Genomic DNA, 54,559 nt, shown 5'->3' with positions numbered 1-54,559 from the left:
GCCGAGGATCCGAAACCGGTTCGGCAGCTGCGGAAGCTGAAATGGGGGCTCGTCCCGTCCTGGGCCAAGACGCCCGAGGGCGGCGCCCGGATGATCAACGCGCGCGCGGAGACCGTCCACGAGAAGCCCTCGTACCGTCGTGCCTTCACCAGCCGGCGCTGCATCCTGCCCGCCGACGGTTACTACGAGTGGGTCACCGGGGTCGGCGAGCGCGACCTGGAGGTCGAGGGTAAGAAGAAGCGCCCGCGCAAGCAGCCGTACTTCGTGACGCCCGCCGACGGGTCGGTGTTCGCGATGGCGGGCCTGTACGAGTTCTGGCGGGACCGGACCCTGCCCGACGACCACCCGCAGGCCTGGTGGGTGACGTGTTCCGTCATCACCACCGAGGCCGAGACCTCCCCGCTCGCGGTCGCCCCCGCCGAGGGCCCACGCGCCCTGGCCGACATCCACCCCCGGATGCCCCTCATGCTCACCCCGGACCACTGGGACGCCTGGCTCGACCCGGCCCGTACCGATGTGGACGACCTGCGCGAGCTGCTCGCACCGCCCCCCGCCGGGCTGATGCGCGCGTACCCCGTCTCCACGGCCGTGAGCAACGTCCGCAACAACGGGCCGGAGCTGCTGACCGAGCTGGAGGGTCCCGAAGAGGGCACACTCTTCTGATGTGAGCCCTTCTGAAGCGAGCCCTTCCGACACGCGTCTAGAGACCGTCGAGACCGACGCGGGCACCGCCCGCGTCACCTGGCGTCCGGCCGCGCGGGCCCGCTTCGTCCTGGCCGTCAGCCACGGCGCCGGCGGGGGCATCGAGGCGCGGGATCTCCAGGTGCTCGCCGGGGAGCTGCCCGCGCAGGGTGTCACCGTGGCGCTCGTCGAGCAGCCCTGGCGGGTGGCCGGGAAGAAGATGGCGCCCGCGCCGAAGACACTGGACGTGGGCTGGCGGGGAATCTGGCCCGCGCTTGCGAAGCCCGGGCTGCCGGTGATCGCGGGCGGGCGCAGCGCCGGGGCCCGCGTGGCCTGTCGTACGGCCGGGGAACTGGGCGCCGTGGCCGTCCTCGCGCTCTCCTTCCCACTGCACCCTCCCGGCAGGCCCGAGAAGTCGCGGGCCGCTGAACTGCTCGGCGCCGGGGTGCCCACCCTTGTCGTCCAGGGCGGCAATGATCCGTTCGGGAAGCCGGACGAGTTCCCGCCGGGGGAGCACGAGTTGGTGGAGGTGCCGTACGGCGATCACGGCTTCGCCGTGCCGAAGCGGGCGCCCCTCGGGCAGGACGAGGCGTTGGCGGTGATCACCGGGCGGGTCGGGGAGTGGATCGCGTCACTCGGACCGTCGCTCGGGTGATGGCCGGGAATGCTCGGCGGCGGACCACTGTTGTGCGGATCAGACACCACGAGCGTGGGGTGACCGTTCGTACGAGAGGAAGTCCGCCGCATGGGTTCGACCATCTGCCCGAATCGTCGCAGCAGCGCTGACCTGGACTGGACGGTGCTGTACGCGTCGAAGACCGGCCCGATTCGGGCGGCGGGCGGACACAATGTTCATGCCTCTGAGACCGCAGGTCGTCTATCCTCCGATTCGAGTGGGATCGGTTTCGGTTCCATCACGTCGTCTGAGGAGGTGGGTCCGGTCACTGGGACCGACGCGGGGACCGAACACGGTCAGGCGGAGCAGCCCGAGGGCCCGGGCAGGAGCGAGTCGACCGTCGAGCGCAGCGCGCGCTTCGAACGGGACGCGCTCGAATTCCTCGACCAGATGTACTCGGCCGCGCTGCGCATGACGCGCAATCCGGCCGACGCCGAGGACCTGGTGCAGGAGACGTACGCCAAGGCGTACGCGTCCTTCCACCAGTTCCGTGAGGGCACCAACCTCAAGGCGTGGCTGTACCGGATCCTCACGAACACGTTCATCAACTCGTACCGCAAGAAGCAGCGCGAGCCCCAGCGCAGTGCGGCCGAGGAGATCGAGGACTGGCAGCTCGCGCGTGCCGAGTCGCACATGTCGACCGGTCTGCGCTCCGCCGAGTCGCAGGCGCTCGACCACCTGCCCGACTCGGATGTCAAGGAAGCCCTCCAGGCCATCCCGGAGGAATTCCGCATCGCGGTCTATCTCGCGGACGTAGAGGGCTTTGCGTACAAGGAGATCGCGGACATCATGGGGACACCCATCGGTACGGTGATGTCCCGGCTGCACCGCGGCCGTCGCCAGCTGCGCGGCATGCTGGAGGACTACGCCCGTGACCGTGGCCTGGTCCCGGCCGGTGCCGGAGAGTCGAACGAAGCGAAAGGCTCGGGCTCATGAGCTGCGGAGAGCCGCACGAGACGGACTGCAGTGAAGTACTCGATCATCTCTACGAGTTCCTCGACCGGGAGATGCCGGACTCGGACTGCACCAAGTTCGAGGTCCACTTCGAGGAGTGCTCTCCGTGCCTGGAGAAGTACGGGCTCGAACAGGCCGTGAAGAAGCTCGTCAAGCGCTGCTGCGGTCAGGACGACGTGCCGACCGACCTGCGCGCCAAGGTCATGGGACGGCTCGACATGATCCGCTCCGGGCAGGTCGTGCCCGATCACGACGTGGCTGCCGAGAGCTGACGAGACGAGAGCTGACGAGATCGGCCGTCGTCGGGCGTTGCCGGAGGTTGTCGGACGTTGTCGGCCCCGCGAAAGCGGGGCCGATCGCCGTTTTCGGGTCAGACGTCCAGGCCGCTCTCGATCCTCTTCAGGCTGTGCCGGGCCAGGGCCAGGTTGCTGCGCGACCGGTCGAGCGCGACGTACAGGAAGAGCGCGCCCTTGCTGCTGGCCAGCGGGCGGATCAGGTGGTACTGCCTGCCCAGCGTGATCAGGATGTCCTCGATGGTGTCGTCCATGTCCAGCGAGGCCAGCGTGCGCATCTTGGACCGTACGACCTCGGTGTTGCCCGCCGCCGCGAGCTCCAGGTCCAGGCCGGGGCCGCCGCCGAGCGTGCCGAGTGACATGCCGCTGTCGTAGTCGACGAGCGCCACTCCGAGCGCCCCGTCCACCGTCATGACTTCCTTGAGCGCTGTCTCGATGTTCATTCTGCTGCCCCAATTCCTCGGTGACGCTGACTGGTCGCTGTCCGTGCAACTACGATCGAACTCAAGCCACTTGCTGGTCGTGAAACATCAACTTTGTTGTGCGTTACGTAAGTTGTCGCTCAAAGTACTGTGCGGCGGTCGTACGCGAAGGGGGATTGGCGAAATGTCGACGGCAGTTGAGGCTTCACTGGCCAGGTTCCTCGACTCCCCCGGTGTCACCGGTGTGGCCCTCGTCGACGCGGTCACCGGCCTCACCTACGGAGTGGCGGGAGACACCGCAGAGGCCGGGGACGGCCAGGAGAGCTCCGAGTTCGCCGCCCTCGTCGCCGAACGGCTGGGCAGGGCGGGCGCCGAGGGTGAGTTGGAGAGCGTCGTCACGACCAGCGTGCGACGCCATCAGGTCCTGGTCACGGTGGGCCGCCCCGCCGGTGATCCGCTGCTGCTGACCGCCGGACTCGACCGAGAACAGGCCAATCTCGCCCTCGCCGCGCGCGGTATCGGGGACCTGGCCGGCGAGGTGCTGGCATGACTCTTACAACGTGCGCGAGAGCGCGGGTGGGTGCATGAGTGCGTCCGCCGCGCGCAATCTGCCCGCGCTGCTGCTGGAGCTGCGCGAGGAGGGATTCAGCGGCACGGTACGGGTCGCGGGCACCCCGGGTGGCACGATTCAACTGCGTGACGGCCTGGTGGGAGCCGTCGAGACACCGGGTGCGCCGACCACCACCTCGGCCCTGCTGACCTCGGGCCGTATCGGCGACGAGGACTGGCTCGCCGCGTGCGCCGCGCAGCGGGACGCCGATCTGCTCGGTGAACGCCTGGTGGCCGACGGCCTGGTGGGCGCCGCCGAGCTCGAAGTCATCTGTGTGGCCACTGTGTTCGACGGGGCCTTCGCCATGTCGCTCGGTGCACCGGGCGGTTGGGAGCTGGCCGACCCGGAGCCGACAGTCCTTGCCCGACCGGGCGTGGAACCAAGGCAGTTGGCCGACGAGACGACACGGCGCATCGCACTGCTCGGCCGCCTGTGGGGACCTCCGGGCGATCTCGCCCGCGTGCGTCCCGTACCGGGTACGGGAGTTGTGGAGGGGCCGCTGTCCGGGCGGCACGAAGACATCCTGAACCAGGTCAACGGGCGCCGTACGGCCCGGGACCTGGCCTTCGCGCTGGGACGCGGGCTGTACGCCGTGATGCTGGACCTGATCCGCATGCAGACGCTCGGGCTCCTCAGGTGGGAGACCCCGGCCGTCCTCGGCGGTCGGCCCAGCACGGCGCCACGAGTCACCAACGGCCGTACGTCGGCCGCCGGCCTGCCGCCGGCGCCGTCGAGAACCGAGCCGCTGCCCAGGCGTATGCCCCGTGGCGGAGAGAAAGGGGGGAAGTGAGTGCGGACGATGGAAGAGATGGCCCAGGCACCGACCGAGGTGCCGACAGCGGCACCGACCGGGGCGCTGACGGAAACACCGAGGCGAACGCTGACGCGGACGCCGGGGGAAGCGCGGTGGACCGCGACGACGGTGTGACCACACCCCCTCTGCCCGTACGGAGGCCACTGCCCGTACGGGGTGCGGCGAACCCCGCCCTGCTGGGCCCCACGGCCGAAGAACTGGCCGCCGACCAACCCTCTCTCGAGACGCTACGGCGGGTCCGGCGCGCGTTACGCGCTCTCCCGGAGCCCGACTGACCGCAAGGAGTACGTCCCATGGGTCCCCTGAGCCCGCTGAGCCCCCCGAGTCCCCCAAGTCCCCCGAGTCCTCTGAGCGACAACCCCGACCCCCAGCCCCCGCAGGCCTCCCAGGCCTCCCAGGCCTCTCAGTCCTCCCAACTGACCGACATCCTGGTCTCGTTGCGGGATCGGGTGATGGGAGTCTCCGAGACCGTTCTGTCCACGGTGGACGGCCTTCTCGTCGTGGCCGACGCGGAAACCGTGCACCCCGAGTCGGTCGCTGCGCTCGCCGCCGCGACGCTCGGAGTGAGCCGTCGCATCGCCGACCAGGCGAAGGTCGGCGCGTTGCGCGAAGTGGTCGCCCGGTGCGGTACCGGGCATGTCATCGTCCTGGCCGTCGGCGAACGCGCGCTCCTGACCGTCGTGGGCGACGACGGGCTGGACATGGCCGCGTTCCAGCGTGAATCCCCGGCCACAGTCGAGGAGTTGACCAAGGTGCTGGCCGCGGATGTGGCGTACTGAGACGGGTCTGCCGAGACGTGGGCCGGGGCTCACTCTAACGGGCTAATCTGCGGTTCCTGAGGCCTGAGATTCGCCCAATGCCTCCGTACGGCCGCTGCGGGCCGCCCTATCCTCCATGTCCCGGGAGCCGGAACAGGCCTGTGCCGAATGTCGGCCCGGCCGGGACTCGGGGAGGGAGCGCCATGCGGTCGATCACACCGTGGGCGCGTGTCTACGTCGTCGCCGTCGCCACGGGGGCCGTCCTGTGTGCGGCGCCCGTCCGGTTCGCGCACACCCCCTGGGGCGCCGTGGCGCTGTTCGTGGCGCTGTGCGCCGCGTGCGAGCAGCTCGCGGTGGGCCGGTCCGGCGTGGGCCGGGGGTACGAGGGCCCGGGCGCCGCCGGCCTCGGGGGCGGCGGCGGTCCGCCCCGGTGGCACACGCCCGTCCTGCTCGCCGGTGCCTTCCTGCTGCCGCCCGGGGCAGCCGCGCTCGTGCCGCTGCCGGGCGCACTGCTGGTGCGGGGCGGCGAGCACACGCCCTGGCCGCGCAGGCTCTGGCGGGCCGGACAGCTCGGGATCGGCGCCTGGACGGCTTCGCGAGTGCACGGGGCGCTCGGCGGGCCGGACACGGTCGTCTCCCGCGACTTCCCGTACACGCTGGTCGCCGCCGGGGTGTCCGTGGTCGCGTTCTGCCTGGTCCTGGCCCTGCTCGACGGAGGGATCCTGGCGCTCGCCGAAGGGGTGCCGGTACGGCTGGCCTGGCGGGGACTGTTCGTACGGTCACTGGTGCCGGTCGGGGTGCACGGGCTCGCCGGGCTGATGACGGCGGTCCTGTGGCGCAGCCCGTACGGGCCCCTCGCCGCGCTGCTCGTGCTGCTGCCGATGTGGGTGTCGTGGTGGGTCTTCGCGCAGTACCACCGGGAGCGGGCGGCCCACCAGGCGACGATCAGGGCGCTCGTGCAGGCCGTCGACATCAAGGACGGGTACACGCGCGGGCACAGCGAGCGGGTCGGGCAGGCGTCGATGATGATCGCCCGGGAACTGGGCATGGACGACGAGCGGGTGGAAGTGCTGCGGTTCGCCGGAATCCTGCACGACGTCGGCAAGCTGGGCGTTCCCACGAGGCTGCTGCGCAAGGACGGGCCGCTGACGCCCGAGGAGCGGCGCGTGATCGAACTGCACCCGGAGTACGGACACGAGATGGTCCGGGGCATCGGCTTCCTCGGGGAGGCCCGGTCGGCGATCCTGCACCATCACGAGCGCCTAGACGGGACCGGGTACCCCTACGGGCTCGTCGGCAGCCAGATCCCCGAGTGCGCGCGGGTGGTCGCCGTCGCGGACGCGTTCGACGCGATGACGTCGACCCGCTCGTACAGCAGGGCCCGGCCGGTGCCGGTGGCGCTGGCGGAGCTGGAACGGTGCGCGGGCACCCACTTCGACCCGGTGATGGTGCGGGCGCTCGTGCGCGGGCTGGAGCGGCGGGGCGGATGGCATCCGGCGGTCACGGCGGACGCGGGCCGGGCGCCGGGTGACCTGCCGCCCGCCCCACCTGTTTCCGGCCGGGCCGGAACGCGCCCCGACGGCGTCCCCGGCCAGGTCGGCAGCAAGGGCAGGGCGACATGAGAACACTCGTTCACACCACCGCGGCCCTCCTCACCCTTGTCTCCCTCGCCCACACCCTCTGGTCCGGCCTCGACGAACGCGCCGTCGCGCTCTCCTTCGGGCTGCTCGTCCTGCTCGGGGAGCTGACCCGGTGGAGCGGGCCCGAGTCCCGGGAGGCGGCGCCGCTCGCCGCCGCCGGGGCCCTGTCGTACGCGCTCCTCGGGGAGGACGCGGGGCGGCCCACGCACCACGGGGCGCTCCAGGTCGTCACGGTCGTCGTCGCGGCCACCCTCGTCGGGTGCGTGCCGCACGTCGCGCGGGGACAGGGGCCGACCGCCGACCATCTCGCCCGCCGGGTGCTCACCGCCGGGTTCGCCGCCGTCTGCTTCCAACCCCTCTACAACCAGGGCGTGTTCGATGCCTGGGGCGGCCCCGGGACCGACCCCGGCCCTGGCCCCGGCCCTGACCCCGGCCCTGTCTACGTACTGCTGCTCGTGGCGCTGCTCGGGCTCACCTCGCTCTGCGACGCCGTACTCGCCGCCGCGCTCGCGCACGCGCGCACCGGCTGGCCCTTCGGTCCGCTGCTGCGGGACGAGCTGCGGGCCATGCTGGGCATCGGGACCGCCGTGTGCGCCACCGGGGTGGTCATGGCGCTCGCCGTCGCCGTGATCGGGCTGTGGGCGCTGCCCGTCTTCTCGCTGCCGCTGCTCCTGACCCAGTTCGCCTTCCGGCGGTACGCGGCCGTGCGGGCCACCTATCGGCAGACGATCGCCTCCCTGGCACGCGCCACCGAGATCGCCGGGTACACCCCGGCCGGGCACGCCCGGCGGGTCGCGGTGCTCAGCCGGGCGGTGGGGCGGGAGCTGGGGCTGTCGGAGCCGGAGCTGACCGTGCTGGAGTACGCGGCCCTCATGCACGACATCGGGCAGCTCAGCCTCGTCGACCCGGTACCCGCCGGGGCCACGGCCGCGCTCCCCGCGGCGGAGCAGCGCCGGATCGCCCTGCTCGGCGGGGCCGTCGTACGGCAGACGGGGGTGGCCGCGGCCGTCGCCGTGGTCGTGGAGCGGCAGGCCGATCCGTACCGGGAGCAGCCGGTCTCCGCGTGTGTCGTGCGGGCCGTCAACGCGTACGAGGAGATGGTGCGGGACGCCGGAGCGGGCGGACCGCTGCGGGCGCTCGAGGAGCTGCGGCTGGGTACCGGCCGGGACTATCGGCCGGAGGTGGTGGAATCCCTCGCCCGGGTACTCGCCAGGAATGGCGGACTCGTCCACGAGCGCATGGGCTGAAGGTGGTGGTGGGACAGGGATGGACGGTCTTACGCTGCCCCGGGTTGGGTAACCCATGGGTAATGAGCGCCCCTCCAGCGGTCCGTGGTTGGATGCGAGGGAGAGGCTGTACGGGGGCAGAAGCCGGCCCACTCCACGGCACTGGCAGGCGGGAATCGTGAGGATCTTCGGCAAGGGGCGGCACCGGCCCTCCGCCTCATGGCGGCAGGCCACCGATCGCGCGTTCACGCTGATCGGCGACGGGCGGTACGAGGACGCGGGCGCGTTGCTGACACGTGCCGCCGATCTTGAACCCTGGCTGTCCGAGTCCTGGTTCAATCTGGCCCTGCTGCACAAGTTCCGGCACGACTGGGAGCAGGCCCGGGCGGCCGGTCTGCGCGCCGTCGCGCTGCTCGACCGGGAGACCGGGGCCCCCGATTGGTGGAACGTGGGCATCGCGGCCACCGCCCTCCAGGACTGGCCGCTGGCCCGGCGGGCCTGGCAGGCGTACGGGTTGCGGGTGCCCGGCGGTGCGACGGCCGCCGGTGAGCCCGCCGGGATGGACCTGGGCAGCGCGGCCGTACGGCTGTCGCCGGAAGGTGAGGCCGAGGTCGTGTGGGGGCGACGGCTCGACCCCGCCCGTATCGAGGTGCTGTCGATTCCGCTGCCGTCCTCCGGGCGGCGCTGGGGCGAGGTCGTGCTGCACGACGGGGTGCCCCACGGCGAGCGGACCACCGCGGCCGGGCACTCCTACCCCGTCTTCGACGAGATCGAGCTGTGGGCGCCCTCGCCGGTGCCCACCTGGGTGGTCCTCCTGGAGGCCGCGTCCGAGGACGACCGGGACGCCCTGGAGCGGCTGGCGTCCGACGCCGGGTTCGCGGCGGAGGACTGGTCGTCGTCGGTGCGGTTGCTGTGCCGCATGTGCTCGGAGTCGCGTATGCCGTCCGACGAGGGGGACGGGGAGCATCTTGATCCGCACGATCACAGTGAGCCGGGGCATCCCGGGCCGCTGGGGCATCGTACGGACGGGCAGTTCTGGGCGCCTGAGCGGGAGTGTGGCATTGCTGCCCCGGCTTCGTTGGTGAGGGGGTTGCTGGACGGGTGGGTGGCTGACAGTCCGGAGACTCGGGATTGGCGGGATCTGGAAGAGGTTTGTTAGGGGGTGCGCGGACCGTATTCGGCTGCGGGTTCGTCGTGGCTGGTCGCGCAGTTCCCCGCGCCCCTACGGGCGCGCCCCTGCGGGGCGCTGCCCGTACGCTGTATTCGCAACTCTCCCCGGTTTTTGTAGGAAGGCATACGTCGGCATGGCGCAGCAGGACACCGATCAGCAGCACGTGGGCGTGCTTCCCGTGGACGACGAGGGATTCGTCATCGACACCGAGGACGGCGAGGAGCGTGAGGCCGCCTGGCGCGAGCGGGGGACCTCGCGGCCCATCACGGTCGTCGGAAACCCGGTGCTGCACAAGGAGTGCCAGGACGTCACCGAGTTCGGCGCGGAGCTGGACCAGCTCGTCGCGGACATGTTCGCCAGCCAGCGCACCGCCGAGGGCGTGGGCCTGGCCGCCAACCAGGTCGGCGTCGACCTGAAGGTCTTCATCTACGACTGCCCGGACGACGAGGGCACCCGGCACACCGGCGTCATCTGCAACCCGAAGCTGGTCGAGCTGCCCGCAGACCGGCGCCGGCTGGACGACAGCAACGAGGGCTGCCTCTCCGTGCCGACCGCGTACGCGCCGCTCGCCCGGCCCGACTACGCCGAGGTGACCGGGCAGGACGAGAAGGGCAACCCGATCAAGGTGCGGGGCACCGGGTACTTCGCGCGCTGTTTGCAGCATGAGACCGATCACCTGTACGGCTACCTGTACATCGACCGGCTCTCCAAGCGCGAGCGCAAGGACGCCCTGCGGCAGATGGCCGAGAACGAGCCCCGCTACCCCGTGGTCGCGAACGACTGAGAACTCCTGAGGCACACGAACACGAACGGCCCCTGACCCAGGGGCCGTTCGTGTTCGTGTCGTACGTCCGATCGAGAGTCGGACCCAAGTGTCCTCCTGGTGATCCAGAACCAGTCAGGCGTGAGGGGATTCTCGGCAGCTTGGGGTAGTGAAGGAAGCAAATCCGTTCCCAGAATGGTCAGTTGTAGTGCTGAATGGGAAGTGCGGGGATACGCAACGGCGCACGCCCGGCACAGAGGGAGGGGTGTCGCGCCAACTCGCGGCTGAGAGGGGTTTGTTCGTGCCTGCTTTCCCATACAGCACCTCACCGGCGACACCCGCGGTAGCGATCCCACCGTCACTGGCTCTGCCGGTGATCGAGGCGGCGTTTCCCCGGCAACTGCACCCGTATTGGCCCCGACTGCAGGAGAACACCAGGAGCTGGCTGCTGGAAAAACGCCTCATGTCGGCCGACAAGGTCGAAGAATATGCCGACGGCCTTTGCTATACCGACCTCATGGCCGGCTACTACCTCGGCGCTCCGGACGACGTTCTCCAGGCGATAGCGGACTTCAGTGCCTGGTTCTTCGTCTGGGACGACCGCCACGACCGGGACATCGTGCACGGGCGGCCCGCTGCCTGGCGACACCTCAAGAACCGGCTCCACTCCGTGCTGGACGCTCCTGGGCTGTATCTGTACCACCGGGATCCGCTGGTCGCCGGGTTCGCGGACAGCGTGCTGCGGCTGTACTCGTTCCTGGGCAGGAGGTGGAACGCCCGCTTCGCGCGGCACTTCCACGGGGTGATCAAGGCGTACGACCGCGAGTTCCACAACCGTGCAAACGGAATCGTTCCCAAAGTCGAGGAATACCTCGAACTGCGGCGGCTCACCTTCGCGCACTGGATCTGGACCGACCTCCTGGAACCGTGCGCGGGTATCGAACTCTCCACCGCCGTGAGGAAAAACCCCGCATTTCATCGGGCGGCGCTGCTGAGCCAGGAATTCGCCGCCTGGTACAACGACCTCTGCTCATTCCCGAAGGAAATCGCGGGCGACGAGGTCCACAATCTCGGTATCAGTCTCATCAGGCACGAGAGGCTGACACTCGAAGAAGCCATAGCGGAACTCAGGAAGCGAGTCGAGGACGTCGTTCTCGAATTCGTCGCGGCGGAACAGGAAGCGCGCCGTTTCGCCGAATCACTCGACGACGGCAGTGTGCGGGGACGCGAAATGAGCAGCGCCGCCATCGCCTGCCTCGGCAATATGCGGAACTGGTTCAGTTCCGTCTACTGGTTCCACCACGAGTCGGGCCGCTACATGGTCGACAACTGGGACGACCGCTCGACACCCCCCTACGTCAACAACGAAGCGGCAGGTGAGAAATGACCGTCGAATCAGTACGCTCCGCGTCCCCCGACGTCAGGGAGCTGCCCGATCCGCCCTACGCGGGCGGCGGCGTCCCGCTTCTCGGTCACGGCTGGCAGCTGGTCCGCGACCCGCTGGGCTACTTCGCCCGGCTCCGCGACCACGGCGACGTCGTACGGCTGAAACTCGGCCCCAAGACGGTGTACGCCGCCAGCTCGCCGGCACTGGTCGGGGAACTCGCCCTCAACCCCGACTACATCATCGGCGGCCCGCTGTGGGAGTCCCTCGAGGGGCTGCTCGGCAAGGAGGGCGTGGCCACCGCCAACGGGCCCACCCACCGGCGTCAACGGCGCACCATCCAGCCCGCGTTCAGGCTCGACGTGCTCCCCGAGTACGGGCCCATCATGGTGGAGGAGGCACGCGCGTTCGCCGGGCGGCTGCGGCCCGGTGCGGTGATCGACTGCACCTCGGAGTCCTTCCGGGTCGCCGTGCGCATCGCGGCCCGCTGTCTGCTGCGCGGCGACTACATGGACGAGCGCGCCGAACGGCTGTGCGACGCGCTCGCCACGGTGTTCCTGGGGATGTACCGGCGCATGGTGATCCCGGCGGGACCGCTCTACCGGCTTCCGCTTCCGGCCAACCGCAAATTCAACCGGGCCCTGGCCGATATGCATCTCGTCGTCGACGAGATCGTGGCCGAACGCCGCGCATCCGGTCAAAATCCGGACGATTTGCTGACGGCGTTGCTGACGGCGAAGAACGAGAATGGCGACCCCATAGGCGAACAGGAGATCCATGATCAGGTCGTCGCCATAGTCACCCCGGGTGCCGAAACCGTCGCCTCCACGATCATGTCGTTGCTCCAGGTCCTCGCCGAACATCCGGAGCACGCCAACAAGGTGGCCGAGGAGGCCGAATCCGTCGGGGGCGACCGGCCGGTCGCATTCGAGGACGTCCACAAGCTGGCGCACACGAACAATGTCATCGTCGAGACGATGCGTTTGCAGCCGCCCGTCTGGATATTGACGCGCCGGGCGGTGGCCGACACCGAGCTGGGCGGCTATCGGATTCCGGCCGGTGCCGATCTCGTGTACAGCCCGTACGCGATACAGCGCGATCCGCGTTCGTACGAGCGGAACACCGAGTTCGACCCCGACCGCTGGCTTCCGGAACCCGTCAAGGACCTGCCCAAGTACGCGATGACGCCGTTCGGCGTGGGCAACCGCAAGTGCCCCAGTGATCACTTCTCGATGGCCATGCTGACCATCCTCACGGCAGAGATGGCCAGGAAGTGGCGGTTCGAACGGGTGCCCGGATCACGCGACGCGGTGCGCGTGGGCATCACCCTGCACCCGGACCGGATGCTGCTGCGGGCGACCCCGCGCTGAAGGGGTCCGACGGCGGTACAGGCGTACGCTCAGGCGGCCTCCGGGCCCTTGAACGTACGCCGGTACGCCTGCGGGGTGGTCCCCAGTGACCGTACGAACTGGTGGCGCAGCGCCGCCGCGTTGCCGAACCCGGTGCGCCAGGCGATCGCGTCCATCGTCTCGTCCGTCGCCTCCAGCAACTGCTGTGCCAGCAGCACGCGTTGCCGCAGAATCCAGCGGTAGGGCGTGGTGCCGGTCTCCTGCTGGAAGCGGCGGGCGAAGGTGCGGGGCGACATGTGGGCGCGCTCGGCGAGCTGCTCGACGGTCACCTCCTCGTCGAGATGGCGCTCCATCCACACCAGGACCTCCCCGACGGTGTCGCACCGCGACCGGGGCAGGGGCCGCTCGATGTACTGGGCCTGCCCGCCGTCCCGGTGCGGCGGTACGACCATCCGGCGGGCGATGGCGTTGGCGACCTCGGGCCCGTGCTCCTCCCGTACGAGGTGCAGACAGGCGTCGATCCCGGCGGCCGTCCCGGCGGAGGTGATCACCGGCCCCTCGTCGACGTACAACACGTCCGGCTCGACCCGGACCCGCGGATAACGCCTGGCCAGCTCCTCGGCGTGCCGCCAGTGCACCGCGCACCGCCGGTCGTCCAGCAGTCCCGCGGCGGCGAGCACGAAGGCCCCGGAGCAGACGCTGAGGATCCGGGCGCCGCGCTCCACGGCCCGTCGCAGGGCGTCCAGCAGCTCCGGCGGATACTCGCGGGCCGCGTAGGTCTGGCCGGCCGGTACGGCGATCAGGTCGGCCGTCTCGAGACGCTCCAGCCCGTGTTCCGTGGTCAGGGAGAAGCCCGCGTGCGTGGTCAGCGTCGGGCCCTCGGCCGAGGCGACCGCGAAGTCGTACACGGGCAGGCCCTCGTCGCTGCGGTCGAGGCCGAAGACCTCGCAGACGACGCCGAGTTCGAAGGGGTTCACGCCGTCGAGCAGCGCGACGGCCACGTTTTCGAGCATGGTCCCAGTATGCCGCGGCATTGGCAGGAAATCGATGGTGTGCGGCAGTCCTGCCACTGACGGCCAGGAGTGTTCAGGACAAGACTGATGTCCATGAACACAGCAACGGACAACATCGTCGGAACGCTCTTCGTCGTCGCGATCTTCGTGACCCTCGCCCTCCCGGCCCTGCTCGGCCTGGCCCGCGACCGGCGCATCGATCGCCAACTGCGCGAGGCCGAGCAGGCCCGGCAGGCCCAGGACGCCGACCGGGCGGCCCGGGTCCGCCCGGCCATCACCGCCCGGGACGTGATCCGGGCGGCGTGAGCGTCGACCGGATCAGAACTCGTCGTCGAACGACACCGAGCCCTCCACCGCCACCTGGTACGCCGACGGACGGCGCTCGAAGAAGTTGGTCAGCTCCTGGACCCCTTGCAGCTCCATGAAGGAGAAGGGGTTCTCGGAGCCGTACACCGGCGCGAAGCCCAGGCGGGCCAGGCGCTGGTCGGCGACACACTCCAGGTACTGGCGCATCGACTCGGTGTTCATGCCCGGGAGCCCGTCCCCGCACAGGTCGCGGCCGAACTGGAGCTCCGCCGCCACCGCCTCCCGCATCATGTCGGTCACCTCTTGCTGAAGCCGCTCGTCGAACAGCTCCGGCTCCTCCTTGCGGACGGTGTCGACGACCTCGAACGCGAAGCTCATGTGCATCGTCTCGTCCCGGAAGACCCAGTTCGTGCCGGTTGCCAGACCGTGCAGCAGACCCCGGCTGCGGAACCAGTAGACGTACGCGAAGGCCCCGTAGAAGAACAGGCCCTCGATGCACGCGGCGAAGCAGATGAGGTTGAGCAGGAAACGGCGGCGGTCGGCCTGGGTCTCCAGGCGGTCGAGCTTCTCGACCTCGTTGATCCACTTGAAGCAGAACTCGGCCTTCTCGCGGATGGACGGGATGTTCTCCACCGCGTCGAAGGCCGCCGCCCGGTCGGCCGGATCGGGCAGGTAGGTGTCCAGCAGCGTCAGATAGAACTGGACGTGCACGGCCTCCTCGAACAGCTGGCGGCTCAGGTACAGCCGCGCCTCGGGGGAGTTGATGTGCTTGTAGAGCGTGAGCACCAGGTTGTTCGAGACGATCGAGTCGCCCGTCGCGAAGAACGCGACCAGCCGGCCGATCATGTGCTGCTCGCCCTCGGACAGCTTCGCCAGGTCGGCGACGTCCGAGTGGAGGTCGACCTCCTCGACGGTCCAGGTGTTCTTGATGGCGTCCCGGTAGCGCTCGTAGAAGTCCGGGTAGCGCATGGGGCGCAGGGTGAGTTCGAAGCCCGGGTCGAGCAGGTTCTTGTCGGAGTGGGTGGTGCTCATTACTGGCAGGCCTCGCAGGACTCGGGGTTTTCCAGGGAGCAGGCGACGGCCTCTTCGGGGGTCGGCTGCTGCGCGGGGATCGGTGCTTGCGCCTGTGCCGCGCGGGCGATGCGGGTCGCCGGGCGGGAGCGCAGGTAGTACGTCGTCTTCAGGCCCGACTTCCAGGCGTACGCGTACATCGAGGAGAGCTTGCCGATGGTCGGCGTCTCCAGGAACAGGTTCAGGGACTGCGCCTGGTCCAGGAACGGGGTCCGGGCGGCGGCCATGTCGATGAGTCCGCGCTGCGGGATCTCCCACGCCGTGCGGTACAGGGCGCGTACGTCGGCCGGGATCCAGGCGAAGTCCTGCACCGAGCCGTTCGACTCGCGCAGCGCCTCACGGGTGCGGGCGTCCCACACGCCGAGGTCCTTGAGCTCCCGTACCAGGTACGAGTTGACCTGGAGGAACTCGCCGGACAGCGTCTCGCGCTTGAACAGGTTGGACACCTGCGGCTCGATGCACTCGTACACACCGGCGATCGAGGCGATCGTGGCGGTGGGCGCGATCGCCAGGAGCAGGGAGTTGCGCATCCCGGTCGTGGCGATGCGTTCCCGCAGCGCCGACCAGCGCTCGGGCCAGTTCAGCTCCACGTCGTAGTGGTCGGGGTGCAGCACACCCCGGGCCGTACGCGTCTTCTCCCAGGCCGGCAGCGGCCCGTTGCGCTCGGCGAGGGCGGCGGAGGCCTCGTACGCGGCGAGCATGACGCGCTCGGCGATGCGCGTGGAGAGGGCCTTGGCCTCGGGCGAGTCGAAGGGGACCCGCAGCTTGAAGAAGACGTCCTGGAGGCCCATCGCGCCCAGGCCGACCGGGCGCCAGCGCGCGTTCGAGCGGCCCGCCTGCTCGGTCGGGTAGAAGTTGATGTCGACGACCCGGTCGAGGAAGGTGACGGCGGTACGGACCGTCTCGTCCAGCCGCTCCCAGTCGATGTCCCCGTCGACGACGAACGCGCCCAGGTTCACGGAACCCAGGTTGCAGACCGCCGTCTCCCCGTCGTCCGTGACCTCAAGGATCTCGGTGCACAGGTTCGACGAGTGGACGACACTGCCCGGCTCGGCCGTCTGGTTGGCGGTGCGGTTGGCCGCGTCCTTGAAGGTCATCCAGCCCTGGCCGGTCTGCGCGAGCGTCCGCATCATGCGGCCGTACAGATCGCGGGCCGGGATGGTCCTGCGGGCGAGCCCGGAGGCCTCGGCCTTGCGGTAGGCGGCGTCGAACTCCGCGCCCCACAGGTCGACCAGTTCGGGCACGTCGGAGGGGGAGAAGAGCGACCAGAGCGCGTCCGAGTCCACCCGGCGCATGAACTCGTCCGGGATCCAGTGCGCGAGGTTCAGGTTGTGCGTACGCCGGGCGTCCTCACCCGTGTTGTCGCGCAGCTCCAGGAACTCCTCGATGTCGGAGTGCCAGGTCTCCAGGTAGACCGCGGCCGCGCCCTTGCGCCGGCCGCCCTGGTTCACGGCGGCGACGGAGGCGTCCAGCGTCTTCAGGAACGGCACGATGCCGTTGGAGTGCCCGTTGGTGCCGCGGATCAGCGAACCGCGGCTGCGGATCCGGGAGTACGAGAGACCGATGCCGCCGGCGTGCTTGGAGAGGCGGGCGACCTGGTGGTAGCGGTCGTAGATGGAGTCCAGCTCGTCGAGGGGGGAGTCGAGGAGGTAGCAGGACGACATCTGGGGGTGCCGCGTACCGGAGTTGAAGAGGGTGGGGGAGGAGGGGAGGTAGTCGAGGCGGCTCATCAGCCGGTAGAGCGCGGCGACTTCTTCGAGGGCGCGGGGTGTCTCGTCCTCCGCCAGACCGCTCGCGACCCGCAGCATGAAGTGCTGGGGCGTCTCGATGACCCGGCGGGTGATCGGGTGGCGCAGCAGGTACCGGCTGTGGAGGGTCCGCAGCCCGAAGTACCCGAAGCGGTCGTCGCCCTCGACGTCGATCAGGGAGTTCAGACGGTCCGCGTGCAGCCGGACGAACTCGGCGGTGCGGTCAGCGATCAGACCCTCCCGGTGTCCGACCGCGACCGACTCGGTGAAGGAGGTGACGCCCTGTGAGGCGGCCTCCTCGGCGATGGTGACGGTCAGCAGCCGGGCGGCCAGCCGGGAGTAGGCGGGGTCCTCGGAGATGAGGCCGGCCGCCGCCTCGGTGGCCAGCTCGCGCAGCTCCGACATGTCGGCCCGCGCGGACCGCCCGCGCAGCGCGGCTGCGGCGACCCGGCCGGGGTCGGTGTCGGGGAGGTCGGCGGTCAGCTCGGTCAGGGTCCGGAGCAGGGCGGTACCGGGACCGTCCGTCTCGACCGGGGCCACTGGGGTCGCTGAAGCCGGTTCGGCTGGCGCGATGGTCACTAGGGGGGCTCTCCCTCGCTCGGCACGGGGCCTTGCGGAGGGCAGCGGGGCACACGGACGCCTTACGGGTACGCGCGCGTCCACCGGCCCACTCCGCGAGGCCCGGACGTCAGGCACCCGGACCGGTTGGCCGGGCGCGCTGTCGGCAGGTCCTCGGACTGGCCGCGCGCACAGTCGTGCGCAGGCACGAATAGCGCGTGTACACCGTTGCGGGACAGTTCCGGATTCGCACCGGATTCCCCTGCGGCGACAGCGAGCATGAGCATACATCTTGTGTCGGGCACCGAAGGCACCCCCACATGTTGTGTCGTGGCGTCAGTTGAGCGCCCTTCAGGCGCGCGAGGAGCCGCGCGACAAGCCCCCGCCGGGCCCGCGGACGAAGAACCGCGGACCCGGCGGAGCCCTCAGTGGGCGGCGGCCGCCGTGGCAGGCGGCAGTTCGACCGCCACGCCCGGATCCCCCGCGTCCGCCGTGTAGTCCGAGGGCTTCGTCTCGTCCACGCCGTCGGGGGCGTTCAGCGCCTTCAGCACGAAGGTGAGGACCACCGTGACGACGAGGTTCAGGACGAACGCCGTCAGGCCGATGTAACCGATCTCACCGATCCCCGGGATCTCCTTCGAGCTGCCACCGAAGTGCTTCTGCGTCGGAGACGCGACCCCGTACGCCGCCAGCGTGCCGTACAGCATGCCGACCGCCCAGCCCGCCAGCAGGGCCCAGCGGTGGAACCAGCGGGTGAACAGGCCGCCGACCAGGGCCGGGAAGGTCTGCAGGATCCAGATGCCGCCCAGGAGCTGGAAGTTGATGGCGACCGTCTTGTCCATGGTCAGGACGAAGACCAGCGCCCCCACCTTCACCAGCAGCGAGACCAGCTTGGAGACATTCGTCTCCTGCGCCGGTGTCGCGTCGGGCTTGAGGAAGTCCTTGTAGATGTTGCGGGTGAAGAGGTTCGCCGCCGCGATGGACATGATGGCCGCCGGGACGAGCGCCCCGATGCCGATCGCCGCGAAGGCCACGCCCGCGAACCAGGCGGGGAACATGTCCTCGAAGAGCTGCGGGATCGCCAACTGGCCGTTGGTGACCTTGACTCCGGCCGCGATCGCCATGAAGCCCAGCAGCCCGAGCAGACCCAGCATCAGCGAGTACAGGGGCAGGATCGTGGAGTTGCGGCGGATCACGTCACGGCTGCGGCTCGACAGCACGGCCGTCACGCTGTGCGGGTACATGAACAGCGCGAGCGCCGACCCGAGCGCCAGCGTGGCGTACGTCCACTGCGAGGCCTCGCCGGGAGCGAGCACGCCACGCGGTTTGCCGGTCGCCGGGTTGGTCTGGGAGAAGGCGTCGCCCGCGGTCTTGAAGATCTCGTCGAAGCCGCCCAGCTTGATCGGGATGTAGATGATCGCGACCGCGATGACGATGTAGATCAGCGCGTCCTTCACGAACGCGATCAGCGCTGGCGCCCGCAGCCCCGACGAGTACGTGTACGCGGCCAGCACACCGAAGGCGATCAGCAGCGGCAGGTCCTTGACGAACCAGTTGGTGTCCTCACCGCCGCCGACGCCCATCACGTCGAGAACGGCCTGGATGCCCACCAGTTGGAGCGCGATGTACGGCATCGTCGCCAGGATGCCGGTGACGGCGACCGCCAGCGACAGCCCCTTCGAGCCGAACCGGCCGCGCACGAAGTCCGAGGTGGTGACGTACCCGTGCTTGTGCGAGACCGACCACAGACGTGGCAGGAACACGAACATCAGCGGGTAGATGAGGATCGTGTAGGGCACCGCGAAGAATCCGGCCGCGCCCGCCGCGTAGATCGCCGCCGGTACGGCCACGAAGGTGTACGCCGTGTACAGGTCGCCGCCGAGCAGGAACCAGGTGATCCAGGTGCCGAAGGACCGGCCGCCCAGGCCCCATTCGTCGAGGCTGTTCTCGTTCTCGGCCTTGCGCCAGCGCGAGGCCATGAAGCCGATGACCGTGACCGCGAGGAAGAGGATGATGAAGACGGCGAGAGCCACGCCGTTCACGCCGTCGTTCACGCGTCCGCACCACCCTTCGAAGCGCCACGGGCGCGCTGGTCACGCTGCCAGAGCTGGTACGCGGTCATCGTCAGCGCGGTGGATATGACCACCCACAGCATCTGGTACCAGTAGAAGAACGGGATGCCGATGAAGGCCGGATCGACCTTCGCGTACGAACCCACCCACAGCATCGAGACGAACGGTGCGAAGAGACAGAGCCCGATGACGACACGCATCGGAGTCACCACCGGTTGATCCGCCCCCGGTTGTCTCACTTCAGGCGCTTCTGACATGTCATGGCTCCGTCCCCTCACCGATTACCTGTGATCACTTGTGCAATGCGCAGGAAATCTACGGGACGGCTCCGTTTTAGGGAACCGTCCCCGGCGACGGATAGGGGGGTTGGTTCTGTGTCGCCGCCCAGGAGCCCGACAGGCGCTAGTCGGTGGGCCGCTTGAGCCGCGCCACGAACTTGTACCGGTCGCCCCGGTAGACGGACCGCACCCACTCCACCGGCTGGCCGTCCTTGTCCAGCGAGTGTCGGGACAGCATCAGCATCGGCAGGCCCACGTCGGTGCCGAGCAGGCCGGCCTCGCGCGGGGTGGCCAGGGAGGTCTCGATGGTCTCCTCGGCCTCCGCGAGGTGGACGTCGTACACCTCGGCGAGGGCCGTGTAGAGGGAGGTGTACTTCACGAGTGACCTGCGCAGGGCCGGGAAGCGCTTCGCGGAGAGGTGGGTGGTCTCTATGGCCATCGGCTCGTTGTTCGCCATCCGCAACCGCTCGATACGCAGGACGCGCCCGCCCGCCGTGATGTCGAGCAGCCCGGCGAGGGTGTCGTCGGCGGTGACGTAGCCGATGTCGAGGAGCTGCGAGGTGGGTTCGAGACCCTGGGCGCGCATGTCCTCGGTGTACGAGGTGAGTTGCAGCGCCTGGGAGACCTTCGGCTTGGCCACGAAGGTGCCCTTGCCCTGGATGCGTTCGAGCCGGCCCTCGACGACCAGTTCCTGGAGGGCCTGGCGGACGGTCGTGCGGGAGGTGTCGAACTCCGCCGCCAGCGTGCGCTCGGGCGGGACCGGAGTGCCGGGCGCCTGGGTCTCCGTCATGTCGAGCAGATGCTTTTTCAGCCGGTAGTACTTGGGCACGCGCGCGGTACGGACGGTAGCCCCACCCTCGTTCTCCGCACTGCTCACGTCGGTGCTCATGCTCCGCCTTCCCGGCTTCTGCTGCCGCTGCGGCCGGCGCCCCGCCGGTCGAAGTTCACATCGTGGCACGGTCGGTGCCACTCTCGACCGGTGAATGGTCTGGACGGGCCCCCACACGCTCCCTGATCCCCTCTGTATACCTTCACGCCCCCTGCTGGTCTAGTCCATCGCAGGGAAGGCGCGCCAAAGACCGCACGGGAGTGTCCATCGAGTGGTCTACCTCGGATGGGATGGGTGTGCACGGTATTTCCGCCACTTTCTTACTTAAAGGTTCCTGCATATGTAGGTCGCATAACGGCTGGTCAAAGGCGTTCCAGTGCCCTTGACAGGTGGTGTGGTCTGAGCCAAGCTCCGCCTACTGGTCTACACCATTGGTCCAGGTCCCTGAGGAGGGTGGCGTGAAGCGCAAGCTGATAGTCGCGATCGGTATCGCGGGCATGATGGTCTCCATCGCGGCATGCGGGGACAGTGACGGCGGCAGCTCGGACAACACCGGGGCAGACGCCAAGGAACTGACGGTCTGGTTGACCGTGGACGCGCAGAACAACTGGCCCGAGCTGGTGAAGGCCGCCGACGCCACCCTGACGAAGGCGCACCCCGGCATCAAGATCAACCACGAGTACTACGGCTGGCCCGACAAGAACGCCAAGCTCGACGCCGTCCTGGCCACCGACAAGGCCCCCGACGTGGTCGAGATGGGCAACACCGAGATGCTCGGCTACATGGTCAAGGGTGCCTTCGCCCCCGTCGACCCGGCGAAGTTCGAGAACTCGGCCGCCTGGCTGGACGGCCTCAAGGCCTCCGTCACCTACGACGGCAAGACGTACGGCGTCCCGTACTACGCCGGTGGACGCGTCGCCAACTGGCGCAAGGACGTGGCGGCTTCGGTCGGCGTCAAGTCCGTACCGAAGACCTACGCCGAACTCACCTCCGACCTGGACAAGATCCAGAAGAAGGAGGGCGACAAGTACAACGCCTGGTACCAGCCCACCCGCGACTGGTACGCCGCCATGTCCTTCGTCTACGACGCCGGCGGCTCGATCGCCGAGGAGTCGGACGGCCAGTGGAAGGCGGGCCTCTCCTCCCCGGAGTCCGTCAAGGGCCTCACCGAGTTCAAGAACGTCGTCGACACCTACATGCACGGCGACAAGACCAAGGACGAGTCCGACCGTTACATCGTCTACGGCCAGGGCAAGACCAGCATGATCTTCGGCGCCGCCTGGGAGGGCGCGAGCGCCGAGACACCGGAGAACGACAAGACCGGCAAGCTCAAGGGCAACCTCGAGAACTTCGTGATGCCCGGCCCCTCCGGCAAGAACATGCCGGTGTTCCTGGGCGGCTCCGACCTCGCCGTCCCGGTGAAGTCGAAGGCGCAGACGGTCGCCGCCGAGTGGATCAACGCCTTCACCGGTGCGAGCGGCCAGAAGGGCCTGATGGCCAAGGGCAACCTGCCCAACAACAAGACCGACCTCGCCACCCTGAAGAACGACCCGGCGACGGCGGTCCCGGCCACGGCGGCCGAGTCCAACTGGTTCGTGCCGATGGCACCGGGCTGGGGCCAGGTCGAGAAGGCCCAGATCCTGCAGACGATGCTGCAGAACATCGGCACCGGCAAGGAGACGGTCGAGGCCGCCGCGAAGGAAGCGGACGCGGCGATCGACAAGGTCATCAACGTCAAGTAGCGCGCCGAGGCGGGGCCCTGTCACGGGGAGGGCCCCGCTCGCCGCAGGACCTGGACGACCGCAACGACCGCCACGACCGTACGACCTGAGGGACCGCTGAGGAGCGCGCGGATGAGTGCCGCTGATACGACCACACCTGCCAAGCTGCCGCCGGCGACACGGCACACACCGCCGTCACCGCCGCCCGGCCCGGACGCGACCCCCGGAAGGCGGACCTCGAAGGCCACCGCCGCGATCCCGTGGGCCCTGCTCGCCCCCTGTCTGCTGATCCTCGCGCTGGTCCTCGGTTATCCCCTCGTACGCCTTGTCACCCTGTCCTTCCAGAAGTTCGGGCAGTCCCAGCTGTGGGGCTTCCAGCCCGCCGAGTCCGTGGGCTTCGACAACTTCGGCAAGGTGCTCGGCGACAGCGAGTTCTGGGACGTCGTCGTCCGCACCATCGTCTTCGCCGTCGGCTCTGTGGTCCTCACGATGGTCGGCGGCATGCTGATCGCGCTGCTGCTCCAGCGGGTCAGCGGCTGGATGAAGACGCTCATCAACATCGTCCTGGTGGCCAGCTGGGGCATGCCGATCATCGTCGCGACCACCGTCTTCAAGTGGCTGTTCGACTCCGACTACGGGATCGTCAACGCGCTGCTGAGCAGGCTGCCCGGCGTCGACCTGATCGGCCACAACTGGTTCGCGAGCGGCCCACAAGGCCTCGCGGTCATCATGCTGCTCGTCGTCTGGGGCGCGGTGCCGTTCGTGGTCATCACGCTCGGCGCGGGACTGACCCAGGTCCCGAAGGAACTGGAGGAGGCAGCCCGGCTCGACGGCGCGGGCGCCTGGGGCGTCTTCCGTTACGTCACCCTCCCCATCCTCAAGCCGATCATCGTGATGCTCACGACCCTGTCGGTCATCTGGGACATGGGCGTGTTCCCCCAGGTGTTCGTCATGCGGAACGGCCACCCGGAGGCCGAGTTCCAGCTCCTGACCACCTACTCCTACGACCGCGCCTTCGCCGTCAACGACTACGCCCAGGGCTCGGCGATCGCCCTGCTCACCGTGGTGCTGCTGCTCGGAGTCGTCGCCGTCTACATGCGCCAGATGCTGAAGATCGGAGAGGTCGAATGACCAGCATGAGCACTGCCACTGTCTCCGGTCCCCGGAAGCCCACACTCGGCTGGAACCTCCTCGGCCTGCTCGTCTTCCTGACGGCCGGCTTCCCCGTCTACTGGATGCTGAACACGGCCTTCAAACCGGCCAAGGACGCGATCGACCCCGACCCGAGCCTGCTGCCGACGGGCTTCACCCTCGCCAACTTCCGCCGCGCGCTGAACATCGCCGACTTCTGGGGCCCGGTCGGCCGCAGCCTCATCGTGTCCCTGACGGTGGTCGTGATCGGCATCGTGGTGGGCATGCTGGCGGCCCTCGCCATCTCGAGGTTCGCCTTCCGCGGCCGGAAGATCGTCATCGTCGGCATTTTGGCCGTGCAGATGGTCCCGCTGGTCGCGATGATCATCCCCGTGTTCCTGCTCCTCAACGACCTCGGCCAGTACGACCGGCTGACCGGCCTGATCATCACCTACCTCACCTTCATCCTTCCGTTCACGGTGTGGACCCTGCGCGGCTTCATCGTCAACATCCCGAAGGAACTGGAGGAGGCCGCGATGGTCGACGGCTGCTCCCGCACCACCGCCTTCCTGCGCGTGGTCTTCCCCCTCCTGGCCCCCGGCCTGGTCGCCACCTCGGTCTACGGCTTCATCCAGGCCTGGAACGAGTACCTCTACGCCCTGATGCTGATGAGCCAGAAGAACCAGACCGCCACCGTCTGGCTCGGCAACTTCACCACCAAGCACGGCACCGAGTACGCCCCGATGATGGCCGGCTCCACCATGATGGCCGTGCCGATCGTCGTCCTCTTCCTCCTCGTCCAGCGCAAGATGGCCGCGGGCCTGACCGCGGGCGCCGTGAAGGGATGACCCACCCGATGACGACATTCGCCCGCCGCGCCGACCCTCTGACCCGCGACGCGCTCACCGTCCTCCAGCCCGGCTTCACCGGCACCACCGCCCCCGACTGGCTGCTGCGCCGCCTCTCCGAGGGCCTCGCCTCCGTGGGCCTGTTCGGCCGCAACATCACCTCCCCCGACCAACTGGCCGCCCTCACTACCCAGTTGCGTGCCGAACGCGACGACGTCCTGGTCGCGATCGACGAGGAGGGCGGCGACGTCACCCGTCTGGAGGTCCGCACCGGCTCCTCCTTCCCCGGCAACCACGCCCTGGGCGCGATCGACGACGTTCGGCTGACGCGGGACGTGGCCCACGAACTCGGCCACCGCCTCCGTGCCTGCGGGGTCAACCTCGACTGGGCTCCGTCGGCGGACGTCAACTCCAACCCCGCCAACCCCGTCATCGGCGTCCGCTCCTTCGGCGCCGACCCGGAGCTGGTCGCCCGCCACACCGCCGCCTACGTCACCGGGCTCCAGAGCGCGGGCGTCGCCGCCTGCACCAAGCACTTCCCCGGTCACGGCGACACCTCGGTTGACTCCCACCACGCCCTTCCCCGTATCGACGCGAGCCGCCCCGTCGTCCTCGACCGCGAGCTGTCCCCCTTCCGCGCGGCGGTCGCCGCCGGCACCAGGGCGGTGATGAGCGCCCACATCCTGATCCCGTCCCTGGACCCCGACCGCCCGGCCACCCTCTCCCACCCCGTCCTCACCGACCTCCTGCGCGGCGAACTCGGCTACACCGGCCTGATCGTCACCGACGGCATGGAGATGCGGGCCATCGCGGGCACCTACGGCATCGAACGCGGCAGCGTCCTCGCCATCGCCGCCGGCGCCGACGCCATCTGCGTGGGCGGCGGCCTCGCGGACGACGAGACGGTACGCCGTCTGCGCGACGCCCTGATCGACGCCGTCCGCTCCGGTGAACTCCCCGAAGACCGTCTGGCGGACGCGGCGGAACGCGTCCGCACGCTGGCCCACTGGACGGCATCGGCACCGCGAACCTCCCGTACGCCACCCTCGGACGTGGGCCTCGCGGCGGCCCGCCGAGCCCTGGAGGCAACGCACTCCGGTCCCTGCGAACCCCTCCGGGAACCCCCGTACGTGGCTGCCTTCACCCCCGTGGCGAACTTCGCCGTCGGCGACGAGACCCCCTGGGGCGTGGCAGCCGAGCTGGTACGCCTCCTCCCCGGCACCCGCACCGGCACCTTCACCGGCGACGCGGCGGGCGAGGCGGCCCTGACCGAGGCGGGCCCGAACCGCGTCGTGGCCGTGGTCCGGGACGAACACCGCCATCCCTGGATGTCGGCGGCCCTCGACGTCCTCCTCACCGCCCGCCCCGACACGATCGTCGTCGAGATGGGCGTCCCCCAAGCCCCGCGCCGGGGCGCCCTCCACCTGGCAACCCACGGAGCGGCCCGAGTCTGCGGCCAGGCGGCGGCGGAGTTCATCGCGGGGGAGTGACCCGTACGGCTACCGAAGGCGCCGGATCCCCTGAGGGGGGACCGGCGCCTTTTGGCGGGGGCGCAGGGGCGGGGGCGCGGGCCTGTGTCTGAAACGCGGCTTCGCCGCAGGCCGCGACCAGCCACAGCGGGACCCGCACCCCGCGCCACACCCCACCCGGGAACAGAAGCCGGAAACGGAACCGGGAAAAGCAGCGCGCAGACGCGCAGATCCCTTAAATCCCCTGCCACTCAGGCTTGTTGACAAAGGTGTACCGGAAGTATTCCGCAAGCTTCAGCTTGGAAGCCGCCCCCTCGTCGACGACCACCGTCGCATGCGGATGAAACTGCAGCGCCGACGCGGGACACACCGCGGCAACCGGCCCCTCCACGGTCGCCGCCACCGCGTCCGCCTTGCCCTCGCCCGTAGCGAGCAGCACCAGATGCCGGGCCTCGAGAATCGTGCCGATACCCTGCGTGATCACGTGGTGCGGCACCTGCGATATGTCCCCGTCGAAGAACCGCGCGTTGTCGACCCGGGTCTGCTCGGTCAGCGTCTTGATCCGGGTCCGCGAGGCGAGCGACGAACACGGCTCGTTGAAGCCGATGTGCCCGTCGGTGCCGATCCCCAGCAACTGGAGGTCGACCCCGCCGGCCTCGGTCAGCGCCCTGTCGTACGCCTCGCACGCACCCAGCACGTCCTCGGCGGTCCCGTCGGGCCCCATGAAGGCGTCCATGCCGATCCCGAGCGGCTCCAGCACCTCGCGCCGCAGCACGGAACGGTACGACTCCGGATGCTCGGCCGGCAGCCCCACGTACTCGTCGAGCTGGGCTATGCGTGCCCGGGACACGTCCACGGCACCGGAACCCACCTGGGCCGCGAGCGCCTGGTAGACGGGCAGCGGGGTCGAGCCGGTGGCCACGCCGAGCAGGGCGGTCGGCTTGCGCCGGAGCAGCTGTGCCATGGCCCCGGCGATGAGTTCGCCACCCGCCTTGGCGTCCGGAACGATGACAACTTCCACGCTGGGCCTGCCGATCTGGAGAGAGAACTCAGGAGAACGCGAGACACATCGAGGGCCGACGTACGTACTCGAGGAGAGCGAGCGCTCGACTGAGACCTGGAGGGGCTATGAGGGACGTGTGGTTTAGACCAATCTAACAGAACGGGATGCGGCGGCCCAGGTGCGCCGCATCCCGAAACCCCCTATGTCAGCGAACCTCCTGTGGCATCCACCCAGCTCCCGGTCATCCACCGCCCGTTGTCCGACGCGAGAAAGGCGACCACGTCCGCACATCCGCCGCTACCCCCACTCGTCCCAGCGCCGATATCGCCGCTGCCTCCTCGCCCGCCCGCAGCATCTCGGACGTCCCGTCCGTGTCGATGATTCCCGGAGCGACCGAGTTCACCGTGATGCCCCTGGCGCCCAGCAGCTTGGACAGGTCCCGGCTGAGGACGTCCAGCGCGCCCTTGGTCATGGAGTACGCCGTGAGGTCCGGCATCGCCGCGCTGCGGGCGAGGCCCGACGAGATGTTGATGATCCGCCCGTCGTCCCGCAGCCGGTCGATGCCGTGCCTGGCGATGAAGTACGGCGCCTTCACGTTCACCGCGAAGACCCTGTCGTACTCCTCCTCGTCGATCGCCTCGATCGGCGCCAGTCCCTCTTCGCCGAGGTCGTGCAGGTGTACACGGTGAAGCACGGGGCCTTCGGCGATCGCGCCCTCGCCGAGGAACCCACCGCCCGGGCGGCCATCGGGAGGATGTTCCACGAGGCCGCCGCCGAGTACACGGACCCGGGTCACCCGCATGGCTGCCTCGTCATCCACGCGGCCACCAACTGCACGACCCCCGAGGTCGAGGCGTCCCTGCGTGAGCGGCGCAACGCGAACATCGCCGCCTTCCAGAGCCGTATAGAAGCGGATGTCGCGGCGGGGGAGCTGCCCGCCGGAGCCGACGCGGGCGCGCTCGCCCGGTATGCGGGAGCGATCCTCCAGGGAATGTCGCAACAGGCGCGCGACGGCGCGAGCCGGGAGGAACTGGAGGCGCTCGCGGAAATTGCCATGGTGATCTGGCCCCGCACATGAACCAACAAGGCTAGGCTGCACGGAGGATGCTGGGACGTCCGAGTAGTGCCAACGGGCGACCCTCGGGTATCCGAACCGCACGCAAAGCCACAGCGGCGAACACTCTCCGCGCATGGACACCACCTGTGGTCTAGTCCACAATGCGGAGAGACGCGCACGCGCGATCAACTGTATGTACGACCAGAGCCTCCGTCTTCCCCGCACAGGAGGACGGATCGAGGAACCGGGGCTCTCTGCCCTGACTGCGCCGGCTCCTCATCCATCGGCCGCTTGGGACCGCACACCCCACGGCCGTTGCTGCTCCGGGCTGCGGTGCCGAGAGGGCTGAGGGTCCCTCTCAGGCGCCGCGGCCCGCGGGTGTTTCCGGGCCTCTTCGAGCCCTTCCGCCAGCCGCGGTTTCCGGCCATGTCCGAACCGGCGGGTACGCTCGCACACGTGCCCTCCATGAACGAACTCGTACGCCAGCACACCGCGCTCAGTGACTCCGACCTGGAGTGGCTGCACCTGCTGGTGTCGGAGTGGCAACTGCTCTCCGACCTGTCCTTCGCCGACCTCGTCCTGTGGGTTCCCACCCGCGACGGCACGCGCTACGTCTCGGTCGCCCAGATGCGGCCGAACACGGGCCCGACCTCGTACCAGGACGACATGGTCGGCCACCTCGTCCCCCGTGGCCGCCGCCCCCTGCTGGACGCCGCCCTGGACGAGGGCCGGATCGTGCGCGAGGGCGACCCGCAATGGCGCGAAGAGGTCCCCGTGCGCGTCGAGTCGATCCCGGTGCGCAGGGAAGGGCGCGTCCTCGGGGTCATCGCCCGCAACACCAACCTCCTCACCGTCCGGACCCCGAGCCGCCTGGAGCTGACGTATCTCCAGAGCGCCTCCGACCTGGCCCAGATGATCGCCGCCGGATCGTTCCCCTCCTCGAACCAGGTGGTCGACATGGACGCCTCGCCGCGGGTCGGCGACGGACTGATCCGGCTCGACGCCGACGGCATCGTCCAGTACGCCTCGCCCAACGCGCTGTCCGCGTACCACCGTCTCGGCCTCGCCTCCGACCTCGTCGGCCATCACCTGGGCGTGACCACGGCCGAACTCGCCCCGTCCAGGGGGCCGGTGGACGAGGCGCTCTCCAAGGTCGCCAGCGGCTGGGCGCCACGCGAGTTCGAGATCGAGTCCCCCGAAGGGGTCATTCAGTTCCGCGCCATCCCCCTCAAGCCCAAGGGCACCCGCATCGGTTCACTCGTCCTGCTCCGAGACGTCACCGAACTGCGCCGCCGCGAGCGCGAGTTGATCACCAAGGACGCGACCATCCGGGAGATTCACCACCGCGTCAAGAACAACCTCCAGACGGTGGCCGCCCTGTTGCGCCTCCAGGCCCGGCGTATCGAGTCGGAGCGCGGGCGCGAGGCTTTGGAAGAAGCCGTACGGCGGGTGGGCTCCATCGCGATCGTGCACGAGACGCTCTCCCAGAACCTGGACGAACGCGTGGAGTTCGACGAGATCGCCGACCGTGTCCTCGCGATGGTCTCCGAGATCTCGCCGGGCGCGGTCACCGCCCGGCGCACCGGGCGCTTCGGCATTCTGGACGCGGAGGTCGCCACCCCGCTCTCCATGGTGCTGACCGAGATCCTGCAGAACGCCCTGGAACACGGCTTCGGACCGGGCGACACCGGCTCCGTCGAGGTCTCGGCGGTCCGCGGCGGCACGACCAAGGAGTCCCGCCTCCTCGTGACCGTCCAGGACGACGGCGTCGGTCTCCCCGAGGGCTTCGACCCGCACCGCTCGGGCAACCTCGGCCTGCAGATCGTACGGACGCTGGTGGAGGGGGAGTTGGGCGGCACGTTCGACATGGTGCCGGCGCCCGAGCGGGGTACGCAGGTGATCCTCGACATCCCGGTGCGCGCCAGCAAGTAGTCCGTGGTCCGTAGTCCGCGCACCGGACTCGGACCCGGCACAGCGATGAGCCCCGGACCATGGAACGGTCCGGGGCTCATATGCTTGTTCGCGCTGATGCTATGCGCATCGGGTACTGCGCGCTGCGGCTCGGGGGCGGGAGATGCGTACTCGCTGTACGCGCCGCCAAGCTCAGGCTGTTAGCGGGGTGGGTTGTCAGGCGGTTGCCTGGCGGGCCCGGTTGCGGGCGGCGCGACGCTTCATGGCACGGCGCTCGTCCTCGCTGAGACCACCCCAGACGCCGGAGTCCTGGCCGGACTCAAGCGCCCACTGCAGGCACTGCTCCATTACGGGGCAGCGGCGGCAGACGGCCTTGGCTTCCTCGATCTGCAGCAGCGCAGGACCGGTGTTGCCGATGGGGAAGAAGAGCTCGGGGTCTTCCTCGCGGCAAACGGCGTTGTGACGCCAGTCCATGGCTGCTACCTCTCCTTGGTATTACATGCACGTTGCTTGTGAATGTGAACGCTTTCACGAATCCCTCAACAAGTGAAGGGCCGATCATCAGATGGACTGATGTGGTCCTGTTGAAGTGAGGAGGGGTTCTGGCTCTCTGTGGTGGCCGGTGTTGCGGGCCGTCCCGAGCGCCACTTAGAGACTCGCAAACCTCAGCGGCGGATACAACCCCTACCGGAAAGTTTTTTTTGATTCCTCGGTGTCGGCTCAGTCACAGCCGTACTTCCATGGGGTGGACCCTGGCCTAAACGTTCGAGTGGAAGGACTTTAGCCCGTTCCGCTCACACAATCACACGCAGTGCACGGCGTACGCCTGTGAACGTCACGCTCGTTCGCAGTCCCAGGTGGTCGCCGTCCATCTGGAGGGGCAGGGGAACCTTCGAATGCAAGGTGAAGTCCGTCAGGTCATGCAGGGAGGTGGCATGCCTGCCCTGGGGTCCCCGCTCGGGGGACGAAGTGAGCAACTGCACCCCATACCGGGCAACCGCACCCGTCGACATACGACTGAGACCGAGTACGTCGAGCCCGGTATCGAACGAAGCCTTAGGCGACGCGTACACCGGACGATTGCCCAGATACGTCCAAGGGGACGTGTTGCAGACTATGGACAGCACCAGATCCGTCACCGGGTCCGCGTCGGGCCGCTCGAGGGTGATCATGCCGTGCCGGGGATTCGCCTCACCCAGAAATTGGCGCAGAACCTGACGCAGGTAAAGGGAATGTGTGGATTTCCGTCCCCGTTCCCGCTGTTGTTCCACCCGGCCGATCACACCGGCGTCGAATCCCAGGCCGGCACAGAACGTGAACCAGCGCTCCGGCACGGACTCGTCCTCGGTGCCCGGGGTGCCCTTCGCGACACCGAGGCCCACCGTGCGCTCGCGCTCCTCGCGCAGGGCGTCCAGGAGGACACCGGTGGCCTCCACGGCGTCGTTGGGCAGACCGAGGGCGCGCGCGAAGACGTTCGTGGAGCCGCCGGGGACCACGGCGAGGCGGGGCAGTTGGTCCGGGTCGGGTCCGTTGTGCAGGAGGCCGTTCACGACCTCGTTGACCGTCCCGTCGCCGCCGAGGGCGACCACCAGGTCGATGTCCTCGCTGTCCGCCGCCTGCCGGCCGAGGTCCCGCGCGTGGCCCCGGTACTCGGTGGTGACCGCCTCGAGTTTCATCTCGCTCGCGAGAGCGTGGGTCAGCACATCGCGCGTACGTGCGCTTGTGGTGGTAGCCGCCGGATTGACCACGAGAAGTGCACGCATGCGAAGCAGGGTACCTACTGGGTGGTACCCCGCCCTAAGGCAGGTGAGGGATCAGTAAGGAATGAGGGGCGCGAACCAGCGCGCACCGGGTCGCGGGTGAAGGACCGCACGCCCCCCGAAGCGCTCCGCACCCAGGGCTACCCTTCAGGGGTGAGCGCTGAGCAGACACCCGCCCCCGAAACCCTCGACTCGACGGGGCCGCGTCCCCTGCGGCTGACCGCGGCGGCCGTACTCGCCGCCCTGGAGGGACTCGCCCTGGTGGTCGGCGGGGCCTTCATCCTCGTACGAGGGATGACAGGCGATCCGGACGACCGGCAGCAGGCCGTCACCGGCGGCGTCACGCTGATCGTGCTCGCGCTGCTGCCGCTGCTCGCCGCGCGCGGGCTGCTGGGGCGGCGCGGCTGGAGCCGGGGGCCCGCCGTCATCACCCAGATCATGGCGCTGCCCGTCGCCTTCAACCTGCTCCAGGCCGACAGCATGGCCATTCCCGGCGGAATCGCGCTGGGTGTCGTGGCGGTCACCGCACTGGTGCTGCTGGTGAACCAGGAGACGACCCGGGCCCTCGGGATCCGGGGGCCCGGCCGCGCACAGGAGTAAGCCCGTAAGGGTTGCTCCTACTCCTCGACCAGCAGCTTCTCCCGCAGCTGGGCCAGGGTCCGGGCCAGTAGACGGGAGACGTGCATCTGGGAGATGCCGACCTCCTGCGCGATCTGCGACTGGGTCATGTTGCCGAAGAAACGCAGCAGCAGGATCCGCTTCTCCCGGGGCGGGAGATCCTCGAGGAGCGGCTTGAGCGACTCGCGGTACTCGACGCCCTCCAGCGCCTCGTCCTCCGAGCCCAGCGTGTCCGCGACCGCCGGGGACTCGTCGTCCGTGTCGGGCACGTCCAGGGACAGCGTGGAGTAGGCGTTGGCCGACTCCAGGCCCTCCAGGACCTCCTCCTCCGAGATGCCCAGTTTCTCGGCCAGCTCGTGGACCGTGGGGGAGCGGCCGTGGAGCTGCGAGAGCTCCGCCGTCGCCGTGGTGAGCGAGAGGCGCAGCTCCTGGAGCCTGCGCGGGACCCGGACCGCCCAGCCCTTGTCCCGGAAGTGCCGCTTGATCTCACCGACGACCGTCGGGGTCGCGTACGTCGAGAACTCGACGCCGCGGTCCGGGTCGAAGCGGTCGACCGACTTGATCAGACCGATGGTCGCGACCTGGGTCAGGTCGTCCAACGGCTCACCGCGATTGCGGAAGCGGCGCGCGAGGTGCTCGACCAGCGGGAGGTGCATACGGACCAGCCGGTTGCGCAGCTCCGCGTACTCGACGCTGCCGTCCGGCAGTGCGCGCAGCTCGTAGAAGAGCGCGCGCGCCCCACTGCGGTCCGTCGGAGAGTGGTGTGTGGCCTGCACCGTCCGTTGTGCGCCCTGCGCGTCGTCTCGTTCGTGCTCGCTCATCGTCCCGCCCGTCGACCCTCCCCCGGTCCGCGCGTCGGCGCGCACAGGGGAGACCTCACTTGGCCCTTCCAGGGGCGCACTCTGCACGGCACCATCCCGATCCAGCTGCCCGTCGTCCATGAAGCCGGCCTCCGAGGAGTCGTCCTCCGGGTGCGGCCGGGCCTGCTCGGGGATGCCGGAGATACCGGCGACGCCGGAGCCGGCGTCCGCCATGTCCCGTGGCCCGTCCGGGCCACCGCTGCCCGCCGCGGGCAGCTCCCGTGTGCCGCGTTCTTCGTCCCGCACCGGCCCGTCCCCGTTCCTCACGCCGGCCCGGGTCCCGCGCCGCGCTTCTTGTAGAGACTGATCGACACGGTCTTGTCCTCGGCGACGGTCGAGTCGACCTGGCCCGCGAGGGCCGACAGGACGGTCCAGGCGAAGGTGTCGCGCGCGGGGGCGTGACCGTCCGTGGTCGGGGCGGAGACCGTGACCTCCAGGGAGTCGTCGATCAGCCGGAACACACAGCTGAGTACGGAGCCGGGCACGGCCTGCTGAAGCAGGATCGCGCAGGCCTCGTCCACTGCGATGCGCAGGTCCTCGATCTCGTCGAGGGTGAAGTCCAAACGGGCCGCGAGTCCGGCCGTGGCCGTACGCAGCACCGACAGGTAGGCACCCGCGGCCGGCAGCCGGACTTCTACGAAGTCCTGGGTCGCGGGCTCGCCTGCGAACTGGGACACCCTCACCTCCAAGGTGGTACAAGCTCTTTCGGGGGCCGAGGGTCGCCCCCCGGGTAACGCGTACGTGGTTCAGCGGTGACGCTACCGCGCCCTGGACTTTCCTGTCCCCGGGACCCCAGCCCCTTGCTGTCACTCATAGTAAACCTATGTATACGCACAGTGGCTAGGGGTCTGCGGGCCCAATTGGGAAGAGCGCGCGCCGGGTTGACGTACCCAGACGTCAGACGGTCGAACCGTCCGGATCCAGAGTCACACGAGTACGCCCTCGGTCACCAATGCCCCTGCTCACGCGGGTGCGGAGCCGCGGACGCACCGATGTACGGTTTCCGCGTTCAGACGAGAACGTGATCGACGAAGCACCAGCGCCAGCTCTCGCCGGGTTCAAAGGTCCGCATCACCGGGTGCCCCGTTTCCTTGTGGTGCTGTGTCGCGTGGCGCATCGGCGAGGTGTCGCAGCAGCCGACATGGCCACAGTCCAGACACAGGCGCAACTGCACCGGGTGGGTACCGGCCGCCAGGCACTCCGGACAGGTCTCGTTCTTGGGCTCTGGTTCCGGGAGCGGCAGCGCGTCGGCATGCGTGCACTGTTTCATGATTGCCAGGTTACGACGGCTGTGCGGAAAGCCGCGCGGAAAGCCGGAGAGCGCGAAGAACCAGGGTGGGGGAGACGAGAGTGGGCCGAAACCGATGCATGTGATGCCACTGCTCCTGCTGGTCGCGGGCAGCGCCGCCATTGCCGCAGCGGCCCGCCGCACCCCCGTCCCGCCCCCGCTGCTGCTGGTCGCGGCCGGCCTCGTCTTCTCGTACGTCCCCGGGGTGCCCGACTACGCCCTCGACCCGCATGTCGTCCTGCCGCTGATGCTGCCCCCACTGCTGTACACGGCCGCCGTCGACAGCTCGTACCTCGATCTGCGCGCGCAACTGCGACCCGTGGCACTGCTGTCGGTGGGCTACGTGCTCTTCGCGACGCTCGTCGTCGGCTGGGCCGCCTATCTGATCGTGCCCGGGCTGCCGCTGCCCGCCGCGCTGGTGCTCGGCGCGGTCGTGGCACCGCCGGACGCCGTCGCGGCCACGGCGGTCGCCCGCCGGGTCGGGCTGCCGTCGCGGGTCACCACCGTCCTCCAGGGCGAGTCCCTGGTGAACGACGCCACCGCGATCACCGCGTACCGCGTCGCCCTCGCGGCGGCCGTGGGAGCGGGCGCGACCTGGGCGGGCGGGATAGGTGAGTTCCTGCGCGCGGCGGTCGGCGGCATCGGGATCGGGCTGATCCTGATGGTGCCGATCCACTGGCTGCGCACTCACCTGCGGGAAGCGCTGCTGCAGAACACGCTGTCCCTGCTCATCCCGTTCGCGGCGTACGCCGTCGCCGAAGCGGTGCATGCCTCCGGGGTCCTCGCGGTGGTGGTCGTGGCGCTTTATCTGGGACATCGCGCGTGGGAGGTCGACTTCGCGACCCGTCTCCAGGAGGAGGCGGTCTGGAAAATGGTCGCCTTCGTTCTCGAATCGGCGGTCTTCGCCCTGATCGGGCTGCAACTGCCGGTCGTCCTGAAGGGCCTCGGGGCGTACGAGGGTGTCGACGCCGCCTGGTACGCCTTCGCCGTCTTCCTCGTGGTCGTCCTCGCCCGGTTCGCCTGGGTGTACCCGGGGACGTTCGTGCCCCGGCTGCTGTCGGCGCGGATCAGGGAACGGGAGCCGAACCCGACCTGGAAGGGCGCGTTCGTCATCTCCTGGGCCGGGATGCGGGGGGTCGTCTCGCTGGCCATCGCCTTCTCGATCCCGCTCACGGTGGAGGGCGGCGAGCCGTTCCCGGAACGGAACCTGATCCTCTTCCTGACCTTCACGACGGTCATCGGCACGCTGGTCGTCCAGGGCCTGACCGTGCCCCCGCTGATCCGGCTGCTGAAGCTGCCCGGGCGGGACGCGCAGGCCGAGACGCTTGCGGAGGCGAACGCCCAGGCGCAGGCGTCCAGGGCGGCCCAGCAGCGCCTCCAGGGCCTGCTGGACGACGAAAGCAACGCACTGCCGCCCCCGCTGGCCGATCGGCTGCGCTCGGTGCTGGAACGCCGCCAGAACGCCGTCTGGGAACGTCTGGGCTCGGTCAACCCCGTCAGCGGCGAGACGGTGGACGACACGTACCGGCGGCTGTCCAGGGAGATGATCAGCACGGAACGGGAGGTCTTCGTGCGGCTGCGCGACGGGCGCCACATCGACGACGAGATGCTGCGGACGCTGCTGCGACGGCTGGACCTCGAGGAGGCGGCGGCGTTCCGGGAGACGGAATAGGCGGCTGGCAGCTGTCCTCGGCCGGCTACGGGAACGGCCGGCCCGTGACCACCGCCGCGATCGTGGTCCCGTTCGCGAACGCTCCCGCCTCCGCCAGGGCGACAAGTCCGTACAGCATCTTGGCGACATAGAGACGTTCCACGGGTACGTCGTGACGGGCCTCGAAGTCGTCGGCGAAGGCGTGCAGTTCGGGGGGCGTACGGGCGTAGCCGCCGAAGTGGAAACGGTGGTCGAGGGTCCAGGAGCCGCGGGGCCCGCCGAAGGCGAGGTCCTGGAGGGCCCGTATCTCCGCGTCCAGGAAGCTCCCCTTGAGGACCGGGACGCCGAGGGCGCGCTGCTCGGGGGCGAGACCTGCGGCGAGTCCCGCGAGGGTGCCACCGGTGCCGCAGGCGACCGCGACGACGTCGGCGTGGCCGCGCAGTTCCTCGCCGAGGGCCTGGCAGCCGCGTACGGCGAGTACGTTGCTGCCGCCCTCCGGGACGACGTACGCGTCCTCGGCGTCGCCGCCCGCCGCCCGGCGGATGGCGGCGAGGGTCTCGGGGTCGGCCTTGTGCCGGTACGTCGACCTGTCGACGAAGTGCAGGCGCATGCCGTTCGCCGCGCAGTGGGCGAGGGAGGGGTTGAGGGGGCGGTCCGCGAGTTCCTGACCGCGGACCACACCCACCGTGGGCACGCCCAGGAGGCGGCCGGCGGTGGCTGTGGCGCGCAGGTGGTTGGAGTAGGCGCCCCCGAAGGTGAGGATCGGACGCCCGCCGGAGGCTTCAAGGTTGGGGACCAGCTTGCGCCACTTGTTGCCGATCAGATCAGGGTGCACCAGATCGTCCCGCTTCAGAAGCAGACGGAGGCCGTGGCGGGCGAGGCGGGGTTCGGAGAGTTCCTGAAGGGGGCTGGGGAGGGACACGGTTCCATTCTGCAACCGGGGCTGCCCGGACCGTCCGCAACGCCCAGCCCTCCCAGGTAAGGCTCCTCCAGCCAGGTCGTGTCTCCCACCCCGCTCACCCGTTTGCCGTTTCTATCCAGCCCAGGCCCGGTATCCCAGCCCGTCCGGCGTTTGAGGACGAGGCTCCTCCAGCCCAGGTCGTGTTTCCCGCCCACCCGCCCGTTTGCTGCTTTTATCAGGCCCAGGCCCAGGCCTCTCAGCCCGTCCGGCGTTTGAGGACGAGGCCCGTTCAGGGCCGACAGCGGGGTCTGGGGCGGCAGCCCCAGGGATGGGACGGGTAAGGGCGGCGGGGGCGAGAATCCCCGTTACTTCAGGCGATCCCGCACCCTCCCTCTGAGCCACCGCATACTGAACCCCCGCGGATCGACCTTGCCGGGCTGCCATTCGAGGTGCCCGATGACCGACCGTTCCGTCCAGCCATGGTGACGGCACAGCGCCGCGGCGACCTTCTCGATCGCGTCGAGCTGCACCTGAGGCCACGGATCCTCACCGTCCCCGAGGTTTTCGCACTCGAAGCCGTAGAAGTGCCGGTTGCCGTCAGTATTCGCCTCGTTGTCCAGCGGAAGCGCCTTCTGCGCGATCACCGCGCGCAGAACGTCGTCGTCCCCAAGACCCGCGTGGTTGGCCCTGCCGTAGCCGACCAGGTGGACGTGGCCGTCCTTGGTGATGACGCCGTGACACAGGGGGCCGGGCAACGCGGCGTACCCCTCGCGGCAGAGTCCCACCGTGCGTTCGCTGCCCCTGGTCACCGTGTGATGGATCATCACGCCGTGGACAGGGCCCCAGGGACCCTTGTGATTGCGGTTGTGGTGGGCCCAGTCGCCGACCTCAACGACGGTGACGCCTTCCTCCCTGAGCCGCTCGAGGAAGCTGCCCGCGGACATGGGTGGGGCCATGACCGTCTCCTTCGCGCTGCGCGACGGTCACCGGTCGTGACCGCCTCGTACCGCAGCTTGTACCGGAATCCGACGGTCAGGAGCGAACCGTTCGTACGGCGTGCGAGCCGATCCGGTCAGCGACGCCGATAGGCGTCTTGGGCCGTCACTGACGCAGGAACGCGTCCCCGTTCACCGCGATGTGGCTCTCCAGGGCCTGCAGGGCCCGCTGCGTCGCGTCGGGCGAACCGCTGCCGCGCCGCTCCGCGTAGTACGCCGCGCCCAATTTCTTGAGCAGGTCGCTGCCGGCCCGCTGCGCCTGTACCTCGTCGAGCTTCTGCTTGCCCTGCGTCAGGCCGCGCTGTGCCTGTTCCTTGGCGCGGTCCAGAAAGCCTGCCATCGGTGTCTCCCGTTCGTCGTCCGTCAGTGGCTCAAACGCCCGCCCCGATCTTGGAGTTCCCCATACGGGTCATTTCCGGTTCGGCCGGTCGAACGAGGTGGCGAAGAACCCCTATGTGCCCACTCTGGGGATGATCCATTCCCGCTCATTCGTGTAATAGCACTGGCACGTTCGGTGAGGAAGGCTGGTGCGTGCAGGCGTCCGACGCGGACGGACCCATGGGGACCGACGCGTCGGCGCGTTACGTGTTTTATCGGGAGGGCAGTTCTTTATGTCGGTAGGCGAAGAGATCCGCACGGAGCAGGACAAGCCTCAGCAGAGTCTTGGCACATCGGCCGCGCGGAACCTGGCCACCACCACCAAATCCGTACCCCAGATGCAGGAGATCAGCTCGCGCTGGCTGCTGCGGATGCTTCCGTGGGTGAACGTGCAGGGTGGCGCATACCGTGTGAACCGGCGGCTCACCTACTCCGTGGGAGACGGCCGTCTGACGTTCGTGAAGACCGGTGACCGTGTGGAAGTGGTCCCCGCTGAACTGTCCGAGTTGCCGGCACTGCGGACCTACGAGGACGAGGAGGTGTTCGCCGAGCTCGCCCGGCGCTGCCAGCAGCGGGAGTTCGCGCCCGGCTCGGAGATCGCCTCCTTCGGCAGCACGAACGACGAGGTGTTCCTGCTGGCCCACGGCAAGGTCGAGAAGATCGGCACGGGCCCGTACGGGGACGACGCCGAACTCGGCATGCTGGCCGACGGCGCCTACTTCGGCGATCAGGCGCTGATCGACCCCGACGCCCTGTGGGAGTACACGGCTCGAGCGGTCACCACGTGTGTCGTGCTGACACTCTCCCGTTCGCACTTCGAGCAGGTCGCCGAGCGGTCCGACTCGCTGCGCGCGCACCTCCAGGCACTGAGCGCGATCCCGGAACAGCACGCCAACCGGTACGGCGAGAAGGAGATCGACCTCGCGGCCGGTCACAGCGGCGAGCCGGACATCCCGCGCACGTTCGTCGACTACGAGGCCAGGCCCCGTGAGTACGAACTGAGCATCGCCCAGACCGTGCTGCGTATCCACTCCCGGGTGGCCGACCTCTACAACCAGCCGATGAACCAGACCGAGCAGCAGCTCCGGCTCACGGTCGAGGCACTGAAGGAGCGCCAGGAGCACGAACTCATCAACAACCGGGAGTTCGGGCTGCTCAGCAACTGCGAGTACGACCAGCGGATCCAGCCGCACGACGGCGTACCCAGCCCCGACGACCTGGACGAACTGCTCAGCAGGCGGCGGGGAACCAAGTTCCTGCTCGCCCATCCGCGCGCGATCTCCGCGATCGGCCGCGAGCTGAACAAGCGCGGGCTCGTGCCCGAGACGATCGACATGAGCGGCAACCGCATCCCCACCTGGCGCGGTGTCCCGATCTTCCCGTGCAACAAGATCCCGGTCAGCGAGGCCCGTACGACCTCGATCATCGCCATGCGTACCGGCGAGGCCGAGCAGGGGGTCATCGGGCTCCAGCAGGCCGGCATCCCGGACGAGATCGAGCCCAGCCTCTCCGTGCGGTTCATGGGCATCAACGAACAGGCGGTCATCAACTACCTGGTGACGGCCTACTACTCGGCGGCCGTCCTGGTGCCGGACGCCCTCGGCGTGCTGGAGAACGTCGAGATCGGTCGCTGGCGATGACCAGGGCCCACGGCCCGGCCGAGACCATCGAGACTCTGGATCCGGAGAGGCGGAACCCCGTCGGCGGTCCGGCGGAAAGCCCTTCGGAAGGACTGCCGGAGTCCGTGGCAGGGGAACGGCCGACCGTGGGCACAAGGCGCGCAGGCCAGGTCCCCTCCCCCGTATCTGCACGGGGGAAGGGGCGGGGGGCGGAGCGGACGGTGTCCGGCGGGTCGGACGGCCAGGACGCCGCTCTCATCCTCGAGCAGGCCAGGACCATGGTCGATCCCGCATTGCGGGCGGCGATCGAGTCGCTGCCCGGGGCCATGCGACGCGTCGCGCTCTACCACTTCGGGTGGGAGGACGCGGACGGCAGCCCGGCGGCGGGCAACGCGGGCAAGGCGATCCGCCCCGCACTCGTGCTGACCGCGGCCGCGGCTCTCGGCGGCCGACGGGAGACAGCAGTACGGGCGGCCGCGGCGGTGGAGCTGATCCACAACTTCACCCTGCTGCACGACGACGTCATGGACCGGGACACCACCCGCAGACACCGGCCCACCGCGTGGACCGTGTTCGGCGACGCCGACGCGATCCTCGCCGGGGACGCCATGCAGGCCCTGGCGCTGCGGCTGCTCGCCGAGGACCCGCACCCGGCGGCCGCCACGGCCGCCGCCAGGCTCGCGTCCTGTGTCATCGAGCTGTGCGAGGGGCAGCACGCGGACACGGCCATGGAGAAACGGGACCCCGGTGAGGTCACCCTCGATGAGTGTCTCCTCATGGCCGAGGCCAAGACGGGCGCGCTGCTCGGCTGCGCCTGTGCCCTCGGCGCGCTGTACGCGGGCGGGTCGGCAGCGGACGTCGAGGCGATGGACGCGTTCGGCCGGGAGGCCGGGCTCGCCTTTCAGCTCATCGACGACGTGATCGGGATATGGGGGGACCCGACCCGCACCGGCAAGCCGGCCGGGGCGGATCTGGTCGCCCGCAAGAAGTCCCTGCCGGTGGTCGCCGCACTGGCCTCCGGCACGCCGGCGGCCGCCGAACTGGCCGAGTTGTACGGAGTTCCGTACGACGAGAGGCAGGAAGGGGCGCTGGAGCGGACGGTGCTCGCCGTCGAGCGGGCGGGCGGCCGGGACTGGGCGCAGCTCCAGGCGGCCGACCGGATGGCCCGCGCGATACACGAACTGTCCCGCGCGGTCCCCGATCCGGAGGCGGCGGGCGGTCTGCTGTCCCTGGCCGAGTTCGTGACCCGCCGCACCACCTGATGCCCCGGTGCCACCCGTGGTGAGGCGTACGGCCCTGACTCCGTACGTCTCGTCTCGTCGCGGCGTTCCGGGTGGCGGGTCCCGCACATCCCCACGGTGTGCGGGCCCCCGTCGCACTTCGCGCACCCGTTAGGCTCAACCGCCGCACGATCAAGGGCGGTTGAGACAAAGGGGGCGGGGCGTGGATGTGGCGATACGTACGGCGGGAGAGAGCGACCGGGAGCTGCTCGTCCAGTTGCTGGACGAGGCTTTCCAAGAGGATCCGGTGAGCGCCTGGGTCTTCCCCGACCCGGCGCACCGCCGTGCGACGCATCCCAGGATGATGGCCGCCATCCTCGACATCGTGCTGTCCGAAGGCCGCGTCGACCTCACCGAGGACGGCTCGGCGTGTGCCCTGTGGCTGTCCGTCCCCGCCGACGCCCACCCCGACGAAGAGGAACAGGGTGACGACGCCGTCCAGTTGCGCGAGGCCGTCGAACCCGGCAACGAGCGCGTCGAGCTGATCGGGCGACTCACGTCCGGTATCCACCCCTCCGGGAGCGCCCACGAGTATCTGTGGCTGATCGCCGTAGCACCGGACAGCCAGGGGAGAGGCCTGGGCACCGCCCTCGTCCAGCAGGTCCTGGACCGCTGTGACCGTGAGGGAGTGGCCGCCTATCTGGAGGCGAGCAACGTCGGCAGCCGCAAGCTGTACGAGCGGCTCGGTTTCGACCTCCTCGACCGCCCCCTCGACCTCCCGGACGGCCCCCCGATGTGGCCCATGTGGCGCGAGCCCTCGGCCTGACCCCCGGCCCGGAGCCTCCGTCCCGCACGCCTGCGACCCCGTACACCCGCGAACCTGTGAACCTGCGAAAAGAGTCCAGCTTGCGAAAGCTCACCTACTTCGTCGCCTGCTCGATCGACGGCTTCATCGGGGACGAGGGCGGCGACGCCTCCTTCATGTATCCCTTCGTCGACGAGCAGTTCCTGGAGTTCCTGAGGACCGAGTACCCCGAGACCATCTCGACCGGGGGCCGCCGGGCCCTCGGCATCGACGACCTCCCCAACCGCCGATTCGACACGGTCGTCCAGGGCCGGGCCAGCTACGAGGTGGCCCTGAAGGAGGGCGTCACCAGCCCGTACGTACACCTGCGCGAGTACGTCGCCTCGCGGACCCTGGAGTCGCCCGACCCGCACGTCGAGATCATCGCCGACCACCTGGTCGCCAGGGTCCGCGAGCTCAAGGCGGAAGAGGGTGAGCGGGACATCTATCTGTGCGGTGGTTCGCGGCTCGCGGGTGAGCTGATCGACGAGATCGACGAGCTCGTCATCAAGACGTACCCGATCGTCCTCGGCACCGGCATGCCGATGTTCGGGTCCGGCTTCGACGTGTCGGAGTTCGTTCTCGACGAGTTGCGCCCGTTCAAGAACGGGGTGCTCGTGCGTACGTACAGCAGAAAGCGCTGAGCCGGCAGAAAGCCTGAGCCGGCGGGGAGCGGCCCGGTCGCTCCCGCCCTACGCTGAAGGCATGGGCAGGGAAGAGTACGACTGTCCCGTCTGCGGACAGCATGTCGCCTCGGTGGTGCGACGGCACAAGACGCTGGGCGCATGGGTACCGACGTGGGTCGCCGGGCCGTGCCGGAACGCCGCGTGCGAGGCGTACGTCGATCCGGGAGCCGAGGCAGAGGACGGCTCTGCGCGAACCGCCCGATCGGCGCGGTCCGAGCCGAAGGAGCGGTCATGAAGTACCTGGTGATGGTGCGGGGGACGCAGGAGGACTACGACGCGCAGAGCGGCAAGGGCGCCCCGGACGGGCCGACCTGGACCGATGAGGATCTGCAGATCATGTACGCGTACATGGGTGCGATCAATGCGGAACTCGCCGAGACCGGCGAGTTCCTCGACGCGAACGGTCTGGCCGAACCAGCACAAATCCGGCACGTCTCCGCAGGCAGGGACGGCGGCGTGGTGATCGCCGACGGTCCGTACGGCGAGACCGAGGAGCTGATGGCCGGCTACTGGCTTCTGGAGTGCGCGAGCCTGGAGCGGGTCACCGAGATCGCCGCCCGCGTCACTCGCTGCCCGGTACCGGACGGCGTACCGCCGCGCCCCGTGGAGATCCGGCCTGTCCTGGACGGTGCCGGGGACCTGTGAGCGCCCGGCCCGTAGGTTGGGTTCATGTCAGAACTGCCGCACATACTCCACCTCACCGAACGCGCCCTCTGGGACGAGGCCCGCGCGCGAGGCACGTACGAGATGTCGACGCGTGGCCGCACCCTCCAGCAGGAGGGCTTCATCCACTGCTCGACCCGCGCCCAACTCCCCACGGTGGCAGCCTTCCTGTACGGCTCCTATGACGGCCCCGACGACCTGGTGGTGCTGGTCGTTGACCCCGCGCGGCTCGACGCACCTCTGAGGTACGAGGCCCCGGAGCCGGGCGGCGAGGAGTTCCCGCACGTGTACGGGCCGATCCCGGTGGCCGCGGTGGTGGACGTCGAGGCGTGGGCGTGAGCCGCGGGGCGTGGCGGCGGGCCGTGCTCGTGTGGGTGATCGCCGTGGCCGTCGGGGGCGGGCTCACGCTGTGGCTGCGGGACTCGGCGGAGCCGCCGGAGCCGTCCGGCCGGCACAGGACGGACGACGGCGACCCGGCACCGCTGCTGAGGGGGGACGTGGAGGACATGGAGGACAAGTGCCCGCCGACGCTGCGGGCTTCTGAGGCGCCCGAGGAGACGCCCAGGACGATCGTGGTGTGTGCGTACGCGACCCTGCGCTAGGCGGGATCGTCCGTCGTCGTCGGCTTCGGCAGCCCGCCCGTCTCGGGGTCGCGGCCCGTGAGGCAGTACGTGCCGCCCGCCGGGTCGCGCATGACCGTCCAGTGGGGGAAGGGGGCGACGGCCGTGGCGCCCAGCCGTTCGTGGCGGGCGCGGGTCTCGCCGAGGTCGGCGCAGGCCAGGTCCAGGTGGGCGGAGGCGGCGGGCCGCTCGGTGCCCAGGCAGTGCAGGAGGATGCGGATCGGGAGGCCGGCCGGGGGCCGCAGGACGTGGAACTCCGGGAGTGAGCCGGCGAGGGAGTCCCAGGCGGTGAGGCGCTCCCAGAAGGCGACTTCCGTGGCGTACGCGGCGGACGGGATGTCGATGGCCACCTGGTCGAGGCGGCTGCCGTCCACCACGGCGGGCCGTACCGCCTCCCCGTGCCAGGGCACGGCACAGAACAACTGACCGGCGGGGGACCGCAGTACGGCCCACCCCGTATGCGCACCGACGACCGCCGCCCCGAGCGCCGTCGCCGACGCGACGAAGCCGTCGACGTCCTCGACGGCGAAGTCGAGATGGGCGCCGCCCTCCCCGGAGTCCACCCCCTGGACCTTGACGCAGGCGTCGCCCTCGCCCGGCAGCAGGGTCACGAACTCGCCCTGCTCACCCCGGGTTTCGGACAGGCGGGTGGCCGTGACGGCGGTCCAGAAGGCCTGGGCGGGGTGGAGGAGTCCGGCGGGCCGGTCGATGAAGGCGTAGGTCCAGCGGATGCCGATACCTGGGCCGGTGCCGGTGCCGGTGCCGATGCCAGTGCCAGTGCTCATCCGGCGATCGTAGAGGGGCGGTTGGTCACTGCACCTGCGTTTTTTCCAGAGACAGGCTTTGCCCGGAGTTCGTCGCGAATACGCCTGCGCTTGCTTCCATCGCGTCCATGGATCACATCACGTTCCTGGTGGCGGTCGTCATCGTGACGGCCCTGGCCTTCGACTTCACCAACGGATTCCACGACACGGCCAATGCGATGGCCACGTCCATCGCCACCGGCGCCCTGAAACCGAGAACAGCGGTTTTGATCGGTGGCGCCCTGAACGTCGTCGGCGCGTTCCTGTCCACCGAGGTCGCGAAGACGATCTCCGGTGGCATCGTCGACGACACCCTCGTCACCCCGGGGATGATCTTCGCGGGGCTGGTCGGGGCGATCCTGTGGAACCTGATGACCTGGCTGGTGGGGCTGCCGTCGAGTTCCTCGCACGCCTTGTTCGGCGGGCTGATCGGCGCGGTGTGGGTGGGCGCGGGCGCCGACGGTGTGCACTTCACCAAGGTCGTCGAGAAGGTGCTGATCCCGGCGCTCGCCTCGCCGCTGGTGGCCGGCATCGCGGCCCTGATCGCCACGTACCTCGCCTACAGGCTCACGGCCCGCGCCCGCAAGGACTCGGTGACCAAGGGATTCCGGGCCGGTCAGATCGCCTCCGCCTCCCTCGTCTCCCTCGCGCACGGCACGAACGACGCGCAGAAGACCATGGGCGTCATCACCCTGACCCTGATCTCCGTGGGCGCGGTCGGCCATGACGCCGGCCCGCCGGTGTGGGTGATCGCCTCGGCGGGTCTCGCGATCGGCCTCGGCACCTATCTGGGCGGCTGGCGGATCATCCGGACCATGGGCAAGGGCCTGACCGAGATCCAGTCGCCGCAGGGCTTCGCCGCCGAGACGGCGTCCACGGCCGTCATCCTCACCTCCGCCCACCTCGGCTTCGCCCTGTCCACCACGCAGGTGGCCTCGGGCAGCATCCTGGGCGCGGGTCTGGGCAGGCGGCTGGCGGAGGTGCGCTGGGGTGTCGCGGGCCGCATGGTGATGGCGTGGCTGATCACCCTGCCCGCCGCCGCGCTGGTCGGCGGGGTCTCCGCGGGCGCGGTCCGGTACGGCGGTGACTTCGGCACCGTGGTCGTCGCGCTGGTCGCCGTCGCTGTCGCGGCGGGCATCGTCCTGGCCGCGCGCCGCAACCCGGTGGACGCGCACAACGTCAACGACACCCACGAGGTCAGCATCAAGTCGACGGCGCCGGCAAGCGTCGGTACGGCCGCGTGAGCGAGGGAGAACCGAAATGAAGCTGGACTGGAACGCACTGGGCCAGGTCACCGCGGTGAGCCTCGGGGTCACCGTCGCCGTGGTCGTCGTCTTCGCCCTCGGTGTCCTCGGACTCGCCCGGGTCGAAGGTGCGCGTGAGAATGGTGAGGGTACCCAGGCTCTTGGGTTCACGCAGGCCGGGCTGTGCTTCCTGGCGTGCGCGGCGGTGGTCGCGTACGGCATCTACCTGATCGTGCCGCAGTTCCACTGAACGCTTGAAACCACGGATCCAGATGTAGATATATACATCTGCATATAGATCCGGATATAGATGTTGATGCCAAGGAGGCCGACGGTATGACACCACTGATGTCCGGACTGAAGGTCGACTACAGCGACTACGACGAGCCCGTCCTCATCCAGCCCGACGGCAGTCCGGTCGAGACCTGGCGGGAGAACTACCCGTACTCCGAGCGCATGGAGCGCAAGGAGTACGAACTGCACAAGCGGCTCCAGCAGATCGAACTGCTGAAGCTGCAGAGCTGGATCAAGAAGTCCGGCCGTCGGCTGGTCGTCGTCTTCGAGGGCCGGGACGCGGCCGGAAAAGGCGGCACGATCAAGCGCTTCACGGAGCACCTCAACCCGCGCGGCGCCCGCGTGGTGGCCCTGGAGAAGCCCACCGAACGCGAACGCGGCCAGTGGTACTTCCAGCGGTACGTGGAACACCTTCCGACCGCCGGCGAGATAGTCCTCTTCGACCGCTCCTGGTACAACAGGGCCGGCGTGGAACGGGTCATGGGCTTCTGTACGGACGACGAGTACCGCCGCTTCACCCGCCAGGCCCCGCTGTTCGAACGCATGCTCGTCGATGACGGCGTCGACCTGATCAAGTTCTGGTTCTCGGTCTCCCAGAGCGAACAGCGCACCCGTTTCACGATCCGCCAGGTCGACCCCGTAAGACAGTGGAAGCTGAGCCCCATGGACCTCGCCTCCCTGGACCGCTGGGACGACTACACGGCGGCCAAGGTCGCCATGTTCCGCGCGACGGACACCGAACAGGCTCCCTGGACGGTGGTGAAGAGCAACGACAAGAAGCGCGCGCGGGTGGAGGCGATGCGCAGCGTCCTGGCCCGCTTCGACTACACCGGCAAGGACGAGGAGGTCGTCGGCAGCCCGGACCCGAGCATCGTCGGTGCGGCGGCGAACCTGCGGGAGGCGGGGGAGGACGACGACGACGTCTGAACACCCCGCCGCCACCGACCGGACCGACGCCGCGTGACGACCTTGCCGGGCATCGTCGCCGAACAGCTGAGCGGTGGGCGGGGACATGCGGGCAGCGAGAAGGGCCGGTCGGATGTCGACCGGCCCTTCTCACGGAGGCCTCGCATCAGGCCTTCTTCGTCTCCCAGAAGATCTTGTCGATCTGGGCGATGTAGTCCAGCGCCTTCTGGCCCGTCGCCGGGTCGGTGGACGCCTTGGCGGCCGAGAGGGCCTTCAGGGCGTCGTTGACCAGCTGGTGCAGCTCCGGGTACTTCTCGAAGTGCGGCGGCTTGAAGTAGTCGCTCCACAGGACCGACACGTGGTGCTTGGCGAGCTCTGCGCGCTGCTCCTTGATGACGGTGGCGCGCGCCTGGAAGTGCGGGTCGTCGTTGGCTGCCATCTTGTCCTGCACGGCCTTCACCGACTCCGCCTCGATGCGGGCCTGGGCCGGGTCGTACACACCGCAGGGCAGGTCGCAGTGTGCGCTGACCTTGACCTTGGGGGCAAACAGGCGGGAAAGCATGGAGCGTTCCTTCCTCGTGATCGTCTTCTCAGGTTGGACATTACTCCCTGAGAGAGGGGTTTTCGCGAGTGCCCCCATGGGCTTAGGACAAAAGTAGGGGGCCAGACTGGGACTGGTGGAGGATGGAACCGGGGAGGTGCCGGGATGCCGGAGCTGTCACAGGAGAGCGAACACGGGAGCGAACACGAGAGCGGGCGCGCAGGGGTCGCGAAGCTCTTCGGATGGGTCGCCGTGACCGGGCCGTCGATGGTGCCCACGCTGTATCACGGCGATTTCCTCGTCGTGCGGTACGGGAACCGGGTCAGGGTCGGGGACATCGTGGTCCTGCGCCACCCGTTCCAGCAGGACCTGCTGGTCGTCAAGCGGGCCGCGGAGCGCCGTGAGGGTGGCTGGTGGGTGCTCGGGGACAACGCCTTCGCCGGCGGCGACAGCACCGACTACGGGACCGTGCCGCACGATCTGATCCTGGGCAGGGTCAGGTTCCGTTACCGGCCGCTCAAGCCCGGTGTGCGTTCGCCGCTGGCGCTGCTGCGCTGGGCGCTGTCGGCCGCCAGGCTCGTCGGGTCGGACCGGTCGGCCTCCAGCCGTTTGCGGGCGCGGTAGGCGGCCACGTTGGCCCGGGTCGCGCAGCGGTCGGAGCAGTAGCGGCGGGAACGGTTGGTCGAGGTGTCGAGGTAGGCGTTGCGGCAGGGCGGCGCCTCGCACAGGCCCAGGCGGTCCACGCCGTACTCCGTGAGGTGGAAGGCCAGGCCCATCGCGGCGATGGCGGCGTAGCCGGCGGTCGCGTTCGACGGGTGGTCGGCCAGGTGCATGTGCCACAGCGGGCGGCCGTCGTCGTTGCGGAAGTCGTGCCCGGAGATCTGCGGGCTCACCGGGAACTCCAGCAGGAGTGAGTTCAGCAGGTCCACCGAGAGCGTCTCGTCGCCGGTGTCCGCCGCCTCGAAGACCGCGCGCAGCCTGGCCCGTACGGAGCGGAACCGGGTCACGTCGGCGTCGGTGGCGCGGCGGGCGGCCTGCTGGTTGACGCCGAAGAGATCGCGGACGGCGTCGATCGAGGTCAGCGAGTCCTTTCCGCGTGCCGGTTCCTCGGTGTTGACGAGGCGCACGGCGTAGTCCGAGTAATAGGCCAGTTCCACTTGTAGTCCTTACGAGGGCGCTCTATGGTCGTGGATGCGGGGAAGTAACGGCTGACATTGCTTCCAGGGTATTACGCATGCGTTCAAAGGCCGGCGAGTGAGCGGCCGACGGGAAGGGTTTTCGATGACCACCACTACCGGTACAAACGCCGGAACCGACTGGAATGCCTGGCAGACGAGCTGGGACCGGCAGCAGGAGTGGTACATGCCGGACCGTGAGGAACGGTTCCGGGTCATGCTCGACATGGTCGAGGCCCTGGTCGGCCCCGCCCCACGCGTGCTCGACCTCGCGTGCGGCACGGGAAGCATCACGGCCCGGCTGTTCGACCGGTTTCCGCAGGCGACCAGCACCGGCGTCGACCTCGACCCGGCACTCCTCGCCATCGCCGAGGGCACCTTCGCGGGCGACGACCGCGTCACCTTCGTCACGGCCGACCTCAAGGACCCGCGGTGGACGAGCGGGCTGCCGTACGACTCGTACGACGCCGTTCTGACCGCCACCGCCCTGCACTGGCTGCACAGCGAACCCCTCGCGGACCTCTACGGCCAGATCGCGGAGGTCGTCCGCGACGGCGGTCTGTTCATGAACGCGGACCACATGATCGACGACAGCACGCCCCGGATCAACGCGGCGGAGCGCGCGCTGCGCCACACCCGTATGGATCAGGCCAAACACGACGGTGCCGTCGACTGGGCCGAATGGTGGCAACTGGCCGCCCAGGACCCGGTTCTCGCCGGGCCGACCGCCCGCCGCTTCGAGATCTACGGTGAGCACGCCGACGGCGACATGCCCTCCGCCGCGTGGCACGCGCGCGTGCTGCGCGAGAAGGGGTTCGCGGAGGCGCGTCCGGTGTGGTGCTCACCCTCGGACACGTTGCTGCTCGCGCTCAAGTAGCCAGGCAGCACGGCCAGGCAGCATGGCCCGGCGACACGGAAGGGGCGGTACGAGGATCTCGTACCGCCCCTTGCGCATGTCGGCTGTCGTCAGAGGACCCAGAGGACCCAGAGGACCCAGAGGACCTAGAGGACCTTGGACAGGAACGACTGCGTGCGCTCGTGCTGCGGGTTCGTCAGGACGTCGCGCGGGTTGCCGGACTCGACGACCACACCGCCGTCCATGAAGACCAGGCTGTCGCCCACCTCGCGGGCGAAGCCCATCTCGTGGGTGACGACGATCATCGTCATTCCGGACTCGGCCAGGTCGCGCATGACGTCGAGGACGTCACCGACCAGCTCCGGGTCCAGGGCCGAGGTCGGCTCGTCGAACAGCATCAGCTTCGGGTCCATCGCCAGGGCCCTGGCGATGGCGACGCGCTGCTGCTGGCCGCCGGAGAGCTGCGAGGGGTAGTTGGCCGCCTTGTCGGCCAGGCCCACGCGCTCCAGGAGCTGCCCGGCGCGTTCGCGGGCCTGTGCCTTGCTGGCGCCCTTGACCTGGACCGGCGCCTCCATGACGTTCTCGAGCGCCGTCATGTGCGGGAACAGGTTGAAGCGTTGGAACACCATGCCGATGTCCCGGCGCTTCAGCGCGACCTCGCTGTCCTTCAGCTCGTACAGCTTGTCGCCCTTCTGGCGGTAGCCGACCAGCTCCCCGTCGACGTACAGGCGCCCGGCGTTGACCTTCTCCAGGTGGTTGATGCACCTGAGGAACGTCGACTTGCCGGAGCCGGAGGGGCCGATGAGGCAGAACACCTCGCCCGACTTCACCTCGAGGTCTATGCCCTTGAGGACTTCGACGAGGCCGAAGGACTTGTGTACGCCTTCGGACTTGACCATGGCGTTGGCGCTGGTGCCGTCGGTCTTCTCCACTGAGGTCATGGGGGTCACCGCCGGTAGCCGGAGAGGGACAACATATTGGCCTTGATCTTCTGGAACGGCGTGGGCGGCAGCGTACGGCTGGAACCGCGCGCGTAGTACCGCTCGATGTAGTACTGGCCGACGCTGAGGATCGAGGTGAGGATCAGGTACCAGGCCGCGGCGAGGAAGTACATCTCCACCGGGGCACCGGACACCTGGCCGATGTCCTGGGCGTAGCGGAAGAGTTCCGGATACTGGACCACCGAGACCAGTGAGGTCGTCTTCAGCATGTTGACGACCTCGTTGCCCGTCGGCGGCACGATCACGCGCATCGCCTGCGGGATCACGATCCGGCGCAGGGTCCTGCCGTGGCTCATGCCCAGGGCCTGCGAGGCCTCGGTCTGGCCCTCGTCGACCGACAGGAGGCCGGCGCGGCAGATCTCCGCCATGTAGGCGGCCTCGTTCAGGCCCAGGCCCAGGAGCGCCGTCAGCAGCGGCGTCATGAAGCTGGACCAGTAGTCCTTGTAGATCGGACCGAGGTTGATGTACGTGAAGACCAGGCCCAGGTTGAACCAGACCACGAGCTGGACCAGGACCGGGGTGCCGCGGAAGAACCAGATGTAGAACCAGGCGATGGTCGAGGTCACCGGGTTCCTCGACAGCCGCATGACGGCGAGCAGGATGCCGCCGACGATGCCGATGACCATCGAGAGAACCGTCAGCAGGAGGGTCTTCCAGACGCCCGTGATGATGCGGTCGTCGAAGAAGTAGTCCGGTACGGCGCTCCAGTTGATGTTGCCCTGGGCGAACGCGTAGACGATCGCGACGAAGAGCGCGATCGCGACGACGGCCGAGACGTACCGCCCGTAGTGCCGGACCGGGATGGCCTTGATGGCCTCCGGTCCGGCCGGGGGAGTGTCCGCCGGTCCTGTCGTCTTGTTGGTGTCAACAGTCACGGGTGTTGCCTTTCAGTGCCCGTAGCTTCCGTGAGCCCCGGGTCACTTGCCGCCGTTGACGGTGGCCGACGTCACGGCGCCGTCCTCGACGCCCCACTTGGCGATGACCTTGCCGTACTCGCCGTTCTTGATGATCGCATCGAGCGCGGCCTGCAGGGCGTCCCGCAGCTGCGTGTTCGTCTTGGCGACCGCGATGCCGTACGGCGCCGCCTCGACCTGCTCGCCGACGACCTGGAAGTCCTTGCCGCCGCCCGAGGTCTTCACCGCGTAGGCCGTGACCGGGAAGTCGGAGGAGCCGGCGTTGGCGCCGCCCGCTCGCACCCGGGTCTGGGCCTGCTGGTCGTTGTCGTACGACTCGATGGCGATCTTCTTGCCGCCGGTGCACTTCTTCGTCTCGGCCTTGGCGAGGTCCTCGGAGACCGTGCCGCGCTGTACCGCGATCTTCTTGCCGCACAGGTCGGACCAGGTCTTGATGCCCTGATCGTCGCCCTTCTTGGTGTAGATCGACACACCGGCGGTGAAGTAGTCGACGAAGTCGACGCCCTCGCCGACCTTCTTGCCGTTCTCGGTGCCCTCCTGGCGGTCCTTGGTGTCGGTCATCGCGGACATGGCGATGTCGTACCGCTTGGAGCGCAGGCCCGTGATCAGGGTGTCGAAGGTGCCGTTCTCGAACTCGAACTTCACGCCGAGCTGCTTGCCCATCGCGTCGGCCAGGTCGGGGTCGAGGCCGACCGTCTTGCCGGAGCCGTCCTTGAACTCGACCGGCGCGTACGCGATGTCGGAGCCGACCTTGACGACGCCCTTGTCCCGGATCTCCTTGGGCAGCTTGGCGGCGAGCGGGGCCGAGTTCGTCGAGGCGCTGGCCGAGCCGCCGCCATTGTCCTTGGTCTGGTCACCGCAGCCGGTGAGCAGCAGGGCGCCCGCGACCGCGATCGCACCGACCGCGGCTAGCCGGTTGTGCGCGGCGGTCGTACGAAGGGTGGAGCTTGCGGTCATGGTGGGTTCCTCCGGCGGGTGGATGGTGTGCCATTGGGGGCCGGCGCCAGCCCGGAGGCGGACTACCGGTGGGTCGGCGGGTGCACGCGTCTTTGAGTGTCGCGACCTTGTGTGATTACGGCATCTTGCCATTCGGACTTGGTCGTTCAGGTGACCGGCCATGTCAAAATCGGATAACGGGCCACCCCCGTCGTGTGTCAGGTCGGTGCATCAGAGCCGGACCTTCCCGGATCTTCTACGGGAATCATTCCTTCCGGCCGGAAGATCTCCGGTGCATCTCGCCAGGTGAGCGGCTCTTGCATCCGGACGTACACCCATATGGACGGCCGCGTGAGGACTCCGTCCGCCTCGGCTCTCTTTCGCGCTCCGGCACCTTCGTTTCATGGGATCGATCTGTTTGATTTGATCGATCATGCCCGGGAATGTGGTCATGTGTGGTGATGAGTCCTGTCGCCCACGTGTGACCTTCGCGTGATGGGGTCGTCGCTGATGTCCTCCGTCCGGTAAGAAGGTTCTTCACACCCCTCATCCGGGGCCCAGGGCGCGTGTGCGGCGCGCCCGTCGCGCTTGTGCCCGTGCGCATCACTCACCGGGGCCCTGCGCGGTGCCCGCCCACCCCTCACCAGGAGTGGTCACCCTCAAACCTTGAAGACTTAAGGGGTAAACCAAGTGGCAGCGGAGATCGTCAATCCTCGCAGCGACATCGGAAACGACAGCGGCGCCGGTGACTTCGACCCGGCGTTCGCCCTGCACCGCGGCGGCAAGATGGCCGTCCAGGCCACCGTGCCGATCCGCGACAAGGACGACCTGTCCCTCGCGTACACACCAGGTGTGGCCCGGGTGTGCACCGCCATCGCCGAGCAGCCCGACCTCGTCAACGACTACACCTGGAAGTCGTCGGTCGTCGCGGTCGTGACGGACGGTACGGCCGTCCTCGGACTCGGGGACATCGGCCCCGAGGCCTCCCTTCCCGTGATGGAGGGCAAGGCGATCCTCTTCAAGCAGTTCGGCGGCGTGGACGCGGTCCCGATCGCGCTGGCCTGCACGGGCGTGGACGAGATCGTCGAGACGGTCGTCCGGCTGGCGCCGTCCTTCGGGGGGATCAACCTGGAGGACATCTCGGCACCGCGGTGCTTCGAGATCGAGCGGCGGCTCCAGGAGCAGCTGGACATCCCCGTCTTCCACGACGACCAGCACGGCACGGCGGTCGTGACGCTGGCGGCCCTGCGCAACGCGGCGCGGCTGACCGGGCGGGAGCTCGGCGACTTGCGGGGTGTCATCTCCGGTGCGGGCGCGGCGGGCGTCGCCATCGCGAAGTTCCTCCTCGAGGCGGGGCTCGGCGATGTCGCGGTCGCCGACCGCAAGGGCGTCGTCTCGGCCGACCGCGACGACCTCACGCCGGTCAAGCGGGAGCTGGCCGAGCTGACCAACAAGGCCGGCGTGACCGGGTCGCTGGAGAGCGCCCTCGCGGGCGCCGACGTCTTCATCGGCGTCTCCGGCGGTACGGTCGCGGAGGAGGCGGTGGCTTCCATGGCCAAGGACGCGTTCGTGTTCGCGATGGCCAACCCGGACCCCGAGGTGCACCCCGAGGTGGCGCACAAGTACGCGGCGGTCGTCGCGACCGGGCGCTCGGACTTCCCGAACCAGATCAACAATGTGCTGGCGTTCCCGGGGATCTTCGCGGGGGCGCTGCAGGTGCGGGCGTCTCGGATCACCGAGGGGATGAAGATCGCGGCGGCGGAGGCGTTGGCTGCTGTCGTGGGTGAGGAGTTGGCGGCGGATTATGTGATTCCGTCGCCGTTCGATCCGCGGGTTGCTCCGGCGGTGACTGCGGCGGTGGCTGCGGCGGCTCGGGCGGAGGGGGTTGCTCGGCGCTGAAGGGTGTTTTTTGGGGGTTGTTTCGCCCCCGCCGCCCTTACCCGTCCCGTCCCGTCCCTGGGGGCTGCGCCCCCAGGCCCCCCTTTCGGCCCTGAAGGGGCCTCGTCCTCAAACGCCGGACGGGCTGAGAT

57 protein-coding genes, 2 pseudogenes and 1 riboswitch (1 of these 60 cut by a window edge) are annotated in these 54,559 nt (G+C 69.2%); of the genes and pseudogenes, 36 read left to right on the top strand and 23 right to left on the bottom strand.

The annotated features are described in order from the left end of the window. The 4 genes from ADL01_RS26540 to rsrA all read left to right on the top strand — a co-directional run. Nucleotides 1-663 carry the 3' portion of an SOS response-associated peptidase gene (locus tag ADL01_RS26540; RefSeq protein WP_053744541.1) on the top strand. 153 nt of this gene lie to the left of the window's left edge, so only the last 663 of its 816 coding nucleotides appear in the window; its start codon lies off the left edge, out of view; it ends in the stop codon at nucleotides 661-663. 1 nt (nucleotide 664) lies between these two features. After that, a complete protein-coding gene (locus ADL01_RS26535; RefSeq protein WP_053744540.1) occupies nucleotides 665-1,336 on the top strand; it encodes an alpha/beta family hydrolase in 672 nt (223 codons plus the stop codon). 276 nt (nucleotides 1,337-1,612) lie between these two features. Then, nucleotides 1,613-2,293 (top strand): RNA polymerase sigma factor SigR, encoded by a 681-nt coding sequence (gene sigR / locus ADL01_RS26530; protein ID WP_053744539.1) that lies wholly within the window; start codon nucleotides 1,613-1,615, stop codon nucleotides 2,291-2,293. Then, nucleotides 2,290-2,583: a mycothiol system anti-sigma-R factor gene (gene rsrA / locus ADL01_RS26525; RefSeq protein WP_053744538.1), complete on the top strand. Its 294-nt coding sequence runs from the start codon at nucleotides 2,290-2,292 to the stop codon at nucleotides 2,581-2,583. Before sigR ends, rsrA begins: the two co-directional genes overlap by 4 nt. A gap of 98 nt (nucleotides 2,584-2,681) precedes the next feature. Here the strand turns inward: rsrA and ADL01_RS26520 are convergent, their stop codons facing one another. Then, complete coding sequence (locus ADL01_RS26520) at nucleotides 2,682-3,047, bottom strand: hypothetical protein (protein WP_053744537.1); 366 nt, start codon at nucleotides 3,045-3,047, stop codon at nucleotides 2,682-2,684. A 163-nt stretch (nucleotides 3,048-3,210) separates the two neighbouring features. On the opposite strand from ADL01_RS26520, the gene ADL01_RS26515 reads away from it, so the two are divergent. The 10 genes from ADL01_RS26515 to ADL01_RS26475 all read left to right on the top strand — a co-directional run bounded on the left by ADL01_RS26515 (nucleotide 3,211) and on the right by ADL01_RS26475 (nucleotide 12,762). Beyond that, a complete protein-coding gene (locus tag ADL01_RS26515; RefSeq protein ID WP_234354796.1) occupies nucleotides 3,211-3,576 on the top strand; it encodes a hypothetical protein in 366 nt (121 codons plus the stop codon). 34 nt (nucleotides 3,577-3,610) lie between these two features. Beyond that, nucleotides 3,611-4,426, top strand: a complete 816-nt coding sequence (locus ADL01_RS26510; protein WP_053744536.1) for a hypothetical protein — start codon at nucleotides 3,611-3,613, stop codon at nucleotides 4,424-4,426. Between the two features lie 116 nt (nucleotides 4,427-4,542). Next, a complete protein-coding gene (locus tag ADL01_RS44010) occupies nucleotides 4,543-4,725 on the top strand; it encodes a hypothetical protein (RefSeq protein ID WP_107091001.1) in 183 nt (60 codons plus the stop codon). A gap of 18 nt (nucleotides 4,726-4,743) precedes the next feature. Then, entirely contained in the window at nucleotides 4,744-5,229 is a 486-nt protein-coding gene (locus tag ADL01_RS26505) for a roadblock/LC7 domain-containing protein (RefSeq protein ID WP_078960765.1), read from the top strand. A gap of 182 nt (nucleotides 5,230-5,411) precedes the next feature. Next, nucleotides 5,412-6,830, top strand: coding sequence for an HD-GYP domain-containing protein (locus tag ADL01_RS26500; RefSeq protein ID WP_053744535.1), 1,419 nt, complete (start codon nucleotides 5,412-5,414; stop codon nucleotides 6,828-6,830). Continuing rightward, the gene (locus ADL01_RS26495) at nucleotides 6,827-8,095 is read left to right on the top strand and encodes an HD-GYP domain-containing protein (RefSeq protein WP_053744534.1); all 1,269 of its coding nucleotides are present in this window, start codon (nucleotides 6,827-6,829) and stop codon (nucleotides 8,093-8,095) included. The genes ADL01_RS26500 and ADL01_RS26495 overlap by 4 nt, the downstream gene beginning before the upstream one ends. 157 nt (nucleotides 8,096-8,252) lie before the next feature. Continuing rightward, entirely contained in the window at nucleotides 8,253-9,233 is a 981-nt protein-coding gene (locus tag ADL01_RS26490) for a tetratricopeptide repeat protein (RefSeq protein WP_053744533.1), read from the top strand. A 145-nt stretch (nucleotides 9,234-9,378) separates the two neighbouring features. Next, nucleotides 9,379-10,029 carry a peptide deformylase gene (gene def, locus ADL01_RS26485; RefSeq protein WP_053744532.1) on the top strand — a complete coding sequence of 217 codons (651 nt, stop codon included), beginning with the start codon at nucleotides 9,379-9,381 and terminating at the stop codon, nucleotides 10,027-10,029. A gap of 280 nt (nucleotides 10,030-10,309) precedes the next feature. Beyond that, entirely contained in the window at nucleotides 10,310-11,395 is a 1,086-nt protein-coding gene (cyc1, locus tag ADL01_RS26480; protein WP_078960767.1) for an epi-isozizaene synthase, read from the top strand. Continuing rightward, a complete protein-coding gene (locus ADL01_RS26475) occupies nucleotides 11,392-12,762 on the top strand; it encodes a cytochrome P450 (RefSeq protein WP_053744530.1) in 1,371 nt (456 codons plus the stop codon). Before cyc1 ends, ADL01_RS26475 begins: the two co-directional genes overlap by 4 nt. A 29-nt stretch (nucleotides 12,763-12,791) precedes the next feature. Here ADL01_RS26475 and ADL01_RS26470 read toward each other — a convergent pair whose 3' ends face one another. After that, nucleotides 12,792-13,754, bottom strand: a complete 963-nt coding sequence (locus ADL01_RS26470) for a GlxA family transcriptional regulator (protein WP_053744529.1) — start codon at nucleotides 13,752-13,754, stop codon at nucleotides 12,792-12,794. 93 nt (nucleotides 13,755-13,847) lie between these two features. On the opposite strand from ADL01_RS26470, the gene ADL01_RS26465 reads away from it, so the two are divergent. Continuing rightward, nucleotides 13,848-14,060: a hypothetical protein gene (locus ADL01_RS26465; RefSeq protein WP_063783592.1), complete on the top strand. Its 213-nt coding sequence runs from the start codon at nucleotides 13,848-13,850 to the stop codon at nucleotides 14,058-14,060. Between the two features lie 12 nt (nucleotides 14,061-14,072). Here the strand turns inward: ADL01_RS26465 and ADL01_RS26460 are convergent, their stop codons facing one another. The 5 genes from ADL01_RS26460 to ADL01_RS26440 form a co-directional block, all read right to left on the bottom strand. Then, entirely contained in the window at nucleotides 14,073-15,092 is a 1,020-nt protein-coding gene (locus tag ADL01_RS26460; RefSeq protein WP_053744527.1) for a ribonucleotide-diphosphate reductase subunit beta, read from the bottom strand. Further along, entirely contained in the window at nucleotides 15,092-17,458 is a 2,367-nt protein-coding gene (locus ADL01_RS26455) for a ribonucleoside-diphosphate reductase subunit alpha (protein ID WP_053744526.1), read from the bottom strand. The genes ADL01_RS26460 and ADL01_RS26455 overlap by 1 nt, the downstream gene beginning before the upstream one ends. A gap of 126 nt (nucleotides 17,459-17,584) precedes the next feature. After that, nucleotides 17,585-17,761: riboswitch (cobalamin riboswitch) on the bottom strand. Nucleotides 17,762-17,862: 101 nt separating this feature from the next. Then, the gene (gene mctP / locus ADL01_RS26450) at nucleotides 17,863-19,491 is read right to left on the bottom strand and encodes a monocarboxylate uptake permease MctP (protein WP_053744525.1); all 1,629 of its coding nucleotides are present in this window, start codon (nucleotides 19,489-19,491) and stop codon (nucleotides 17,863-17,865) included. Next, nucleotides 19,488-19,766, bottom strand: a complete 279-nt coding sequence (locus ADL01_RS26445) for a DUF3311 domain-containing protein (RefSeq protein WP_078960764.1) — start codon at nucleotides 19,764-19,766, stop codon at nucleotides 19,488-19,490. The genes mctP and ADL01_RS26445 overlap by 4 nt, the downstream gene beginning before the upstream one ends. 145 nt (nucleotides 19,767-19,911) lie before the next feature. Next, nucleotides 19,912-20,676: a GntR family transcriptional regulator gene (locus ADL01_RS26440; protein WP_053744523.1), complete on the bottom strand. Its 765-nt coding sequence runs from the start codon at nucleotides 20,674-20,676 to the stop codon at nucleotides 19,912-19,914. A gap of 398 nt (nucleotides 20,677-21,074) precedes the next feature. Here ADL01_RS26440 and ADL01_RS26435 point away from each other — a divergent pair, with 398 nt between their 5' ends. The 4 genes from ADL01_RS26435 to ADL01_RS26420 all read left to right on the top strand — a co-directional run bounded on the left by ADL01_RS26435 (nucleotide 21,075) and on the right by ADL01_RS26420 (nucleotide 25,806). Then, entirely contained in the window at nucleotides 21,075-22,358 is a 1,284-nt protein-coding gene (locus ADL01_RS26435; protein ID WP_053744522.1) for an extracellular solute-binding protein, read from the top strand. Nucleotides 22,359-22,469: 111 nt separating this feature from the next. Beyond that, nucleotides 22,470-23,468: a carbohydrate ABC transporter permease gene (locus ADL01_RS26430; protein ID WP_053744521.1), complete on the top strand. Its 999-nt coding sequence runs from the start codon at nucleotides 22,470-22,472 to the stop codon at nucleotides 23,466-23,468. A gap of 5 nt (nucleotides 23,469-23,473) precedes the next feature. After that, nucleotides 23,474-24,316 carry a carbohydrate ABC transporter permease gene (locus ADL01_RS26425; protein WP_053744553.1) on the top strand — a complete coding sequence of 281 codons (843 nt, stop codon included), beginning with the start codon at nucleotides 23,474-23,476 and terminating at the stop codon, nucleotides 24,314-24,316. 8 nt (nucleotides 24,317-24,324) lie between these two features. Beyond that, complete coding sequence (locus ADL01_RS26420) at nucleotides 24,325-25,806, top strand: glycoside hydrolase family 3 protein (protein WP_053744520.1); 1,482 nt, start codon at nucleotides 24,325-24,327, stop codon at nucleotides 25,804-25,806. Between the two features lie 214 nt (nucleotides 25,807-26,020). Here the strand turns inward: ADL01_RS26420 and nagB are convergent, their stop codons facing one another. Both nagB and ADL01_RS46640 read right to left on the bottom strand, forming a co-directional pair. Beyond that, a complete protein-coding gene (nagB, locus tag ADL01_RS26415; RefSeq protein WP_053744519.1) occupies nucleotides 26,021-26,806 on the bottom strand; it encodes a glucosamine-6-phosphate deaminase in 786 nt (261 codons plus the stop codon). A 182-nt stretch (nucleotides 26,807-26,988) separates the two neighbouring features. Beyond that, nucleotides 26,989-27,434 (bottom strand): annotated as a pseudogene (locus ADL01_RS46640) (SDR family oxidoreductase); the annotation flags it as partial. Between ADL01_RS46640 and ADL01_RS46635 the strand changes: the two are divergent. Together ADL01_RS46635 and ADL01_RS26400 are read left to right on the top strand one after the other, a co-directional pair. After that, nucleotides 27,435-27,866 (top strand): annotated as a pseudogene (locus tag ADL01_RS46635) (TetR family transcriptional regulator C-terminal domain-containing protein); the annotation flags it as partial. 435 nt (nucleotides 27,867-28,301) lie between these two features. Next, complete coding sequence (locus tag ADL01_RS26400) at nucleotides 28,302-29,777, top strand: sensor histidine kinase (protein WP_199834930.1); 1,476 nt, start codon at nucleotides 28,302-28,304, stop codon at nucleotides 29,775-29,777. Between the two features lie 195 nt (nucleotides 29,778-29,972). Here ADL01_RS26400 and ADL01_RS26395 read toward each other — a convergent pair whose 3' ends face one another. Both ADL01_RS26395 and ADL01_RS26390 read right to left on the bottom strand, forming a co-directional pair. Next, complete coding sequence (locus tag ADL01_RS26395; protein WP_006380970.1) at nucleotides 29,973-30,230, bottom strand: WhiB family transcriptional regulator; 258 nt, start codon at nucleotides 30,228-30,230, stop codon at nucleotides 29,973-29,975. 320 nt (nucleotides 30,231-30,550) lie between these two features. After that, nucleotides 30,551-31,519 carry a diacylglycerol/lipid kinase family protein gene (locus ADL01_RS26390; protein ID WP_053744518.1) on the bottom strand — a complete coding sequence of 323 codons (969 nt, stop codon included), beginning with the start codon at nucleotides 31,517-31,519 and terminating at the stop codon, nucleotides 30,551-30,553. A 150-nt stretch (nucleotides 31,520-31,669) separates the two neighbouring features. On the opposite strand from ADL01_RS26390, the gene ADL01_RS26385 reads away from it, so the two are divergent. Further along, the gene (locus ADL01_RS26385) at nucleotides 31,670-32,116 is read left to right on the top strand and encodes a hypothetical protein (RefSeq protein WP_053744551.1); all 447 of its coding nucleotides are present in this window, start codon (nucleotides 31,670-31,672) and stop codon (nucleotides 32,114-32,116) included. A gap of 17 nt (nucleotides 32,117-32,133) precedes the next feature. On the opposite strand, the gene ADL01_RS26380 is transcribed toward ADL01_RS26385, so the two are convergent. The 3 genes from ADL01_RS26380 to ADL01_RS26370 form a co-directional block, all read right to left on the bottom strand. Then, nucleotides 32,134-33,261, bottom strand: coding sequence for an RNA polymerase sigma factor SigF (locus ADL01_RS26380; RefSeq protein ID WP_078960763.1), 1,128 nt, complete (start codon nucleotides 33,259-33,261; stop codon nucleotides 32,134-32,136). Then, nucleotides 33,258-33,671, bottom strand: coding sequence for an anti-sigma regulatory factor (locus ADL01_RS26375; RefSeq protein WP_053744517.1), 414 nt, complete (start codon nucleotides 33,669-33,671; stop codon nucleotides 33,258-33,260). The genes ADL01_RS26380 and ADL01_RS26375 overlap by 4 nt, the downstream gene beginning before the upstream one ends. 332 nt (nucleotides 33,672-34,003) lie before the next feature. Beyond that, nucleotides 34,004-34,264 (bottom strand): UBP-type zinc finger domain-containing protein, encoded by a 261-nt coding sequence (locus ADL01_RS26370; RefSeq protein ID WP_053744516.1) that lies wholly within the window; start codon nucleotides 34,262-34,264, stop codon nucleotides 34,004-34,006. A gap of 94 nt (nucleotides 34,265-34,358) precedes the next feature. Here ADL01_RS26370 and ADL01_RS26365 point away from each other — a divergent pair, with 94 nt between their 5' ends. Beyond that, nucleotides 34,359-35,954: a Na+/H+ antiporter gene (locus ADL01_RS26365; protein WP_053744515.1), complete on the top strand. Its 1,596-nt coding sequence runs from the start codon at nucleotides 34,359-34,361 to the stop codon at nucleotides 35,952-35,954. Nucleotides 35,955-35,979: 25 nt separating this feature from the next. Here the strand turns inward: ADL01_RS26365 and ADL01_RS26360 are convergent, their stop codons facing one another. The 3 genes from ADL01_RS26360 to ADL01_RS26350 form a co-directional block, all read right to left on the bottom strand. After that, nucleotides 35,980-36,855, bottom strand: coding sequence for a 1-aminocyclopropane-1-carboxylate deaminase/D-cysteine desulfhydrase (locus tag ADL01_RS26360; protein ID WP_078960762.1), 876 nt, complete (start codon nucleotides 36,853-36,855; stop codon nucleotides 35,980-35,982). Nucleotides 36,856-37,199: 344 nt separating this feature from the next. After that, entirely contained in the window at nucleotides 37,200-37,790 is a 591-nt protein-coding gene (locus ADL01_RS26355; protein WP_078960761.1) for an N-acetylmuramoyl-L-alanine amidase, read from the bottom strand. Nucleotides 37,791-37,935: 145 nt separating this feature from the next. Beyond that, nucleotides 37,936-38,169 carry a hypothetical protein gene (locus tag ADL01_RS26350; RefSeq protein ID WP_053744512.1) on the bottom strand — a complete coding sequence of 78 codons (234 nt, stop codon included), beginning with the start codon at nucleotides 38,167-38,169 and terminating at the stop codon, nucleotides 37,936-37,938. 271 nt (nucleotides 38,170-38,440) lie between these two features. Here ADL01_RS26350 and ADL01_RS26345 point away from each other — a divergent pair, with 271 nt between their 5' ends. The 7 genes from ADL01_RS26345 to ADL01_RS26315 all read left to right on the top strand — a co-directional run bounded on the left by ADL01_RS26345 (nucleotide 38,441) and on the right by ADL01_RS26315 (nucleotide 43,841). Beyond that, nucleotides 38,441-39,847: a family 2B encapsulin nanocompartment shell protein gene (locus ADL01_RS26345; RefSeq protein ID WP_053744511.1), complete on the top strand. Its 1,407-nt coding sequence runs from the start codon at nucleotides 38,441-38,443 to the stop codon at nucleotides 39,845-39,847. Then, nucleotides 39,844-41,088: a family 2 encapsulin nanocompartment cargo protein polyprenyl transferase gene (locus tag ADL01_RS26340; RefSeq protein ID WP_420719739.1), complete on the top strand. Its 1,245-nt coding sequence runs from the start codon at nucleotides 39,844-39,846 to the stop codon at nucleotides 41,086-41,088. The genes ADL01_RS26345 and ADL01_RS26340 overlap by 4 nt, the downstream gene beginning before the upstream one ends. Nucleotides 41,089-41,269: 181 nt before the next feature. Further along, complete coding sequence (locus tag ADL01_RS26335; RefSeq protein ID WP_053744510.1) at nucleotides 41,270-41,872, top strand: GNAT family N-acetyltransferase; 603 nt, start codon at nucleotides 41,270-41,272, stop codon at nucleotides 41,870-41,872. A gap of 80 nt (nucleotides 41,873-41,952) precedes the next feature. Beyond that, on the top strand, nucleotides 41,953-42,534 hold the full coding sequence (locus ADL01_RS26330; protein WP_053744548.1) for a dihydrofolate reductase family protein: 582 nt from the start codon (nucleotides 41,953-41,955) through the stop codon (nucleotides 42,532-42,534). A 273-nt stretch (nucleotides 42,535-42,807) separates the two neighbouring features. Further along, nucleotides 42,808-43,221, top strand: coding sequence for a YciI family protein (locus tag ADL01_RS26325; RefSeq protein ID WP_053744509.1), 414 nt, complete (start codon nucleotides 42,808-42,810; stop codon nucleotides 43,219-43,221). Between the two features lie 24 nt (nucleotides 43,222-43,245). Further along, nucleotides 43,246-43,578 (top strand): DUF952 domain-containing protein, encoded by a 333-nt coding sequence (locus ADL01_RS26320; RefSeq protein ID WP_053744508.1) that lies wholly within the window; start codon nucleotides 43,246-43,248, stop codon nucleotides 43,576-43,578. Beyond that, on the top strand, nucleotides 43,575-43,841 hold the full coding sequence (locus tag ADL01_RS26315; RefSeq protein ID WP_234354795.1) for a hypothetical protein: 267 nt from the start codon (nucleotides 43,575-43,577) through the stop codon (nucleotides 43,839-43,841). Before ADL01_RS26320 ends, ADL01_RS26315 begins: the two co-directional genes overlap by 4 nt. On the opposite strand, the gene ADL01_RS26310 is transcribed toward ADL01_RS26315, so the two are convergent. Continuing rightward, nucleotides 43,838-44,644 carry a VOC family protein gene (locus tag ADL01_RS26310; protein ID WP_053744506.1) on the bottom strand — a complete coding sequence of 269 codons (807 nt, stop codon included), beginning with the start codon at nucleotides 44,642-44,644 and terminating at the stop codon, nucleotides 43,838-43,840. The two genes, ADL01_RS26315 and ADL01_RS26310, sit on opposite strands and share 4 nt — an antisense overlap. Nucleotides 44,645-44,751: 107 nt before the next feature. Here ADL01_RS26310 and ADL01_RS26305 point away from each other — a divergent pair, with 107 nt between their 5' ends. The 3 genes from ADL01_RS26305 (at nucleotide 44,752) to ppk2 (ending at nucleotide 47,127) form a co-directional block, all read left to right on the top strand. Then, a complete protein-coding gene (locus tag ADL01_RS26305) occupies nucleotides 44,752-45,906 on the top strand; it encodes an inorganic phosphate transporter (RefSeq protein ID WP_053744505.1) in 1,155 nt (384 codons plus the stop codon). 16 nt (nucleotides 45,907-45,922) lie between these two features. Further along, entirely contained in the window at nucleotides 45,923-46,156 is a 234-nt protein-coding gene (locus tag ADL01_RS26300) for a hypothetical protein (protein WP_053744504.1), read from the top strand. A gap of 86 nt (nucleotides 46,157-46,242) precedes the next feature. Continuing rightward, entirely contained in the window at nucleotides 46,243-47,127 is an 885-nt protein-coding gene (gene ppk2, locus ADL01_RS26295) for a polyphosphate kinase 2 (protein WP_053744503.1), read from the top strand. Nucleotides 47,128-47,272: 145 nt separating this feature from the next. Here the strand turns inward: ppk2 and sodN are convergent, their stop codons facing one another. Next, nucleotides 47,273-47,668, bottom strand: coding sequence for a superoxide dismutase, Ni (gene sodN / locus ADL01_RS26290; protein ID WP_005480378.1), 396 nt, complete (start codon nucleotides 47,666-47,668; stop codon nucleotides 47,273-47,275). 144 nt (nucleotides 47,669-47,812) lie between these two features. Between sodN and sodX the strand changes: the two genes are divergently transcribed. After that, a complete protein-coding gene (gene sodX, locus ADL01_RS42570; protein WP_078960760.1) occupies nucleotides 47,813-48,271 on the top strand; it encodes a nickel-type superoxide dismutase maturation protease in 459 nt (152 codons plus the stop codon). On the opposite strand, the gene ADL01_RS26280 is transcribed toward sodX, so the two are convergent. Next, entirely contained in the window at nucleotides 48,154-48,804 is a 651-nt protein-coding gene (locus ADL01_RS26280; protein WP_053744501.1) for a CGNR zinc finger domain-containing protein, read from the bottom strand. The genes sodX and ADL01_RS26280 overlap by 118 nt on opposite strands. A 124-nt stretch (nucleotides 48,805-48,928) precedes the next feature. Between ADL01_RS26280 and ADL01_RS26275 the strand changes: the two genes are divergently transcribed. Continuing rightward, nucleotides 48,929-49,699, top strand: a complete 771-nt coding sequence (locus tag ADL01_RS26275) for a class I SAM-dependent methyltransferase (protein ID WP_053744500.1) — start codon at nucleotides 48,929-48,931, stop codon at nucleotides 49,697-49,699. 125 nt (nucleotides 49,700-49,824) lie between these two features. Here ADL01_RS26275 and ADL01_RS26270 read toward each other — a convergent pair whose 3' ends face one another. From ADL01_RS26270 to ADL01_RS26260, 3 genes are read right to left on the bottom strand one after another with little or no spacing between them, the layout of a single operon-like run. Then, nucleotides 49,825-50,577, bottom strand: coding sequence for an amino acid ABC transporter ATP-binding protein (locus ADL01_RS26270; protein ID WP_053744547.1), 753 nt, complete (start codon nucleotides 50,575-50,577; stop codon nucleotides 49,825-49,827). A gap of 47 nt (nucleotides 50,578-50,624) precedes the next feature. Next, the gene (locus tag ADL01_RS26265) at nucleotides 50,625-51,554 is read right to left on the bottom strand and encodes an amino acid ABC transporter permease (protein ID WP_053744499.1); all 930 of its coding nucleotides are present in this window, start codon (nucleotides 51,552-51,554) and stop codon (nucleotides 50,625-50,627) included. A gap of 42 nt (nucleotides 51,555-51,596) precedes the next feature. Beyond that, complete coding sequence (locus tag ADL01_RS26260; protein ID WP_053744498.1) at nucleotides 51,597-52,550, bottom strand: ABC transporter substrate-binding protein; 954 nt, start codon at nucleotides 52,548-52,550, stop codon at nucleotides 51,597-51,599. A 669-nt stretch (nucleotides 52,551-53,219) separates the two neighbouring features. On the opposite strand from ADL01_RS26260, the gene ADL01_RS26255 reads away from it, so the two are divergent. Continuing rightward, entirely contained in the window at nucleotides 53,220-54,428 is a 1,209-nt protein-coding gene (locus ADL01_RS26255; RefSeq protein WP_053744497.1) for an NAD(P)-dependent malic enzyme, read from the top strand. The last annotated feature ends 131 nt before the right edge of the window (nucleotides 54,429-54,559 follow it).

Origin of the sequence: Streptomyces sp. NRRL WC-3618, assembly GCF_001280005.1 — a bacterium.
GTDB lineage: Bacteria > Actinomycetota > Actinomycetes > Streptomycetales > Streptomycetaceae > Streptomyces.
The sequence above is the reverse complement of the archived record's forward strand: the minus strand, read 5'-3'. Positions and strand labels throughout refer to the sequence as shown.

What these genes read in the sequence shown, in the direction of transcription:
- rsrA (WP_053744538.1), top strand. Translation starts at nt 2,290, where the DNA reads ATGAGCTGCGGAGAGCCGCACGAGACGGACTGCAGTGAAGTACTCGAT.
- ADL01_RS26520 (WP_053744537.1), bottom strand. Translation starts at nt 3,047, where the DNA reads ATGAACATCGAGACAGCGCTCAAGGAAGTCATGACGGTGGACGGGGCG.
- ADL01_RS26515 (WP_234354796.1), top strand. Translation starts at nt 3,211, where the DNA reads ATGTCGACGGCAGTTGAGGCTTCACTGGCCAGGTTCCTCGACTCCCCC.
- ADL01_RS26510 (WP_053744536.1), top strand. Translation starts at nt 3,611, where the DNA reads ATGAGTGCGTCCGCCGCGCGCAATCTGCCCGCGCTGCTGCTGGAGCTG.
- ADL01_RS26505 (WP_078960765.1), top strand. Translation starts at nt 4,744, where the DNA reads ATGGGTCCCCTGAGCCCGCTGAGCCCCCCGAGTCCCCCAAGTCCCCCG.
- ADL01_RS26500 (WP_053744535.1), top strand. Translation starts at nt 5,412, where the DNA reads ATGCGGTCGATCACACCGTGGGCGCGTGTCTACGTCGTCGCCGTCGCC.
- ADL01_RS26495 (WP_053744534.1), top strand. Translation starts at nt 6,827, where the DNA reads ATGAGAACACTCGTTCACACCACCGCGGCCCTCCTCACCCTTGTCTCC.
- def (WP_053744532.1), top strand. Translation starts at nt 9,379, where the DNA reads ATGGCGCAGCAGGACACCGATCAGCAGCACGTGGGCGTGCTTCCCGTG.
- ADL01_RS26475 (WP_053744530.1), top strand. Translation starts at nt 11,392, where the DNA reads ATGACCGTCGAATCAGTACGCTCCGCGTCCCCCGACGTCAGGGAGCTG.
- ADL01_RS26470 (WP_053744529.1), bottom strand. Translation starts at nt 13,754, where the DNA reads ATGCTCGAAAACGTGGCCGTCGCGCTGCTCGACGGCGTGAACCCCTTC.
- ADL01_RS26465 (WP_063783592.1), top strand. Translation starts at nt 13,848, where the DNA reads ATGAACACAGCAACGGACAACATCGTCGGAACGCTCTTCGTCGTCGCG.
- ADL01_RS26460 (WP_053744527.1), bottom strand. Translation starts at nt 15,092, where the DNA reads ATGAGCACCACCCACTCCGACAAGAACCTGCTCGACCCGGGCTTCGAA.
- ADL01_RS26445 (WP_078960764.1), bottom strand. Translation starts at nt 19,766, where the DNA reads ATGTCAGAAGCGCCTGAAGTGAGACAACCGGGGGCGGATCAACCGGTG.
- ADL01_RS26440 (WP_053744523.1), bottom strand. Translation starts at nt 20,676, where the DNA reads ATGAGCACCGACGTGAGCAGTGCGGAGAACGAGGGTGGGGCTACCGTC.
- ADL01_RS26430 (WP_053744521.1), top strand. Translation starts at nt 22,470, where the DNA reads ATGAGTGCCGCTGATACGACCACACCTGCCAAGCTGCCGCCGGCGACA.
- ADL01_RS26425 (WP_053744553.1), top strand. Translation starts at nt 23,474, where the DNA reads ATGAGCACTGCCACTGTCTCCGGTCCCCGGAAGCCCACACTCGGCTGG.
- ADL01_RS26420 (WP_053744520.1), top strand. Translation starts at nt 24,325, where the DNA reads ATGACGACATTCGCCCGCCGCGCCGACCCTCTGACCCGCGACGCGCTC.
- ADL01_RS26395 (WP_006380970.1), bottom strand. Translation starts at nt 30,230, where the DNA reads ATGGACTGGCGTCACAACGCCGTTTGCCGCGAGGAAGACCCCGAGCTC.
- ADL01_RS26390 (WP_053744518.1), bottom strand. Translation starts at nt 31,519, where the DNA reads ATGCGTGCACTTCTCGTGGTCAATCCGGCGGCTACCACCACAAGCGCA.
- ADL01_RS26370 (WP_053744516.1), bottom strand. Translation starts at nt 34,264, where the DNA reads ATGAAACAGTGCACGCATGCCGACGCGCTGCCGCTCCCGGAACCAGAG.
- ADL01_RS26365 (WP_053744515.1), top strand. Translation starts at nt 34,359, where the DNA reads ATGCATGTGATGCCACTGCTCCTGCTGGTCGCGGGCAGCGCCGCCATT.
- ADL01_RS26355 (WP_078960761.1), bottom strand. Translation starts at nt 37,790, where the DNA reads ATGGCCCCACCCATGTCCGCGGGCAGCTTCCTCGAGCGGCTCAGGGAG.
- ADL01_RS26350 (WP_053744512.1), bottom strand. Translation starts at nt 38,169, where the DNA reads ATGGCAGGCTTTCTGGACCGCGCCAAGGAACAGGCACAGCGCGGCCTG.
- ADL01_RS26345 (WP_053744511.1), top strand. Translation starts at nt 38,441, where the DNA reads ATGTCGGTAGGCGAAGAGATCCGCACGGAGCAGGACAAGCCTCAGCAG.
- ADL01_RS26340 (WP_420719739.1), top strand. Translation starts at nt 39,844, where the DNA reads ATGACCAGGGCCCACGGCCCGGCCGAGACCATCGAGACTCTGGATCCG.
- ADL01_RS26325 (WP_053744509.1), top strand. Translation starts at nt 42,808, where the DNA reads ATGAAGTACCTGGTGATGGTGCGGGGGACGCAGGAGGACTACGACGCG.
- ADL01_RS26320 (WP_053744508.1), top strand. Translation starts at nt 43,246, where the DNA reads ATGTCAGAACTGCCGCACATACTCCACCTCACCGAACGCGCCCTCTGG.
- ADL01_RS26310 (WP_053744506.1), bottom strand. Translation starts at nt 44,644, where the DNA reads ATGAGCACTGGCACTGGCATCGGCACCGGCACCGGCACCGGCCCAGGT.
- ADL01_RS26305 (WP_053744505.1), top strand. Translation starts at nt 44,752, where the DNA reads ATGGATCACATCACGTTCCTGGTGGCGGTCGTCATCGTGACGGCCCTG.
- ADL01_RS26300 (WP_053744504.1), top strand. Translation starts at nt 45,923, where the DNA reads ATGAAGCTGGACTGGAACGCACTGGGCCAGGTCACCGCGGTGAGCCTC.
- ppk2 (WP_053744503.1), top strand. Translation starts at nt 46,243, where the DNA reads ATGACACCACTGATGTCCGGACTGAAGGTCGACTACAGCGACTACGAC.
- sodN (WP_005480378.1), bottom strand. Translation starts at nt 47,668, where the DNA reads ATGCTTTCCCGCCTGTTTGCCCCCAAGGTCAAGGTCAGCGCACACTGC.
- sodX (WP_078960760.1), top strand. Translation starts at nt 47,813, where the DNA reads ATGCCGGAGCTGTCACAGGAGAGCGAACACGGGAGCGAACACGAGAGC.
- ADL01_RS26275 (WP_053744500.1), top strand. Translation starts at nt 48,929, where the DNA reads ATGACCACCACTACCGGTACAAACGCCGGAACCGACTGGAATGCCTGG.
- ADL01_RS26270 (WP_053744547.1), bottom strand. Translation starts at nt 50,577, where the DNA reads ATGGTCAAGTCCGAAGGCGTACACAAGTCCTTCGGCCTCGTCGAAGTC.
- ADL01_RS26260 (WP_053744498.1), bottom strand. Translation starts at nt 52,550, where the DNA reads ATGACCGCAAGCTCCACCCTTCGTACGACCGCCGCGCACAACCGGCTA.